This is a genomic window from Bacillus sp. N1(2025) (assembly GCF_053470005.1).
On the sequence record NZ_JBLTJB010000004.1, the window covers coordinates 222,080 to 278,584 of the forward strand.

Consider the following 56,505-nt stretch of genomic DNA (forward strand, 5'->3'; position numbering starts at 1 on the left):
CGCGGACAAAAGAAACTGTTTAAACGGATTATAGAAATGATGAAGGAAGAAGGCGGCGATTGGGCGGATCAAACCGTGGGGATCAGCTATGCAGATAACGAGGAGACGGCGCTTCGGATGAAGGAAATGATTGAAGAAGCGTTCCATCCGAAAGAGATCATTCTTCATTCAATCGGCTCTGCGATCGGCGCCCACTCCGGGCCGGGCACGCTCGCGATTTTTTTCCTGAAGCCATAATTTCAATGCGGGCGGGCATCCTAACGGACAGAAGGGAGGCTTTGCCGCATGAAAGATGATGACAAAAAACCGTTGGACAATAACGCCGTAAATCAGAAAAAGAACCGGCTTGCCGAAAAAAACCGGCAGGCGGGAAAAAACCAGAATTCCAAAAAACCGGACCATCTGTAAAAGCAAAACAGCCCTCTTGTCTTAGAAGAAAGAGGGCTGTTTTTTGTTCTATATGCGTCTAACATCACTTATCACGAATCCGCTTTCAGGCAATGCCGGCATTCTGGACAGGCTGAAGCTTAAATCTTGGGACGGAACATCGTACTCTATTTCATTGGCAAGAAACGCAAGGGAAGTTTTCATGACTTCCACGGTCATTCCCTCACCCGGACAGCGGTGGCCGTTAGCCGGATCACCTCCGCCCTGGGGAATGAAATCAAATTTATTTTCCTCCCGCCCCTGAAAACGTTCCGGGCGAAATTCATTCGGATCCTCCCAAAGCCGGGAATCATGGTTTGTTCCATATAGGTCAAGCATGACGGATGCACCCTTTTTAAACTCACAGTTCTTCCATACGAAATCTTTTTTCACAACGGCTCCTAAAAACGGGGCAAACGGGTAATACCGCCGAACTTCATGTGCAAATCTTTCGGTCTCCTGATCATCTCTCGATCTCAGTTTGCCCCGATATTCAGGGTAATCATGCAATGCGAGAGCTGAAAACGTAATGAAGTAAGAAATGGCGGCAATCGGGCGCAGAACATTAATAAGCTCAACAGCAGCCATGTGAGAATCAAGTCTGTTTCCGTCAAGTTCTGTATGAAAAGCCATTTCATACAAGGCTGAGCCCTCCGGCGTTTGCAGCTTGCCGGACCGCACATCCTCAATGACCTCCTCTATCCATTTCTCCGTTTTCAGCCTCGCCCTTCTGCCTTTCCAATGACGCGGTCCGACAGCGCCGAATGCGTCTACCATATCGGTGAAATCCTCCGCCCGTTCTTTCACTTCTGAGTCTTTCAGCGGGACGCCGGCCCACTCACAGGCAGCCCGGCACAGCACTTTCTTCGCTTCATCAAAAAGAACAATTCGGTTTGAACCCTTCCACATTTCCGCAGATGCTTTCCACTGTTTTGCCACCGCTTCCGCAAGCCGTTTTTGCCGGGGCGGCGTCATCAGCGACATAAATAGAAGCTTCCTGTGCTTATGCCGTTCACCGTCCATTGCCTGGATTGCCCCTGTTCCGAATAACGTTTTCTGCACCCGTTTGGGGAGGGCCTGCTGCCGCTGAAATCGTTCTGTGTCATAAAAAAGCTTTGCGGCTTCCGCTCCGCTCATACAAATGAATGTCTTCCCTAATAAACGGGCGCGAAACACATCTGAGCGATAAGTCTCCGCTCGTTTTTTCACAAATACATACCCATCGCGTAATAAAGCCAGACTATTATCAAGACCCTTTTCATGCGGAATTTGTTCATCCATCCCGATTCCTCCCTTCTTTTTTCACCTTTCACGAAAAAGAATAAATATAAACACATGTATATTCAGTATTTGTGTTTCATTCAGAAGTTACTCATGCTAGGCTGCAAAAATCAGGGGCGGGGCAAAAGCCCGTTACAAAGTAAACCGGCGGACCTGATCGTTTAACCGCTCTGTCAGGCTCACCAGATTATTGACGCTTTCCGCCATTTTATGAAAAGAAGACAGCTGCTCAAGCGCGGAGGCAGAAATCTCTTCGCTTCCTGCAGCCGTTTCCTGAACGACGGCGCTGATGCTTTCGGCATGATGCAGCACTTGCTCACCAAGCTGTTTCGATTCGATGATCCGTCCATCCAATTGAGTAAGCTCCGCTTTAATATGGGCGGCTTTTTGTTCAATATGGGCGAATGATTCTGACGTTTTCTCCATCAGCTCCTGCTGTCTGTCCGCTAAAGCGACGCCGGTCGTGACAGCTCCGGTAATAGACGTGATGCCGTCTTCAATTTGCTTTACCATATCGAAAATCTGCGCGGTCGCTTTGGCTGATCCGTCTGCGAGCTTCCGTATCTCCTCGGCAACGACGGCAAATCCTTTTCCGGCCTCGCCTGCTCTGGCCGCCTCGATTGCGGCGTTTAATGACAGCAGATTGGTCTGGCCCGCAATGTCAGAAACGGTCTGCGCCATCATACTGATGCCTGCCGCATGCTTTATGAAGAGATCGGCGGCTTCGGAAATCTCTTTTGATGTCTCATTGCTTTTATCAATGGCTTGCTTGGTCTCGGCTAAAGCACCGCGCCCCGCAGCCACCGCCGCAATCGTCTCTTCGCTGCTTCTCGTCGTTTGTTTTGAACGTTCGGCGTTCGCCTTTGAATGTTCATCCATTTGTTCAATGAATTGCACCGCATGCTGCAGATCTTCTGAAATGGTTTGGGAGCCTTGCGCCATTTCTTCCGTCGACACGGACACCTGCTCGGTCATGTCCTTCAGCGTCTGGTTTTCCTTCGTCAAACCTTCCGCAAACGTCTCGACTTCACGGCCGACCTCTCCGATCGCCTGAATTAAGGTGCGGAGCTGTTCAGCCATCATTCCGAATGAGTCATTCAGCTCTTTCAGTTCGTCCTTCCCTTTATAATCAAGCATTTCAACAGCAAGATTCCCTCCCGCAATACGACGGGCATTTTCAGCCATGCGGCGGATCGGCCCTGCTATTCTCTTCGTCAGCCTGATGGAAGATATGACGGTGACGGCAAGTATCACGATGGTCAGCACGGCTGCGCTGTAAACGATAAACTGAATCTGGTCAGCCGTCTGCTTCTGCATGTCTTCATAGTGATCCCGGCTTTTCAGATTCAGCATATAAATATCATTCAGAAGACCGTTGATGCGGGCCGCCGTCCTTGTCGCTTCAGCCGGGCTTTTCGAATCAAGAGCAGCGTCCGCCTCCGCCTGCCACGATTCGTATTTTTTGGCGAGTTTGTCATAAGCGGCTTTGTCCGCATCGTCCGTCATCGTTTTTTCGAGCGCCGCCAGTTTGTCTGAGCTGCTTTTCATATAGCTTCGCACATCTTCTTTCTGGGCGTCTGCGAGCGTATAGGAATAGCCGGTGATGCTTTCTTTTAACGTATTAAGGTCAGCTTTTGCTTCCTGGACGTTTAACAGCGCGTCCACTTCATCTTCATTTGAAGCCTGAATCTTCATCATGTTTACGATGGTAAAGCCGATGACGGCGGCGAAGCAAATCATCGTAACGGCTGCGTTAACGAGCAGCCTTGTCCGTAATGTCACTTCAGATCGCCTCCTTTTTCAATCAGGCTGTTTTTCATATCCGTGATCTTTTTCGCCAGCCCGCCTGCGTTTTTGACAACTCTGATCTTGGCTAATTCCATGCCGTTTTCCTTCAGTCCGTAAACGATCTCACCGCTTTTGATCTCCTTGTTGTCTTTTAAATCTTTCGCCAATTCATAGATGACATGGTCGACATTTTTCACTAAAGAAGAGATAACGGCGTGCTCGGCGGTGTAATATTGATCGCTGTCAACACCGATGGCGTATACTTTTTGCGCCTCCGCTTCTTTCAGTGCGCCGACGCCCGTGAAGCCGGCCGCCGTAAACAGGACATCGGCTTTTTTTCGGATCATGTTTTGGGCGATGCGCTTCCCGAGCTTATCATCATCAAACGTACCGCTGATGTCCGACAGCACGCGGATTTTCGGTTTGACTGATTCCGCGCCTTTCAGATAGCCTTTTTTAAACCGTTTAATGACGTCGGCATCTGAACCGCCGATAAATCCGATCGTGCCGGTTTTGCTCGTCATAGCCGCCAGCGCTCCGGCTAAGAAGCTTCCTTCATCCTCTTTAAACGTGACGGAGGTGACATTATCCAGGTCTGATACGGAATCAATCAGCACAAACCGCTGCTTCGGATATTTTTTGGCGACCTTTTCTAAATCCGCCTGCATGCTGTAACCGAGCCCCACAACAAGATCATTGCCTTCCCGGACAAGCTGGGTCAGTCCTTTTTCGTATGTACCGGTATCTTTTATTTCCCGATAGTCAAATGTGATGCCGAGCTCGTCTCTCGCTTTCATCAAACCTTGAAAGCCTGAATCATTAAATGATTGGTCGCCGAGGCCGTTGTCTGTCAGCATGATGCCGATTGTTTTCGTTTTTTCGGCCGCCGTTTCCTCAGATTTGCCGGCACATCCCGCCGTGCTGAGCGCAATCAGCAGTACAGCCGCAAATATCGCCATTTTTTTCATTGAAACTCTCCTTTTGTTTTTTCTATAGTTATATATCGGTTCGGATGTCAGAATATTTTATTTCAATAAAACAGGATGTTAAACAAATGAGGAATATAGCAGCTTTTGAGAAAATAAAAAACATCGGTTTTGGTTCACCGATGTTTTTGCAGAACATTTATTGTTTTTCGTATGTCCAGCCGTCTTTCTGATACACTTTGCCGTTTTTCATCAGGTGCCCGAGCGCCCGCTTAAAGGCGGCTTTGCTTAAATGAAACCGTTCGCGGATATCGTCAGGATGGCTTTTGTCTCCGTAAGGCATCGCGCCGTTTCTTGATCTCAGGTAGGTCAGAATCTCTTCCGCGTCAACCGAAAGCGCATCCTGCTTTCTCGGCAGCAGGGACATGTTGACGGAGCCGTCTTCCTTTACCTCGATGACACGCCCTGTCACGCGGCTGCCGAGTCTCGGCTCTTCTTTTCTTTCTGAAGGGTGAATAAACGCGCGGATGCCTTCATCGGTAATCAGAAAAGATCCTGATGCAATCAGTCTGTACACCGTGCCTGTCAGGTCTTTATTCATGACGTCTTCCTCTGCATCCGTAAATAATTCACTGATGATATCCTCAGGCGCCGGTTTGGCAAACATGCGCCCGCGGCTTGTCACCTTCAGCATGCAATACAGTCTGTCTCCTTTTTGCGGCCAGACGGATTTGTACGGAGGCAGGTGCTCCGTTGCGACGAGCGCGTCTTTTGACAGACCGACGTCGACGAATACGCCCATATCTTCCACAGCGTCCGTCACTTCCACCCATCCGTAGTCATAAAAGCTGATGAGCGGCTTTTTCATCGTCGCCGCGAGTCTTTCCTGATGATCGACGTAAATAAATACGTCCACTTCATCTCTGTCTTCGATATCCTCTGTGATTTCACTGTTATGTAAAAGAACCGTATCCTCGCCGTCGGTTAAAAAATAACCGAAATCGGTTTGGTGATCTATACTAAGCGTGAGCTGCTGCCCTGGTCTCATGTTATCGTCCTTCCTGATTCGCCCGTATGAGGCTGATGTTTTTCTCATTTTTTCCAATATGCATAAATTCATGCTTTATGCTGTTGGACATTTCTCTTTATTCTACTATAATCAACTCATAAGTGAAATGTTATAGGAGGTTTTCTCATGGCAAAAGAAAGTTCTTTTGATATTGTATCCAAAGTTGAATTTCCCGAAGTGCAGAATGCGATTCAGATGACGCTGAAAGAAATCGGCACGCGCTATGACTTTAAAGGATCGAAAAGCGATGTGAAGTTAGAAAAGGAAGAACTTGTCCTGATTTCTGATGACGAGTTTAAACTGAATCAGCTCAAAGATGTGCTGAGCGGCAAGCTGATCAAACGGGACGTGCCGACGAAAAACATTGAATACGGCAAAATCGAAAATGCAACTGGAGGCACGGTGCGCCAGCGCGCGAAGCTTGTACAGGGCATTGATAAAGACAATGCCAAAAAAATCAACGCGGTGATTAAAAACTCCGGCTTGAAGGTCAAGTCGCAGATTCAGGACGACCAAGTGCGCGTCACCGGAAAAAATAAAGATGATCTGCAGCAGATTATTGCAGCCGTCCGCGGAGCAGACCTGCCGATTGACGTTCAATTTATTAATTTTAGATAAATTATGTGATTCCTATTGATTATTGTCTCTATTTTCGGTAAATTTGGAGAAAGGGATTTTCACAGTTAAGTTTTGGAAACCCATGACAATTACATGAACGTTCTTATCAAGAGAAGCCGAGGGACTGGCCCGACGACGCTTCAGCAACCGGTGTAGTGGTTTACCCAAACCATGACCAAGGTGCTAAATCCAGCAAGCTAAAAACAGCTTGGAAGATAAGAAGAGAGACAAATGATTACAAAGTCTTCTTCTTAAGAAGACTTTTTTTATTTCTCTTTTTTCCTTGCTGAATGTGATGAAGGAGGCAAACAATGGGACTATTACAAGACTTAGAAGAACGGATTTTAATCGGGGACGGCGCGATGGGCACTCTCCTCTATTCCTACGGCATTGACAGATGTTTTGAGGAACTGAACGTATCAAAGCCCGAAGAAATCAAGCGGATACATAAGGCTTACGTGGAAGCCGGGGCAGACATCATCCAGACAAATACGTACGGCGCGAATTTTATTAAGCTCTCAAGATACGGACTTGAGGATGAAACGAAAAAAATCAATCAGGAGGCGGTCAGAATCGCGCGCGCTTCCTCAGACGGCGCTTATGTATTGGGAACGATGGGCGGCATCCGCACCTTTAACAAAAACGCCTACAGCCTGGAGGAGATTAAACGCAGCTTTCGGGAGCAGCTTTATTTATTGCTGCACGAAGAGCCGGACGGTCTGCTTCTGGAAACATACTATGATTTAGAAGAGGCCCGCGAAGTGCTGAAGATCGCGAGAAAAGAAACGGAACTTCCGATTATGCTGAACGTATCCATGCACGAACAGGGCGTGCTGCAGGACGGAACGCCGCTTCGGGAAGCCCTCAGGTCCATTGCCGATCTCGGCGCTGACATAACGGGAATCAATTGCCGGCTCGGCCCGTACCACATGATTGAAGCGCTCACCGAAGTGCCGATTTTCCGTGACGCTTATTTATCGGTCTATCCGAACAGCAGCCTTCCGTCTTTAGAAGAAGGCCGGCTTGTTTATGATACGGACGATGCCTATTTCCGGGAGAGCGCCGTACAGTTCCGCACTCAGGGCGCGCGCATTATCGGCGGCTGCTGCGGTACGACGCCAAACCATATCAGAGCCATGGCTGAAGCGGTCCGCGGACTTTCTCCCGTCACTGATAAAGAAGTGAAAATCAGACGGGAAGAAGAAGTCATCTCCGTCCGGAATGAACGGACCGAGCCGGGTTTAAACGAAATCGCCGCTCAAAAACGGTCAATTATCGTAGAGCTTGATCCGCCGAAAAAATTGAATTTTGACAAATTTCTGCAAGCAGCGGCTGAATTAAAAGAAACCGGCATAGAAGCGCTGACGCTCGCTGACAATTCATTGGCGACACCGCGGATCAGCAATGCCGCCTGCGGTTCATTGCTGAAAGAGCGCCTTGATATCCGTTCTCTCGTTCACATTACATGCAGAGACCGCAACATCATCGGCCTTCAGTCACATTTAATGGGGCTGGATACGCTCGGGCTCACCGACATTTTAGCCATCACGGGCGATCCTTCAAAAATCGGCGACTTTCCGGGGGCTACCTCCGTCTATGATTTAACGTCCTTTGACTTGATCAGGCTGATTAAACAATTCAACGAGGGCATTTCTTTATCAGGGAAACCGCTCGGCAAGAAAACGAACTTTTCCGTAGCCGGAGCATTTAATCCGAATGTCCGCCACCTTGATAAAGCAGTCAAACGGCTGGAGAAAAAAATCGAGTGCGGAGCTGACTACTTCGTGTCCCAGCCTGTCTACTCGGAGCAGCAGCTCATTGACATTCATCATGAAACGAAGCATCTCAAAACACCGGTGTATATCGGAATCATGCCGTTAACGAGCAGCCGCAACGCAGAGTTCATTCATCATGAAATCCCGGGCATTAAGCTGTCAGACAGCATCCGCGAAAAAATGGCGCTCGCCGGCGAAGACAAGCGAAAGCAGAAAGCCGAAGGCCTCGCCATCGCCAAGTCGCTTCTCGACACGGCGTGCGAACTGTTTAACGGAATTTATTTAATCACCCCGTTTCTCCGTTCTGATTTGACGTCAGAGCTTGCAGCTTATATTAAGCAAAAGGATGAAAAGCGGGCTGATGTATATTTGCATTGACGCGAAAGAAGCCGCCTGATATGACAGGCGGCTTTTTCATGGTACGATACAGAAAAAGAATCAAGCAAAGGAGGATTTTTTCATGGTTGAAGTAAAACCCATCACCGCAGAAGACACATACGCGATCAGACACAGCGTGCTGCGCCCCCATCAGACGATTGAGGATTGTAAATATGATCAGGACAGCGTCAAAGGAGCCTTTCATCTCGGAGGTTTTTACGACGGAACATTGATCAGCATCGCTTCTTTCTACCCGCAGAACCAGCAGGCTTTACAGGCAGCGCCCGCCTACCAGCTGCGCGGCATGGCGACGCTTGAGGAATACCGGACGCAAAAAGCGGGAAGCACGTTAATCGCCTATGCGGAACGGAAACTGGCAGATATGGGGGCGGCGCTTGTCTGGTGCAACGCCAGATGTCACGTAAAGGGATATTACGAAAAGCTCGGCTGGAAAAGCACGGGCAGCCCCTTTGACATACCCGGCATCGGCCCGCATGTGATCATGTATAAAGAACTCGCCTGAAACAGACAAAAGCCCTCTTATCAGGGCTTTGTTTTTATCTTTCAGCGGGCGGATGACGTTCAAACGGAATGAAGCTTTTATAAGCGCCGCTATTGACGCGATCCCGCTTTGATATTACCCTTTGTTCAGTAAGCAACACGCCATTCGGCAAGGGTGGCAGGGTCGAAAGCGATATCTGCCAATTGCCGGTTTCAGCTATTATGTTTAGAAAAGGGAGTACGAGATGAATACGATCCAAAAACCGAAAATCCCGAAAGAATTGCCGGTGCTTTCTTTCACTGAAGCGCTTCAGGACGACCTCATAAAAGAAGTCGTCATAGAAAACGCCGTGATAAACGGCAAACTGGACGGCCTGCGCGCCGATAAAGTCATTTTCAGAAACACCGTTTTTACGGATGTCTCTTTCAGACATATGGAATGTACGGATGTCCTGTTTGACAAATGTGATGTCTCAAACGCTGATTTCAGCGGAAGCATCATCCATAGAACGGCGTTTCAGCATTCAAAACTTCTCGGCTTGAATCTGGCGGATTCCGCCATGCGTCATGTACGGTTTGAAGACTGCCTCGCACATTACAGCTCCTTCAGCTATTCCAATATGAAGCATGTCCGGTTTGACACGTGCGGCCTATCAGAAAGTGAGTGGAATGATACCGTTCTTGAATACACAGATCTTGACGTCTGTGATTTGAACGGCGCAAACTTCATCGGCACGTCTCTTTTTAATATGGATATCAGCACGTGCACATTTGATCATCTGCACGTCTCGCTTGATAAGCTGAAAGGATGCCGCATCTCTCCGTCTCATGCCGTGACATTCGCAGAAGCGCTCGGAGCCATTGTGACGTGATCTTTTATTAAACGAAACGGCGGGCGGCATCCTGAATAAATGCTCGGCATTGGTGATGTGGGGTGCTGCTTTTTATTTTGCGGCGCTTTTGTTTCGATAAAAGGAATTCGGCCAGGTCATGTTGAATGTACGGAAGGAAGAGGGGGAATTGGAATGTCAGACATTTTAAAGCTGTATCACTACCACAGATGGGCAAATGAGCAGGTTATTCAGCATCTGAAGACCCTGCCCGCGGCAAGCTTACAGCAGAAACTGGATAGTGTTTTTCCGACTGTGAACGCCGTGCTTGTGCATATATACCGGGCTGATTACATTTGGCTTCACGTGCTTTACGGAGAAACTTACGAACAAATCGTCTCGCAGTTTGATCAATTTGAAAAGCTTGACGGAGATTTTGAGGCGATTGAACATAGAATGACTGAACTGGACAAAGAATACAGCGAATTTTTAAGAGAATTGGAGAACACGGAAGGCCCGATCTCCATTTCTCATCCACGCATGGGAACGCTCCGGACGACATATGCCGATGTGATCCGGCATGTTGTGAATCACGGCACATACCATCGCGGCAATATAAGCGCGATGCTTCACCAAATGGGCTATAAAAGCGTGCCGACTGACTACATTTTTTTCTCATACGAATCATAAAAAAGCAAAGGCCTCCCGGGCCTTTGCTTTTTCACTTCGAATCTATCATAGTCCGGCATAGCCGAAGGCGCCCGGGGTAAGCTTTACAGGCCTTCCGGTTTTAAACGATTCCGTCGCGGCGATCCCGATTTCTAAGTTAATCGTGGCATCGACGTCTGTCACAATCGGCGTTTCCCCTTTTTTCACACATTCGGCAAAGTGCTCAAGCTCCAGACGGTAAGCGTCTTTAAAGCGGGCTTGAAAATCCGGAATAATTTCGTAGCTGCTGCCTGACTCCGTTAAAATGGTGACATGGCTTTTCCGCAGCGTTCCGACCAAGATGCTTCCCGCCGTCCCGATAATTTCGGCGCGGATATCATGCCCGTACGGAGAATTTCGGCTTGCCTCCACATCGCCGGCCGCGCCCGAATCAAATTCAAGATACGTTAATGCCTGATCAACGTCGCCGCACTCCTCCATGAACGGGTGCTTTAAAATTCTCCCGTGCCCGCAGACGGACGTAACTTCGGCATTCATGAGATATCTCGCGATGTCGTAATCATGAATCGAACAGTCAATGAAAAGCCCTCCGCTATGTTTGATAAATTCCGCGGGCGGTGCGCCTTGATCTCTTGTAAATCCTTTATAATAAATGGGCCTGCCGATTTCCCCGGCGTCGATTCTTCTTTTCGCGTCGGCGTATGCCGGATCAAACCGCCTCATAAAACCGACCTGGCAGATGACGCCCGTTTCTTCGATTTTTTTCATGACTTCTTTAGATTCCTCAAGACTCAGGGTGAGCGGCTTTTCAACAAAGATGTGCTTGCCGTTTTCAGCAGCCTTCATGATCATTTCCGCATGTGTGCTTGTCGGTGTGACAATGATGACGGCGTCAATCGTGTGATCTTCCAACAGGTCATACGGATTCTCCGTCCATTTGGCGATTCCTAATTCTTTCGCACACGCTTCCGCCTTTCCCTTCATCGGGTCACAGACGGCCGCAAGCTCGGCTCCCCGCACTTCGCTGACTAAATGCTTCGCATGAAAATACCCTAATCGTCCTAATCCCAGCACCGCACATCTGACTTGATCTGTCATCTATCACCGCTCCTTTTTTCTTGAGGCCGCATGCCGCAATGGCGCAAGCGGTTTCCCTTATTAAACAGAAATCATCATTTTGAAAGCGCTTTATTTATAACCCAAGCTGTTTGCTTTCTTTTCTTGTAATCCGCAGTATATGCGCAAGCGCTTTCTCAAATCTGTTTTAATTTTACAATGCTTTTCTCTCGTTTGACAATGTTTTTCACAGAAAAAAACGCGCCTTATCGCTGAGGGCGCGTTTTTGCCGGTGCCGTAGAATGCCTGATGACGAGTTCCGGAGATAAAATGATTTTGCTTTTTGTTTTTTTCTTCCCTTGAATCTCATCAATGAGAAGTTCAACGACACGCCGTCCCATTTCGCGGATGGGCTGAGAAATCGTCGTGAGCGGCGGTGCCGTCATTTCAGCGAGAATGGTATTGTCAAAGCCGATGACCGACAAGTCTTCCGGCACCCGAATGCCCCGGGAGCGCGCCGCCTGTATCGCCGCGCATGACAAGACGTCATTAAAGGCGAAAACGGCGGTCGGAAGGTCTCTGTCAAACAGCTCGCCCGCTGCCTGTTTTCCGCTTTCCAGCGAATATTCCGTCGGTATGATCAGCGATTCATCTAGTGTCATCCCCGCTTCCCGCATCGCTTTTCGAAAGCCTTTGATTCTGCCTCTTTCACCCGTCGTCGAACCGTTGCCGACGATACAGGCAATTCTTTTATGGCCTAAAGATATGAGATGCTCAGCCGCCGTATAGCCGCCGAGAAAGTCATCGATAATGACGACGTCCATCGGCGCGAGCGGTTTATCCTGCGTAATCATCGCAAGCGGGATGCCCGATTTCACCATATCATCAAGCGCTGTGACGCTGTCATCATGATCAAGTCCCGTCGCGAAAATAATGCCGTCCGCCTGCTTCTGCCGCAGCATCGAAAAATACTTCGTTTCTTTTTCAGGCTGATAATCGGTGCTGCAGATAATGATATGAAATCCCAGTGCACCGGCGCTGTCTTCAATGCTTTTCGCCAGTTCCCCGAAAAACGGGTTTGAAATATCCGGGGTGATCAGGCCGATCATATTCGTCTTTTTGCCCGTCAAAGCGGATGCGTGAACATTCGGATGATAGTCCATCTCCTCCATGACACGGAGCACCATCCGGCGGGTTTTGTCACTGATCCTCCCCGTATTGTTGATGACCCGCGAGACCGTCGAGATGGAGACGCCCGCTTTTTCGGCCACGTCGTAAATTGTCATTTTCATGCTTACCGATCCCTCTTTTTGTTCTCTGGTATTAGGTCAGTCCGTTTTCCGGCTTACGAATTTGCGGTATTCAAGCGGCGAAATGCCTTCAATCTGTTTAAACAGTTTGGAAAAATAGGTTGGGTCCTCCATGCCGATGGCGTCCGCGATCGCCCCCATTTTGTCATTGGTTGCGGACAAAAGACGTTTCGCCTCCGTCATTCTGACTTTGTTCGTATACTGGCCCGGCGTGACGCCGAGCACCTGCTGCATGCAGCGGGTCACGTAGTCTTGGTTGTAATGAAGAGCCGAAGAGAGCGCTTTGATGGTTGTTTTCTCCTGATAGTGCTCCTGCAGGTACCGGGCGGCCTCCCATGCGACTCTTTCCTTTGCGGACGGGATTTGGAACGCTTCTTTCTGAAGATGGAGCAGCAGCTCTTCAAACAGAATCTGCTTTCTGAGCGGCAGATCGGAGTTCTCTGCGCTGTCATCGGTCAGCACACTGAATTGCCCGGCCATAAACTGCGGGCGTCTCACCTTCCCTTTTTGCGGCAGGGACAGGCGGTAGCGGGACGGCTCTTCAAAGCTCCCTTTTTTTCGCCTCAGCTCCGACCAGTTGTTCCCGGTTGTTTCCGTCACCTCATAATCCGCTCCTTCAAAATGAAGCCACGAATAGGATGTCGTTTCTTCACTGCCTTTTGTCCCGTAATGTTCAAGCCCGGGAGAAAGCAGAATATATTCTCCCGCTTCAACGGAAAAGGCGTTTTCGTCTTCTGTAATGTAGAGGACGCCTTCTTTCACATACAGCAGATCAAACACCGGGAAGACCCGTCTCACATGGGTTTCGCCTTTTTTGAACACTCCTTCTCCCGCAGCGATAAAGACCGGGAACGGAGGAACTGTGAACTCGAGAAAGGACATATTTTCGGCCCTCCTTTTTAAGTCGGATTTTTGCAAGAAGTTTCGTTTCTCTCCCTTTTTATTATAAGAAAATGGAGGTACACTTTTAAACGTTGATTTTGTCAGGAAAGGGGTTAAAAGAAATGAAACAAGCGATTTTAAAACGGGCTGCGTTCAAACAATCCTCTGATCACAAACTCTCATTATACGCGCTGACTTGGCCGATATTTATTGAGGTTTCATTATATATGTTTATGGGAAACGCCGACACTCTTATGCTTAGCCAATACTCTGACAACAGTGTGGCGGCCGTGGGTGTCAGCAATCAGATTTTAAATTTAATTATCGTGATGTTCAGCTTTATCGCAACGGGTACGACAATTGTGATTTCACAGTTTTTAGGATCTAAACAGAAAAAAGAGGCGCAGGAAGTGGCTTATGTATCAATAGGAGCGAACTTTGTCATCAGTCTCGCCATCAGCGCCGCCATATTTTTTGCGGCCGTTCCGCTGCTTCATGTGATGGGTCTTTCCAATGAATTGATGCCGGATGCCAAAGTCTTTTTGCAGGTGGTCGGCGGGCTGTCCTTCATTCAGGCTTTGATTATGACATTCAGCGCCATTTTAAAAAGCTACGGTCATACGAAGGATACCATGTTCGTTACGATCGGGATGAATATTTTAAATATTGCCGGAAACTTTCTTGTCATTTTCGGGCCGCTCGGCCTTCCTGTGTTAGGCGTCGCCGGTGTTGCGATGTCAACGTCCTTTGCGCGGATCATCGGACTGATCGCGATGATTGTGATCGTCAAAAAACGCATCGGACTCGGTCTGACATGGCAAAAGATTTTTCACGTTCATAAAGAGCACTTGCGGAAACTCCTGAAAATCGGGATTCCGTCTGCCGGCGAACAGCTGTCTTACAACATTTCACAAATGGTTGTCACTTATTTTATCGCCATTATGGGCGCTCAGGCGCTTACAACAAAGGTTTATACACAAAACATCACCATGTTTATCCTGCTGTTCGGAACGGCGATCAGCCAGGGCACACAGATTTTGATCGGCAGATATATCGGCGCCAAACGGTTTGACGACGCTTATGACCGCTGCATGAAAAGTCTGTACTGGGCGCTTGGCATTGCCGCTTTGACATCCGTGATCATGACCTTGTTTTCAAAGCAGCTGATCGGAATTTTCACAAGCAGCCCTGACATTATTGCGACGGCGAGCATGCTGATCGCCATGACGATCATTCTTGAGCCCGGCCGTTCATTTAATGTCATTATTATCAACTCGCTGCGGGCTGCCGGAGATGCAAAATTCCCCGTTTACATGGCGATGATTTCCATGTGGGGTATCGGACTGCCTCTCGCTTATCTGTTCGGCATCCATTTCGGATTGGGGCTTATGGGCATCTGGATTTCATTTATCGCGGATGAATGGGTCAGGGGCATTCTTATGTACAGAAGATGGCGGTCGCGGATTTGGATTCAAAAAGGGATTGCATAAATGCCCGAAGCTTCGTTAAGAAGCCGGGCGTTTTTTTATGCTTGCGAAAGCTGTTTTCTCATGTCACCGAGCTCTGACCGGTAATGTGCCAGCAAACCGGTAACGGCGGGCCTTGAGTATAACGGAAACAGCTCCAGCTCTTCAGACGCCTCCTCGAAATACGCCTCGGCCTCGAATGCGATGTACTCCCATACATTCATAAAAGCTTTGTTGACGGTATGGCTCTCCAGCTCTTCTTCCGTATAGCCGAATTGCTTCATCACCTGGCGCGGGAGACGCTTTTTCGCCCGCTCATCCGTATGGACCCCCAGAAGCACCCGGGTCAGCTGAATGGCTGCTCCTAATGAAACGGCTGCATGGCGGAGTTTCTCTTGGTTCCGGCGCGCGCAAACCGGCAGCAGAAGCAGGCCGAGGGCTCCGCCTGTTTGGCCCGCGTACATCAGCAGGTCATCAAACTCTTGATAAGTTACTTTTTCTCTGTCAGAGATTTGGCCGGCGATAAACTCACGTAACGGCTCTTCTTCAAGCGCAAATTGCTGCCGCACATCGGCGAGCGCCTCCCACAAAAAGCCGTCGGCGCGTGCCCCGTTCAGAAAGTCTTGTGCCGCCTGTTCAAATCTCCCAAGTTCCTGCACATCAAGCCGGTCAGCTTCGTGAAACAAAGCAAGCACCGCCCATGCGGCCCGCCTGTTTTTTGGCGGCAGGGATGAGAAAGTCCGTTTATATAAAGGAAAGTGCGCCTCGGCAAGCTGGGCGCATGTTTCGTATTCGGTCATGGTATCACTCCTCTGTTTTTTAGTGTACCATATGTTTCACAATAAAAAGACCGATATCCTTCAGCGGAAACCGGTCGCGGCACTGTTATTCTTCTATATCGATACGGTACGCCTCAAACCATGTATGGATCTGGGCAAGATGGGCGATCAGCTGCGGGCCTTTCATCAGCTGGCCGAACCACGGAACCTGAAAAGATGAACCTTCTGTCTCCAGCAGCATTTCCAGCTTCTTTCTGTCAAGCAGGGTGTGAAGCACGGAATCTTTCTGTTGTAAAATCGTTTTCAGCCATTCTGTGACCCCCTGCGTGTATTTCGGGTGATGCGTTTTCGGATAAGGGCTTTTTTTGCGGTACAAAATATCTTCAGGAAGCAGTCCTTCAAGCGCTTTCCGCAAGATGCCTTTTTCCCGGCTGCCATGCATTTTCATTTCCCAAGGAATATTCCAAACGTATTCCACAAGTCTGTGGTCGGCGAACGGCACCCGTACTTCAAGACTTGCGCCCATGCTCATGCGGTCTTTGCGGTCGAGCAGATTTGTCATAAACCAAAGCATATTTAAGTAGAACAGCTGCCGTCTCGCTTTATCTGTTCCCGTCTCACCGTCTAACAGCGGCGTTTCCGCAATGGTTTCTTCATATCTCGCATTCACGTATTCTCTAAGATTCAGCCGTTTTTGCCACTTTTCATCCAAGAGCGTGATCCTCTCCTCAGTCGACCTCATCCAAGGAAATCCGTCTTCTTCTGCCGCGGTGTGAAACCACGGATATCCGCCGAAAATTTCGTCCGCGCATTCTCCGGAAAGGCTCACGACAAAATCTTTTTTAATTTCCCGGCAGAACCATAATAGCGAGGAATCAACATCAGCCATGCCCGGCAGGTCTCTGACGAGAACGGATTCCTCCAGATGTTCAACCAGCTGATCCTGCGTAATCACGCACTTATGATGCTGTGTGCCGTATGCATTTGTCATTTTATCGATCCACGGGCCGTCATCATTCGGCTGAAAGGCGCTCGCTTTAAAAAATTTGCTGTTCTCCTCATAATCAATTGAATAAGTATGAAGGGGATCTCTGCCTTGTTTCTCAAAATGAGCGGCGGCTATCGCGGTTATCGCGCTCGAATCAAGCCCCCCTGATAAAAACGTGCAAACCGGCACGTCAGATACGAGCTGGCGTGTCACTGCATCCTGAAATAAGTACCGAATGTGAGCCGCGGTTTCATCGAAGCTGTCTGTATGCTTTTCGCTCTTTACATTCCAATAACGCCATATGGACAAACCGTCCTTTGAGAAAGTGAACGCATGAGCGGGACGCACCTCGTGAATTCCTTTAAACACCCCGCAGCCCGGAGTTCTGGACGGCCCGAGTCCGAATACTTCCGCAAGTCCGCCGCTGTCTGTGCGGGCTTTCACATCAGGATGAGCAAGGATGGCTTTCAATTCCGACCCAAACAGAAAGGAAGAGCCGTGTTCTTTATAAAAAAACGGTTTGACGCCGAGCCGGTCTCTTGCCCCGAACAGCCGCTTGCGCTTTTCATCCCAGATGGCAAAAGCGAAAATACCGTTCAAGCGGTCCACGCACTCCTCCCGCCACTCAATATAGCTGTGCAGCAGCACTTCTGTATCAGAGGTCCTCTCAAAACGGTGGCCCCTCGCCTGAAGCTCCTTCCGCAATTCCTCCGTGTTATACAGCTCGCCATTATAAATGATGGTGTACGTTTCCTCTTGATGCGTGCAGGCCATCGGCTGGCGGCCGCCTTCAATGTCAACGACCGAAAGTCTTTTATGTCCGAATAAAACATGGGGCTCTCCCCAGACGTTTGAATCATCAGGCCCTCGTTTTGAAAGAGTGTCTATCATATTGTTCATAATATGTTTCTCTTGGACGAGCTGCTTTTGAAAATCGACCCAACCCGCAATTCCACACATGTGATATCAGCTCCAATCCCGTTTCTGTCGGTATCAAATTCGTTTCTATCAGCACTTTACCCAGTTTATGCAAAGAAACGCAGATAGTTGATTTGTCCCACTAAGAGTTGTATGAGACAAGCTCGATTTGGAAAGAACGGAAGAGAAGAAACAAACAAAGGAGACCGGCACGGTTATGAAACGAAAACAGCTTTTCTCAGAAAAAAACAAATGGGGGCGCGGCACCCTGATAATAGAGGACGGCATCTGCCTCGTCGAAAACGATGAAGGCGATATCCTGCTTGCAGACAGTCTAGGAAACGCAGACGTATTGATGAAACGCGGCGGCAGATGGCAGCCGGCACGGATTTGCGGCGGTGCGGCCGAAATCGGCGCAGACACCATCCCCCTGCTCGGCGGGGAAGAAATCCGTTATGAAAAGGCGGTCAAACGGCCGCTGTTAACCTTGCTCGATTCGCTGGACGATGAAACGTTTCTGCTGTTTCTCAGCCATCTTCACGGGTTCGGCCTGTCTGTATATGATTGCGTATTTTCCTACAATCAGGCGCTGTTTTCCGGTGAAGGCGTTTCGTTTTATCACTTCTCGGCGGATGACGCACAATGCGCCCTGCAGCATCACCGCGGCAGCTCGGGTAAACACGACAGATTTGAATGGACGGCATCTGACGGGCGGCGCTCCATTATGTATTCAGCGGCAAAACAAGACGGCACCGCGTAACAAACAGGCGGCACTTTTAAATAGGTGCCGCCTGATGTATTTAGCTTTGTTTTTCACGCTGATTGACGCCCGGCGTTTGCTTTTACCCTTTACAGCCGTAGCTTTTGCGGTAACGAGAGTGATTGACGCTGGCACAGTTGCGCAAAATGTATGCGCAACTAAAAAAACCCGGATGCATCCGGGTTTTTCAAGCGACTGATTAAAATACGTGAAAGCCGATCGGCAAGTGAAGGCCGAGCAGCACCGTCAGGACGAGCACGATAATAAAACCGATCCACAGTCCGCCGGTTGATTTGCCTTTTTTCTTACGGATGACGAGCATTTCCATCAGTCCGATGGTAATGATGCCGAGCAGCATTTTTCCGGCGTATTCTCCGTTCCAATTCGCAAAACGGACGAAAAGCTCAGCTCCGGTCAGAATAATAATAATGTAGAATAAGCGCAGAATCATATGCGTAATTTTTGCGCCCTTCGCTTTTCCGGCACCGTACAGCCCGTAGCTGACAAACACCAGGATAAGCGCAACGACCCATGAAGTAATATGCCAATGTGTCATTATGTTCAATTCCCCCTATCAGATCAATCTGCCTCACTTATGGTACCACAACAAGCCGCTCGGAGCATTATCAATCGTGCGAAAGACACACAATTATCCGATTTGGTTCGACAGCGTGCCGATCGGTTCAATTGTAATGTCAATGCGGTCCCCCGGCTTTAAAAATTTCGGCGGCTTAAACCCTTTTCCGACACCGGACGGCGTCCCCGTCGCTATAATGTCACCGGCTTCAAGCGTCATCCCTTTTGACAGCGTCTCGATTAATTCAGCTATCGGAAAAATCATGTCCCCCGTTGATCCTGATTGGCGCAGTTCTCCGTTCACCCGCGTTTCAACTTTCAGGCTTTGCGGATCACTGACGGCCGACTTATGTACAATGACCGGGCCCATCGGGCATGTCGTATCCAGGCTTTTGCCGATAAAAAACTGTTTATGTTTTTTCTGCAGATCGCGCGCTGTTATATCATTTACAATGGTATAGCCGAATATATGATCAAGCGCATGTTCTTTGGAGATGTGCGATCCGCTTTTTGATATGATTACCGCAAGCTCCCCTTCATAATCAAGCTGCTCCGTTACGTCCAAGTGGCTGTCCACTGTTTCTCCGTGTCCTGTAACGGCAGCCGGGGCTTTCGTAAAAACCATGGGATGCTCCGGTATATCAGCCTCACTCCCCATTTCAACGGCATGATCACGATAATTTTTCCCGATGCAGATCACGTTCTTTGAAGGTCTCGGAATAGGCGCGCAAAGCTTTACGTCAGACAGCGCATACATAAATGAACCCGACTCGTCATTCGGTTTTTTCGCCCATTCCGCAAGCTGTCCGGCATGCGCGACAAACTTATCTCCTTTTTGAATGCACTCGATCAGCGAACCCGGAATCGTCTCAAGTTCAAACAATTTTTTTTCAGCCTTTTGCAGATCTAAGATTTTGTCATCATCAATGATCAGACCGACAAATGTTCGGCTGTTCAGTTCCCCTGTCGCAAATTTCATGTTAATCCCCCATCATTTTTAAATCTGGCATTCCTTTATGTATTCTTCCTCCGGGCGGGAAATTCCTCTTTTAAACAGGCTGAAAATAAGTGTAAAAGAGTATCAAAAATTGTCACTTTTTTAGTCATATTGACGAAATAAAACCTTCTTGGACAAAATGGGTTATACTATTATCATCCTATGTTTTCCAAAATAATCGAGAATTGGAGATCACACGATGAACAAAATTGAAGAAAAAAGATTAACTTTATTCGAGACAGCGCAAAAATTCGGAATCAATGCGACGGAGACCATCAGGTGCAGCCAGGAGCTGGACAGCCTTTTAAACGGGTGCCGGGGCGGGCTCATCCAACAAACGAAAGACAGCGGGCTGAACCCGTCCGTACAGATTGAGCACGGCCGCACCGCAGGAAAAAAAGAGGCTTTCTCATAAACGTGATGTGTATATAAATCTGTATCATTTATGTATAAGGCCCGGCATGCGTATAGCGCCGGTGTTTTTACGTCTAAAGTTTTTTCCGCTCACAAAAATGTGCATTTGTCATAAGCTATTTTAGGCAGGCAGCCCAGATAAGCTCCTGGAGTGCAGTCATGAAAATCTTCACGAAAAGGATGTGCTCGTATGCCCGCAATTGTCGGAGCGTTTAAAATTAATGCCGTCGGTACGAGCGGAGTCGTTCATATAGGCGACTGCATCACCATTTCTCCAAAAGCAGAGGTTAAGACATTTGCCGGAGCGGGCAGCTTCAATACCGGAGACAATCTCACACTGACGAATTACAGGAATTCAACGAATGTGTACGATAATGATGTAATCGATCAGCCGATGGCAGGAAACGCATAAAGGAGGCGCCGTATGAACTTTTACGTCAATCAGTCGATCCATATCAATTACATGCGTGTAGAATCTGTCAGCAATTCCTCCATACTGCAAATCGGAAGCGCCGGTTCAATTAAATCTCTTTCCAATCTGTACAATACAGGGAGTTATGTTGAGCCGGCGCCGCCTGTCACCGCGGGGCAGCAGACTGTAACAACAGGGGGAGGTCCCGGCACCTCATCATTTGTACCGCTCCAGCCGCCAAGCCGGTAGTTTTAATGAAGGAAACGAGACGCGAGGTGAATGTCATGTATGATCAATCCGTTTCATCCTACCTGCAGAATTTAAATTCTTTCGTCCAGCAGCAGGCGCAGCAGATTCAGGAGCTCGAACGGCAGCTGAAAGAATTCCAAAATGAAATTTCAACGCTGAAGCAGCAGCCTTCTACAAGAATCGATCGGCTCGAGTATAAATTTGATCAGCTGAAAATTGAACGGCTGGAAGGAACGCTGAATATCGGATTGAATCCGACTGATCCGAATGCCGTGCAAAACTTCGAAGTCGGCCAGACATCTCCGCAGGTCGGAATGATGCAGCAGGAACAGGCGGGCCAGCAAATGCAGCAAATCCGCCAAAACGTCGATATGTATCTGAATGAAGAAATCCCCGCGCTTTTAGAGAAGCTCGAAACTCAGTATGAGAGCAGGCTGGACGAAGCGAACAAATATCATATTATTGAAGATATCAGAAAGCAGATGGACAGCCGGATTCAGTATTATCTGTCCCATGTCCCGAAAGAAGAAAATACGGCGCCCGCGCAATATGCCGAGCAGATTGCCGAACATGTGAAGCGTGATATTGTCAGGGCCGTCGAGCACTTTATTAAGCACATACCTGGTGAAATGAAAGGTGATGATCCGTCATGATTTTTACAGTGATTAACCGGAATATTGAAGTCGGCGACATCCGGTCTACCGGTGTGTCCAGTTCTTCCTTATTATTAATCGGCGACACCGATTCCGTCTATCTGTCTTCCATCTTTGACACGCCTCCGGAATCTCTTATTATCGGGCCTTATGTGCCGCTGGCGCCGGAATAATGTTAAAGCGCATTTCACGCCTCCGGAACGCCAAAATCAATTCAGTCGGGATTGCGAGTGTCTTTCAAGCAGGCGATACGAATGAAATCAATATGCGGGTCAAAGTATTGGCCGATCAGCGTACTATTGCCTTATACAGAGACGATGAAGGCTCATTTAACAAAAAAGAATACCAGATCTTTCGGCAGCCGGCCGTCATGCCGTTACCGGAAACGGGAGTCCAAAGCGCATTCTGCCATGAAAACCCTTCAATTCGGGTAAGGAATGTGAAAGTTCAAGGGGTATCGTCAGCGTCCGTGGTTCAAATCGGATCGACGTCGATCGTTCTGGGAGATTCGCGGCTGAAACATATTAGGCAGATCTTCACATCAAGCTCACAATCACAGCAGCCCTGACATATAATGACGGTGAGACTTCTATAAAGGGTGTCGTTTATGCCAGCAATTACCGGACCTATAGCTATCAATTCCATATCGGGCGGAGTCGTAAACTTTGGTGATTCCTTTTACCTTTCTCCAAAAAGCTCTTCTAAATCTGCGCTCGGTTCGGGAGCAGGCAATACCGGAGATTTCCTGTTATTAAACAACGTTGTCAATGCGACAAACTATATAGACCCCGATGTCAGCGATCAAAATGTGGTCGGAAACGCCTAAAAAGCAGCCGCTCTTTCAGAAGAGGGCTGCTTTTGGTTCAGCGTTATGTTCGTTCATTTGCTTTTTTTGTTTTTACAAGCTTTTTTGGCGGCTGTTTTCTGATCCATTTCACAAACCGCGCGAGTTTCGGGTCACGCCGCAGCTCTTCTATTCCCGCGAGCCTTGCCGCAAGCTCCTGATTCGTATAGAGCGCGTGAACCTGTTTATGACAAGGGATGCAGAGCATTGCGGTCGGAAGGAATGTCCCGCCTTCTTCCTTAGGCGTTAAGTGGTGCTCCGTCAGCCGCACATGATGACGGCCGCATAATTCACATGTGCCCTCGGCAGAATCGGCCATAATTCCTTCTCCTTTCTACATGATCTCCAATGTGACCCGGGTGCCTTTCCCGCCCGGTTCGGACGGATGAACGATTAATTTTTTCGGCAGACGCGCTCTCAGCTCCTGCACATGGCTGATCACTCCGACGGATAAGTTGTCCGATTGCAGCTTTTCGAGCGCTGTGACAACGGTGTCTAGGAGCCCTTGGTCAAGAGTCCCGAATCCTTCATCTAAGAAAAAGAATTGCAGCGGGTATTGCCCCCGCAGCTGAATCTGGGCGGACAAGGCAAGCGCAAGCGACAGCGATGTTAGAAACGTCTCCCCGCCGGAAAGGCTTGATACGGGCCGTTTGACGCCTCCGTTCGCGTCATCACGCATGACGAAACCGCCTTCTGAATCGACTAATATGGCGTACCGCTGCCTTGTCAGCGCTCCGAGACGGGCAGAGGCGTCCCGAGCCACGCTTTCCAGCTGTTCTTCCGCTAAAAATTCGACGAATGTATTGCCTTTACATACAGACTGGAGCTTATCAAGCCTGTCAATCTGTGTCTGCCAGCTTTTCAGTTCGGCTTCAATCTCTTTAAAGCGCTTATGCTGTTTTTGCATAACCGCGAAGGCTTTTGCCTGTGCTCCTTTTTCCTCCATGGCGGCGCCTGACTCAGCCTCTGCCTGCTTCAGCAGAGAAACGGATGCTGTCCATTCTTCCTCTGATATCCGGCGCTCGGCTAATTTATCAGTAACACGGCTGATATTTGCCGATAGCTGTTTTGAGGTGTCCAGGAACTCATCAATTTCTTTTTTCATTTCCTCTGCACGCCCTTGCGGAAGCAGACTTTTTTTGACTTGGTCCGGCTCGGTAAATCCGGTGTCTTTTGACCTCAAGCGCCAGTCGTTTTGCGCTTTCTCAAGGGAGGTCTCAGCATCCCTGAGTGACATGAGACTCCCGGATTCCCGGCCTTTTGCGTCATTCAGTGATTGCTGCGCCTGCTTCAGCGCGTCGAATAGGGACTGCTCTTTCGATTTTAACAGCTGTAATTCCTGCCGCACCGCTTCAAGCTTTGCGGAAATTGATGTTTCTTCAGCTGCTGTTCCGAGCTCTTGTTCATATCCGTCAATCACCTGCTGCAGGCGCTCAGACGCATAGTGAAGCTCGAGCCGTTCCCGTTCAAGCCGATGCTTCATCTCCTGCAGGCGTTCTTTCTCCTCTTCATGTTCCTTGAGGAATGCGATGCTTGTTTCAATGCGCTTCTCACATTCTTCTGCCTGCCTGTCCTTCTCATCTATCGAAGCCTGCCAGGCGTCAATCCGGTTTGGCGGAATATCACCGCAGACTTCGTTGTACTGATTCAATCGGCTTTCTGACAGCGATTCAAGCTCTTCTAATGAATGTCTGAGACGGTCGGCTTCTTTTTCCTCGTAGCGGATTCGTTCGGCCAGCTGCTCAGCTTGTTTCACCGTCTGCTGATGCGCGCTGATCAGTCTTGTGACCTTCTCTTTTACCGACAGCATATCCTGTTTCATTTGTTTCCATTCCAAGCGGACGGCGCTGAACGCTTCATCAAGCGGGCGTCCGCTGATGGAAGAAGCGGCTTCCAGCTCCGGAACCCGGGCGCTTTGCAGAAACGGACATTCTTCGGTAAAACGCCCCGACTGCTCTTCTAATGCAACCTTGGCTGTCAGCACTTCCTGAGAAAGAGCCGCCGCCTCAGAAAGCAGCGCTTCAACCTGCTGCAACTGTTCCTGTACAGCCGTATCAGGCGAGAATGTTTCATGAGCGGAACGCGGGCGGTCATGCTGCGTCGAGCCGCATACAGGACAAGGCTTTCCTTCGATTAGTTTTTCCGATAATTCTTTTGTTAATGCAGCCGTTCTCGCTTCCTCTGAGCGCCTGCGGAGATCGGCTTGCGTTTTGTCAGCCCGTTCGGCTGCGGCTTTCAGTGAACGTTCCGTTTCACAGACCATATGGTAAACGGTTTGAAGCGTTTGATAAGCGTGCGTAATGTCTTCCTCTTCCGTTTTCGCTTTCGCTGTGAGCGACTCGCTTTCTCCGTTCAGCTTCTCCACGTTTTTCAGCTGCGTTGTCAGATTGGCCCGTTCTTTCGTGATTTGTTCCTGTGTCTGCTGAAAGCCCGCCGCCAGCTGTGCTGCGGTCTGGCATTTTTTCCGTTCATCAGCGGTCACTTGAACTGCTTTCAGCTCTTCTTTCAGCTCATTCTGCCTGTTTTTACCGCGGGTCAGGCGGTCTTTCACTCCGGCCAGCTGTTTCGAGGCGGCTTCGTATTCTTCCTCTTTTTTGCTGTGTTCCGCATTTGTTTTTTCCGCTTCTTTTTTCGCTTCAAGCAGTTTTTGTTCAATGGCTGAAAGTCTTTGATACAGCTCTTCTTCCTTGACAAGCTTCGGCTCCTGTTCGGCCTTATGGGCCCGCCATGCTTCATAGGCTTCATTTTGCCGGGTAAATGAAACGGTTTCCGCCTCTGATTTCCGTTTGGCCAGTTCGTGTTCCTGTTCGGCGCGCTGCTTCCGGCGGACGGCTTCTGTGTAACGGTCTGCGTACGGCTCAAGGGCGAGAGCTGTTTCCGCCTCTTTAAGACGCTCAGTCAAATCCGTGATGTACGGGCGTCTTTCCTCAAGCTTTTTCTCCCGGCGCTCATATTCATCTCTTTCTGTCTGCAAGTTCCAAATTTCCTGGTGATTCTCAAAACGCTCTTTTGCCCGGACCCGTTTCTTCTCAGCTTCTTCAAGCCGTTCGTTCGCTTCGTGAAACTGCTGTTCAGCCTGCTTCAGCGCATCTTCTCCTGCGTCTCCGAGGCCGGATTGTTCGGCCAGCATTTCATTTTTTTTCGCTGCCGCTTCCTGCGCCCGCCTCCGCAATTTTTTGACAAGCCTGTCCCCGTACTGTTCCAGATTAAACAGGCGCTGGAGCATATGTCTTCTTTCCGCGCCTTTAAGCGACAGAAACTCGGCAAACTTTCCTTGCGGCAGCACGACGGCTCTTGTAAAGTCGTCAATGGTCAGGCCAAGAAGCTCCTCTACCTTTTTGTTCACTTCATTCGCTTTATCGGCCAGCACCGTTTGTTCGTCTTTGATTTCAATCAGGCGGCAGAGGGCGGTTTTTACTTTCGTTTCATCCGTTCTCTTAAAAACGCGCTCGACCTTGTAGGAAACCCGGTGGCCGGATTGAAGCGCGAATGTAAATGAGACGGCGAGCTGATCTTCGGCATGATTCAGGATGCCGTGCGTATTATTTGCGGCGCGCTCCACTTTTCCGTATAAAGCGAGTGTCATGGCATCAAGGATCGACGATTTTCCGCTTCCCGTCGGCCCGAAAATCCCGAACACCCCGGCTCCTGACAGTCCGGCAAAATCAATGGTCTGTTCCTCCCTGAAGCTGTGGAGCCCTTTTATCGTTAACAGAATCGGCTTCATGTCGCATCCTCCTCATCATCTGCTGACGCAAGCTCTAAAAACAGCTTGACCATCTCCTCATCCGGCACGCCGCCGCCCGTTTGTTTTTCATAAAACTTCTTAAATCGATCCTCAATTGATGTGTGTTTCACTTCAATCCGGTCATTGCCGGTCTCTTTTTCTTCAAAAACCGGCCTGATATGGATAAAGCCGGGATGCGCCTTTCTCAGCCGATGAATTTCCTCGAGAGAAAGCTGATCCGTCAAATGGATATCAAGGTCGATCCAGGCATTCCGGTCACGCCCTTCATCGAGCCAGCCGTGAACCTCGCTCAGCCCCTGCGCTTTCCATTTGACGAGCGGTTTACCGGAAGACAGGAAAATCTCTTCCCACTTCGCTTCTCCGCCGGGCTTCGCTTCTACCACCGTGACCGATTTGGCATAACCGGCTTCTGAAAAGCTGTATGCGAGCGGAGAGCCTGAATAACGGGCAGCCGTCTTGGCGCGCTTGATCGTTTGCGGACGGTGGAGATGGCCGAGAGCCACGTAAGCCGCACCAGCCGGCAGGCTGTCAGCGGCAACTGTGTAAGCGCCCCCGACTTCAATCGGACGCTCTGAATCGGTCTGATTTCCCCCCGCGACATAAATGTGGCTCGCCGCGATTTTCACGGCATCGTCCCGGCACAGTCCGCACATGTGAGCAAACGCCTCTCTGATTTTGACATCGTAATGATCGCGAAGAAGCTTTTCCTCAAACGTATCAGAAAGCACTTCGTTTAATCTCGCCTCTGACGGATATGCCAGCGCGGCTACGGCTAACAGCTCGTCCGCCGACGGCACCTCAATATGCACGGGTTCTGTCCGCGGATAGCCGATTAAATGAATGCCGCGCTCATTTGTTAACGGAGAAGCCGCCGCCAGCCTGTCGGGATTGTCATGGTTTCCGGCAATGACGACGACCGGTCGTTTTCCGCCGTCAGAAAGCGCGGAAAGACTTTCGTAATACAATTGTTCAGCGAGCGCAGGCGGGTTGACCGTATCAAATACATCCCCCGCCATAATGACCGCATCAATGTTTTCTTCCTTGACAATGGTATTCAGCTCTTCCAATACCTCGGCCTGCTCGCTCAGCCGGCTTCTGCCTTCCAGCGTTTTGCCGAGGTGCCAGTCAGCTGTATGTAAAATGCGCATACCGCATTCACCTCACTTTTTGATAGAAAAAAAGATCCGCTCCAAAAAGGAGCTTCGGATCTTGTTACAGTGTAAGAACGTGACCTCCATCGAAGAAATAGAGCGCACGCCCTTTCACTTTCGTTTTTGTAATTTGTTCAACCGCTTTTGTATACAATTCGATTTGTGTTTCATACCTTTTTTGCAGAATCGGAGCAGCGCCTTCAAATCCGTTCCGGAATTTCCCCTCTATCCGATCTGTTTTATAGTCCAGCAAATAGAGGCCGTCCGCCGTTTCGTAGAGGCAGTCAATAATCCCCTGCACGAGCAGCGGTTCACCGGCCGTTTCGGCATCCTTGTACACCTCGCCGGCCGGAAGCGCCATACTGAACGGCACTTCCCGGTCAATCCGCAGCGCCCCGAGAAGATCTTTACCGATTTCAGTTCCGAAAAACTGAACAATTTCTTCTATATCAATAACTTCCTGCTGCTCTTCTGTCAGCAGCTCTTTTTCGTAAAGCATCCGGACCGTCCGCTCCGCTTCTTCGGCAGTCGGCACGTGCGTCAGCGGTATGTGCTGCATCACCGTATGCATCGCCGTTCCTTTTTCGGCGGCTGTCAGCCCTTTTTTCATCATAAAACCGGGACGCCTGTATAAAAGCGTGTCTCCTGACGGTTTGATGAGAGAGCGGCCGCTGTATTCATCCTCGTATTCTTGCTTTCTCTTCAGCTCAGAAACTGACTGCTTCGTTCTGATAGCCGTCAGCTCTCGGTACGGATATTCCCATTCAAGCAGACGGCGCGCCTGATCATCAAATGAAAACGAACCAGGAATCGGCTCGCCCTGCTGTATTGCTTTGAGACGTTTGCTCTTTTCTTCAGCACGTTCTTTTGGATTCTCTTCCAGCAATTCACTTTGCTGCAGCATCCGGATGTGAAAACGCGATGGGTCGCGCGCGATATCCTCAGACGATGAAAGTCCCGGCGTCCTGTGCGCCTCCATGTCACGGTGGCGGATGAGCGCCGGCCCGATAAAGTCCAAATAAGATGACGCCTGATAGCGGTCGAATTCAGAAAGAAGCCAATCGGCCCGGTCTGCTTGCGCCTGCCATTTGGCCAGCTGTTTTTCCCGGTTTTTGCAGGAACCGACGAGAAACAGCTTTTCCTTCGCTCTGGTCAGCGCCACATACAATACGCGCAATTCTTCGGATAAGAGCTCTCTGCGCATCTTTTTCTTCATCGCCACAAGCGGCAGAGTCGGATAGCTGATTCTGAGTTCCGGATGAATGTACTTCGTGCCGAAACCGAGCTCTTTATCAAGCAGGTATGATTTGTTGAGATCCATCATATTAAAACTTCTGCCGAGTCCGGCGGTGAAAACGACGGGGAATTCAAGTCCTTTGCTGCTGTGGATCGTCATCAGCCGAACGACATCCTCCTGCTCGCTGAGCGCCCGGGCCGTCCCCAGATCATCGCCGCGCTCCTGCATCCGTTCAATGAACCGCAAAAAGCGGAATAACCCGCGGAACGCCGTCGCTTCGTACGAGCGCGCCCGGTCATACAAGACGCGCAGATTGGCCTGACGCTGCTTTCCGCCGGGCATGCCGCCTGCATAGTCAAAATATCCGGTATCGCGGTATACTTCCCAAATCAGCTCAGACACCGAATGATTCGTCGAAAATGACCGCCACTTTTGCAGACTGTCATAAAAGGTTCTCAGTTTTTGATACAGGTCATCATGCCTGTCACCGTTCGCTATATATGCTTTCAGCGCTTCATAAAACGGCGCTTTTTTCTTTTCAAGGCGTATCAGCGCAAGTTCATTTTCGTCACATCCGACGATGGGCGAGCGCAGCACGGAAGCAAGCGGAATATCCTGATACGGATTATCAATCACCTTCAAGACTGAAAGCGCCGCAGCCACCTCCACGGCTTCAAAGTAACCCGACGTCAAATTGGCGTACACCGGAATGCCCTGGTTTTTCAGCTCTTCCATTAATTGCGGCGCCCACGGCATGGAGCGCAGCAAAATCACGATATCCCGGTACTGGATATTCCGGTGTGTTTTTGTTTTGCCGTCATATACCTTAAACGGAGATGAGACAAGCTTTCGGATCTCCCCGGCTATCGCTTTCGCTTCCCAGTGCACGGTTTCAAAGTCTTCGGCATCCTCGGCGCTGTCTGCGTCATCAGCGCTGTCAATCAGCAGCAGTTCCGTTTTTGCCGCGTCATTCGGCGGATACGATGCGCCGAGCTTCAATGCCGCCTGTTCATCGTAGTCCACTTCGCCGATTTTTCCGCCCATCAGCTGCTTAAACAAGAAATTCGTACTGTCCAAAATATCGGAGCGGCTGCGGAAATTTTGGTTCAGATCAATTTTCTGCCCCGCGCCTTCCCCGCTTTCTGTAAACCTTTTATATTTCCCGAGAAACAGCAGCGGCTCAGCAAGTCTGAAACGGTAGATCGATTGTTTGACGTCGCCTACCATAAACAGATTTCCCGCCTCTTCATTCCCGCTTTTAACAAGCTGCAGGATAGACTCCTGCACAAGATTGGTATCTTGATATTCATCAACCAGAACTTCATGAAACTGGTCTTGATAATAAACGGCCGCTTCGCTCGGCACCCGCCGGCCTTCTTCATCAACCGCAGTTAAAATCGCCAGGCAGTAATGTTCCAAATCTGAGAAATCAATAATTGATTTTTCTTGTTTCGCCGCTTCAAATCGTTTTCCGTACGATATCACGAGCTGAACGAGCGTTTCGATGACAGGCTTCATATCTGTTAAACTCTTTAAGTGATCTTGCGGACTTCTTGTAAAGTAATCTGTCTTTACCTTTTCGATCAGTTTCTTCGCGCCGTTTCGCAAATCGGTCGCTTCGTCCAAAAGCGCTTTGTCAAATTCATCACCCTTTACCGCCTTCGCCCGCTTAAATGAGACTGCGGGAACCCGTTCATACAGCGCATCGAAGTCATGCCGGCAGCTGATCAGCTCTTCTATCTGCTGAAGGTCATCCAGAAAATTATCAGCGCGCGGCGCCGGCCCGCCGGGCGCTTTTGTCAGTTCAAGCGCCTTCTCAAGCTTTTGTTTTGCCCCGAAGAGCGCCATTTCAACATCTTCTCTCACATACTGGTAAAACGGAAGCTCTTCCATTTTGCTTTCTTCCGTCACGTCATACAGGCGGACAAAGCTTTGCAGCCACGCTTCCGGGTCAGGATGCGACCGGGAATACTCGTACACCCGTTTGACAAGGTCTTGAAGATCCAGATCATGCCTGTCTGTCGTATATCTGTCCGCAAGCTCAAAAAACGCCTGATTCCCTTTTGCGTATTCATCTTCAAACAGCTCATCAAGCACTTCGTCTCCGAGCAATTCGCCTTCCGTCTGGTCAGCCATCCGAAAACCGGGGTCAAGATCAATCATATAATAATATTTTTTAAGCACTTGCAGACAGAAAGAGTGAAGCGTCGAAATGCTCGCCCGATTTAATAGAGAGAGCTGCCGTCTGATATGCAGAGATCCCGGATTTTTGGCGAGCTCTTTTTCTAATGCTTCCGCGATCCGATGCTTCATCTCCGCTGCTGAGGCGTTTGTAAAGGTCACCACAAGGAGCCTGTCAACATCAACCGGATCTTCCTCCGCGGTTATCTTTCTGATCATCCGTTCCACGAGCACGGCCGTTTTACCTGATCCGGCTGCGGCAGCGATCAGAATATCGCGGCCGGAAGAAACGATGGCGCTCCATTGGTCATCCGTCCATATGCTGTCTTTCGGTTTAGGAATTTGCATCATCATCCGCCTCCTTTTTCAGCCAATCCAGTATAGTGCCGTCTTTTTCCGCTTTCAGGCTGCGGTATTCATTTTCCTTAAGCGACTCATCAAACTGGCACACCGATTGAAACGCACAATACGTACAAGGCGTCTTATCTTTCAGCTTATACGGGGTAATGGACACAAGCCCGTCCGTTATCGCTTCGCCCGCTTGTTCAAATGTCCGCCGCACATGGTCTGTCAGCAGATGAAAATCCTGTTCGCTGACCGCGGCTGAGTCGGATCTTAAAGAACCGTCCTTTTTCAAACCGGCATTGACGATATTTGAACGCCCTTCCTCCAACGTCGTGTCCATCAGGCTGATCGCCTCCCGGTCACCGAGGAGAAGGCCTTTCATTTTAAATTTCTTAAAAATTTCCTGCTCGATTTCATCAAGCCCCATCGGGAGACTGGCCTGAATCATCGGATCATGAATATGGAAATACAAAACGCCTGCCGGTGTCGCTTTCATGCCGAGCCAATCCGCGGAATGTGTAATCGATAAGTCAAGATATGTGAGCATTTGCAGAGCGAGCCCGTAATACACCTCCGCCAGATCAAGCCCCCTGTCACTTGATTTATAATCAACGATTCTCAGCAGCAGGCCTTTTGAGCTTTCCGCTTTATCTACGCGGTCGATCCGTCCGACGAGTTCCATCGTACAGCCGTTTTCCAGCGTGAAAGTGAGCGGAGGCAGCGGCCCGCTTCCGCCGAAACCGAGTTCAAGACCGACCGGGACGAAACCGCTCGCCTTCGCATGCTCGCTTAATATGCCTGAAACACGCGTGACGATCTTCTGCAGTTTTTCCTTCACATAAAAGTGTCTGTTTGAGCTGAGCAGAATCTCTTTTTGCAGCTTTGGCGCAAGCCGTTCCACCGCTTCATAGGAGAAATTCCGGCACTGATCTTTCGTCAGATCGCGCCATTCCAGCTTCTGCTCACGAAGCCGGTCTGAAATCAGCTTCAGGCTGGAGTGAAACAGCTGGCCGATATCCGGCGCTTCCAGCTTGAAAAACTGCCGCTCTTTTAATTGAAGCCCGTGAGATGCAAAATGAGAAAACTGGCAGGCATTAAACGCCTCCATCCGGGAGACGCTTCCTTTAATATGCTCGCCGTAAAGCTGGCGCGAAACAGGCCGTTCAAGACGCTTCGCCTCATTGCGGAAAAACAGGCTTGAAAACAGCTTTTTCGCACGCCGGTGATCAGACTCTTTCATCAGCACATTGTATGCGCTCCACCATACGTCACTGATCTCGTACTCTCTTGTCCACAGCCTGAGCTGACTTGCCGTATATGTCTGAGCCACCTGTTTATTGACGAGATACTGAAGCTGCTCTTCTTCGCTTACCTGCTCGGGGTCAGCCGCTGACAGCTTTTCCTGATGATCGGGAAACAGCTCGCCAAGCCTGTTTACAACGATTGACGGCAGGAGCGTTTTTCCTTCCGCATCGGCAATCGGGTATGACACATAAAGACGGTCAGACGGACTCGACAGCGCCATATAGATGAGAAAATGCTCATCAAGCAGCCGCTCACGCCCCGCGGAAGACAGCTCCACTCCGACCGCTTTCAGCCACTCCCGGTCATCATCAGACAGCACGCCGTTTTCATCCGGGCGCGCCGGAAGAACGCCGTCATTGGCCCCGACGACGAATGTGCAGGACGTGCCGTACATTCTTGAGAGATCCATATTCCCTACAAATACTTGGTCAAGCGCAGGAGGAATTAAAGAAAAATGAAGCGATTCCGTTCCCGTTTCAAGCATTTGCTGGAACAGCGCCAAAGATATTTCATCTTCACCCATCATGCCGGCAAACTCCTCGAGAAGCTGGATAACAGCATCCCACGCCTGGCCGTGCTGCTGCGCTTCGATCATGTTTCCGGCCTCTTCGGCCCGCTGCCTTTTTCGGTCCAGCTTCAGGGGAACATCGGTATCTTCCAAAAAGAGATAAAGAGCCTCCGCCATGCTTTGAACCGTTTTCGCCTTTTTCATCCGGTTTTGAAGCCGGACAAGGGGCGCGGCCATCCACTCTTTCGTCTCATTCAGCATTTGCTCCATCTCTATTTCCTGATCCGTCTGCGCGAAATCCTCATCGAGCGATACGAAGCGCCTGTATACAAACCGCTCGCCGCTCGTCCAGCGCTCCCCTTTAATGCCGTAGGCGATACAGTAGTTTTCAAGCTGATCGACCTGCTCTCTTATTTTCTGCTCCGGCTGATCAAGCGGGAATAACAGTTCGGTTTTCGCACAGCGGAACACCGCTTCATATCTCCAGTTCCCCTTCACGACATCCAGGCTTGAACGGATGAATTCAATAAGCGGGTGATGCTGCATAGAAGCTTTTCCGTCAATAAAATAAGGAAGCCCGTAATCGGCAAACACTTCCTTCAGCAAATCTTTATAATCTTCCGGCTGACGGATGAGAATCGCCATATCTTTGTACCGGTATCCTCCGTCCCGGACAAGTGATTGAATTTCCCGGGCAATACCTTCAAGCTCAGCTCTTCTGTTTTGCGCCTGCATGACGGTAAAAGCTTCCTGTCCGCCGGTATACGCCGCGGCGGGACGCACATCGTACTGCGACTCTATACAGGCAAGCTCCGGCACATGCCGATGCCGCTTCGTGCCATGCAGTTCCTTGCAGGAAATATCGGCATTCAATTCCTTTGCCGTCTGATAAAGCTTATAGTATGTGCTTCCCGTCATTCTGAACAGATCGAGCTCATCCGGTGCCTGTTCCGCCGAAGGGCTGTCCGCCGTCAGCGAGAATGTGACATGTTCAGCATGCATGATCAGCTGCTCCAGCACCCTTAATTCCTGCGGCGTAAATTGATAGAATCCGTCGACGTAAACACGGGCGCCTTTTACAACGTCCGCCAAAGGAATCTGCTGAGCGAGCAGCGTCAAATAATCCTCTGAATGCAAATAGTGTCCGGCGAGGCTTCTTTCCATCTGCTGATATAAAATGCCTAAATCATGAAGTTTTTCAGACAGCATCCGCTCTCCGCGATATTCTGACGCCGTTCCGCTTTCCGCCATGCGGCGGACGTCTTCAGGCTCAATACAGTACCGCTTAAACTCTGTCAGCATCCGTTCCACCTGCTCAGTGAACCCGGTTTTGTCACTCGCTTTTTGATACACTTTAAACTCGTGCTTATATTCTTCAATCAGTTTCCTTAAAAGCATCTGCACACCCGTCGTCGTCACAAACGGGCGGTTCATGCCCCCGGTATGCTGAAGCACGCGCCACGCCAAACGCGAAAAACTGAACACTTGAGCGCGTATCATGCCGCCGATATCCGGCGTTTTAGCAAGCTCATATTCCATTAAAAACGTCATTTGATCCGGGACTAGAAAAATGATCGGTTTCCCGAACGGCTCCCGGCGCAGTTCATCTTGAATGCTGTCGATAATCAGCCTCGTTTTCCCACTCCCCGATCTGCCTACTAAAAACTCAACACCCAAATTAGAAGACCCCTCTCTTTTTATCTTTCTACATTTTATCGAAAGTTGACGAAAATGACCAATCTCATCTGCTGGTAAAAACGGGATAACTGTTTTAAAAAGTATCGCTTCTGACCAAAATAAAGAAAAAAGGACTAATGATGATGTCAGAATATCCCGAAGTGATTGTACGGACGGCTCTGTCGTTCAGCATTCTGTTTATCGGCGCCCGGATACTCGGTAAACAAACCATTTCACAGATGACGCTTTTTGATTTCATTGCGGCCATCTCGCTCGGCGCCATCACGGCAAATCTGTCGTTTAATACAAAGCTGCCGATTCATTATAATGTCATTGCCTACATTATTTTCGTGGCAATCATTTACCTTGTCGCATATCTTTCTATGAAAAACAGGGCCCTTAGGGGTTTCTTTGCAGGCAAACCGACCATTATCATTCAAAACGGTAAAATACTTGAGCATAATATGAAAACGATGCGTTATACCATCGACTACTTGAACCAGCAGCTGCGTGTAAATGACGTATTTGACATTTCTCAGGTTCAGACTGCCATCATTGAAACAAACGGCAGCATGTCAGTGGAGGTCAAACCGGAATTTGCGCCCGTTACAAGACAGGATCTCGGCATTTTTGCCGGACATGAAAAGAACTTTGCCGTTGAGCTGATTATGGACGGCCGGCTGGTGATGAAGAATCTGGAAGAAAACCACGTATCGGAAAAATGGCTGAGAGAAGAATTGGACAAGAGAAACCTCAAACCGGAAGACGTCGTATACGCTGTGCGCGGAAGCAACGGCCGGCTTTTTGTCGACACATACGACGACCATATTACATCGCCGCTAGATCAAGAATAAAAATGACATCCGCACATGTCACGGGCTGCCGCCGTATAATACCCTATAAACATCCGGGGGTGAGTCCAATGCACGAGAATTTTTTTCATTATACAGCCATCTGCAGTGACGATTCTGTGCTTATCAAGGATCTGGTAAAATCCATAAACGGTGAATACAGCGCTGTGATTTGCTACTCAATATTAGCCGAAAAAGCGCCGACCGCAGAAATCAGAAGACGAATCGAACATATCAGAGAAGAAGAAGTGCGCCACCTGCACGCTTTCTCTTCACTGTATACGTCAATTACCGGAAAACAGTTGACGCCGAAACAGACGGAGCATTGTCCGCACACATACAGAGAAGGACTGAGGGCGGCGTTTTATGATGAGCAGAAAACGAATGATTTTTATTTGCAGGCATCCGATAGAGCGGTGCATCCGGAAGCGAAGCGGTTATTTGCCCGCACGGCATTTGACGAGCAGCGTCATGCCGTCTGGTTTTTATACGATATGGCCCACTCTCCTTTCCACCATACAGGGGGTGCGGTATCAAACGCGCCGAACACAAGCTACACCGAGGTAAATACCGGAAAATAACGGTTCAGGCAGATCACGCTCCCCCGCCGGGAGTCTTCAGACCGCAGACAAACCCCGTTCTTTCAACATGAGAGAATGGGGTTTACTTTTCGAGCCGTTTTTATACTCCCTCTAAACAATGGATAACTTCTTCATTGTATAATCAGCGAAAACCCTTTATAATGAAATAAACCAACTGGTCGGTTTTAAACGAACCGAGCCCCGCTTTGCCGGGACAACGATATGAATGAGGCGGAAAGGATCTGTGTGAAGTGACAAATACAAAAGGCGGTGCCGGAAAGAGCGAAAAGACGAAGAACAGGCTCGTATCCGCTTCGCGTGACTTATTTGCAAAAAAAGGATATTCAGAAACATCGATTCGGGATATTTTAGAGGCGGCCGAAATCAGTAAAGGCAATCTATATCACCATTTTAAAGGAAAAGAGTTTCTGTTTCTTCATATCATGGAACAGGATCACCGCGTGATGATCGAGACGTGGAGGGAAATGGAAGCTGAACTGAAAGATGCTGCCGAAAAACTGGCGGGCTTTGCGGAGCTGCTCAGCCGGATGAGCATTAATTACCCGCTTATGAGAGCAAGTGAAGAGTTTTATGCGAGTGCGTTTACGTCAGAGGAGGTCGTAAAGCGGCTCAACAAAATTGATATTGAATATGACGATGTGATGAGGGAGATCTTAGAAGAGGGAAATCAAGACGGCAGCTGGTCCATTCATCATGTCGAATCAAAAGTGAAAATCCTGCTATCCGTCTTCTACGGTTTAGATGTGTTATATAAAAACGATACCATTCAGCAAAGAATCGAATTGCAAAAAGAAGCCATCTCCGCGTTTATTCACGGGTCGATCAGCGCTGATAAACAGAATGACAGCTGACAAAGGAGAAACAACATGCAAAAACCGATCAGAGAACAAAAGGCTGTACTCATCATCTTATTAAGCAACATATTTATTGCGTTTTTAGGCATCGGATTGATCATTCCCGTTATGCCGCTGTTTATGAATGTGATGCACTTGACGGGCAGCACAATGGGATACCTTGTCGCTGCCTTCGCCGTCGCGCAATTAATTGCATCCCCCATTGCGGGGAGATGGGTTGACCGCTTCGGCAGAAAAATCATGATTCTCGCCGGACTGTTTTTGTTCGCACTATCCGAACTGACCTTCGGATTGGGCACACATGTCTCCATTTTATATTTCGCAAGGGTGCTGGGGGGCATCAGTGCCGCTTTTATCATGCCCGCTGTTACAGCGTATGTCGCAGATATTACGACGGTGCAGGAAAGATCGAAGGCGATGGGCTATGTATCTGCCGCCATCAGCACAGGGTTTATCATCGGGCCCGGCATAGGAGGATTTATTGCCGATCACGGCGTTCGAATGCCGTTTTTCTTTGCGGCGGGAATTGCATTTATCGCAGTGATTTCCTCTGTCTTTATGCTGAAAGAGCCGTTAACTAAAGAAGAACGCGCAAAGCAGATGGAAAGCGTCAAAGAATCAACCTTCTTAAAAGATTTGAAAAAGTCGATTCATCCAAGCTACTTGATCGCCTTTATCATCGTCTTTGTTTTGGCATTCGGACTGTCGGCGTACGAAACGGTATTCAGCTTATTTACAAACCATAAATTCGGCTTCACGCCAAAGGATATCGCCATTATTATTACGTTCAGCTCCATTGTGGCGGTCCTCATTCAAGTGCTCGCGTTCGGCAGACTTGTCAACTTCCTCGGGGAGAAAAAAGTCATTCAGCTTTGTCTGATCATCGGCGCTGTGCTGGCTTTCGTTTCTACGGTGATGTCAGGATTTTTGCCCGTGCTCGCTGTCACCTGCATCATTTTCCTTGCGTTTGATTTACTGCGCCCGGCACTGACTACTTATTTATCGAAAATCGCAGGAAATCAGCAGGGGTTTGTTGCCGGTATGAACTCAACATACACGAGTTTGGGCACCATTTTCGGCCCGGCTCTGGGCGGTATTTTATTTGATATGAATATTCACTTCCCGTTTCTGTTCGCAGGTGTGGTTTTATTTCTCGGTCTGGGATTGACCTTTGTGTGGAAAGGAAAAGCGGGCGAGGTTTCGGAGTAGGGTGCACTCACCCATCTCCGGAGCCTTTTTTTGTTTGTGATAAGAAAAATGAATGGATTATGAGAAATAATTCATTATTTATTTATCTCAAAATCTATACTATAGTAATAGTAAGGTTAACGAGCTTAACAATTTAATATGAATGTTTCAGGAAGAAGGGTTTTCATTGAAGAAAGACAAACATCTCCTTACGGATATCTGGTTTCTTCTCATCAGTGCGGCAGGGGGGTTTCTTCTTTCGCTTACAGGGATGTCGATCGCCTGGATGCTCGGAACGCTGGCCGCCGGCTGCATCCTCTCCATGACGAGGCCCCGCTGGCTGTTCATGGCGCCTGACAGAAGAGGGATTCACCGCAGATGGCTTGCGGCGGGACAAATGATCCTCGGCATCGAACTCGGCCAGAAACTGAACCTGTCCGTTCTGTCGGTTTTACGGGAGCATTGGCTTCCGGTAGGCTTCATGCTGATTTTCTCTATCGTGATGGCGCTTGTTTCCGGATATGTGCTCTTTCGGTTCAGCCGGACGGACATGATGACAAGCTTTGTAGGCACGGCGCCGGGCGGTTTATCCGCCATGCCGGGTATCGCCCAGGAAGTCGGCGCAAACACCGCGATTGTAAGCCTTATTCAGCTGACGCGCGTCCTTTTGGTCGTCATGACAATACCGTTTCTCGTCATTTTCTTATTTACCAAACAAAACGGTGCGGCTCAGACATCAGCCGGAGCCGTTTCGGCAGGAGCTTCACATCCGGGCCTTATTCCCGTCTTGTTAACAGCCGGATTTATTTTGGCTGCCTGGCTTGCAAGCAAAGGCGCAAAACGGCTGAAATTCCCCGCCCCTTGGCTGCTCGGCAGCATGATCGGCGTTGCTGCTGCGGAAATTGGCGTGTCCGCCTTGGCGGGCAAAGACATGCTGGCCTGGTGGCCGCCGGAAGCGAACCAGCTGTCACAAATTTTTCTCGGCGCCACAATCGGATCAAAAATGTACAAAAGCATGTTCACCGGCGTGACGAGAGTGCTGACCGTCGGATTTATTTCTTCCGTCGGATTAATCGCCGCCATGATTCTGAGCGCGGTTGCGGTTTCTAAATTAACGGGCATCTCCATGATTACATCTGTTCTCGCCTTTTCTCCCGGCGGGATCGCCGAGATGGCGGCGACTTCGATCACCCTGCACGAAGACTCGACTTTCGTCGTCGCGGTTCAGGTCATCCGGATCGTTCTCGTCATCGCCATGCTTCCGCCCTTCTATCGGCTGCTGCACCACCTTTCTCAGCTGAAACGGGCACACGGCGAAAGAGGCCGGGCAGAAAGAGGAACATGATCCGAATAAAAAAACACGCATCCATATGCGTGTTTTTTATTTGAACAGCTCTCCGCCGCCATTTACAGACCGCCAGTTTGCTGAAAGATCACGGAACAGCCGTTCAGCAAATAACAGTTCTTCATCTGTATAGCGGTCTAAAAACGCCAAGAGCCGCTTTTTTATCAATTCATGATATTCATGATGAAGGGAATGCAGCTCTTTCCCGGCAGGAGTCAGCCGGAAATAGACTTCTTTTTTATTGTCGCTCAGCCGGGTTCTGCGCAGAAAGCCGGCTTCCAAAAACTTCGCGCAGCTTCTCGACACGGTCGGCTTTGTCGTCTTCATTTTTTCCGCTATTGACGTGACATTGATCGGTTCATGATCTCCGATACACGACAAAATGTGAATTTCCGTCAAGGTCAGCTGTAATTTTTTTCCGTTTTCTTCACGGAGTTCGTCCATCCGTCCGGCCAACGACGCCCTGATGTCCTCCTGACACCTCTCCTGCTCGTGAAAAATATCTGTCAGCCCTTCAAGAATCATGTGTTTTGCATGGTCTGGCTGTCTTCTGTCCAACTGCTGAGTCACCCTTCCGTATTGATTGTTTCTTTTACTATAACGTTTTGTTACACAAGAAACAATCACATAGGCGCATAAAAGGGTATCAGATGAACCCCCATCTCTCCAAACCGGCCAGAACGGCTTCTTCCGCTTCACGTCCCGAGCCGCCGGCTGCCCATGCCGCATGGCCGTCCGGCCGGATTAAAACGGTGTGAACATCATCCCAATCGGTACGTGTTTCAGCAAGATCCGCCCTGACAGCTGCCACGCTGTCCGTATCAATACCGGCGGGAATGCTCCCTCTTAATGACAGAAGCACAAAGGCGCCCTTATGAAGAAAATCATACAGCCGGGCCGGCCGCCCGTCATGAAGGGTCAATTCGATATCCGGCAGGCGTTTTCCGTTCAGGGTATGCGGCGGCAGCTCCGCATCCGGTTCATAATGCAGATCAAGCGCGGATACTTTTCCCGCCAATAAACGGTTGGACTCCTGAAAATCCAGCAAAGCGGTCATCGTTTCTCTTAATGCCATACCCGACTCGGTAAAATCCATGAGCTTTATCTGGGTTTTTATATTGTGCAACACTTCTTTTCCTGTGCTGTGCCTTTCCTGATGATAGCTGTCCAGAAGATGAGGCGCCGCTTTTCCCTTCATTTGCGCCGCCAGCTTCCAGCCGAGGTTGAAGGCATCCTGAAGCCCCGTATTCAGGCCTTGGCCGCCTGCGGGAAAATGAATGTGCGCCGCATCCCCGGCCACAAAAATCCGGCCGGATCGGTACTGCTCAGCCTGACGCTCGGCATTGCCGAACCGCGACATCCATACCGGATCACTCAATCCGAAATCAGTGCCGCATATCCGCCGCAGGTCTTCTTTCAACTCATTTTCAGTGACCGGCTCTTCCTTCCGCTTTTGCGGAGCGTGCGGAGAAACGATGAGGACGCGGAAAAGTCCGTCCGTAAGAGGGACAATCACAACCGATCCCTCCAGGCGGCACGTTGACAAAAAGGAAGATTCGGGCGGATGTTTCAAAGCGGCATCACAGAGGGTTCCTGTTAAGTCGGCATCAGTGCCCGAAAAAGCGATGCCCGCCTGTTTCCTGACAATGCTCCCCGCTCCGTCTGTACCCGCGGCATATAAGCTGTGAAGAGTGCGGATACCGCTTTCGTCCCGGAACACCGTCTCCACTCCGTCATCCGTCTGGGTGACAGCCACCGCTTCCGCCCCGCGGATGATGTCTGTGCCGAGACTTGATGCATACTCCTCCAAAATCCGCTCCGTTTCTGCCTGAGGCAGCATTAACGAATAATTCTGCTTCGTATCCAGCCGAGAAAAATCCAGCCGTGTATCCAGCATGGAAAAATGGCCGGAAGACACCTTCGTCCCTTTTTCCAAAAAGCGTTCCAATATGCCTCTCATGGCAAAAAGCTCAAGTGTGCGCGGATGCATGATAAGCGCTTTGGAATATGGCACCGTCTTCTTCAATCGTTCAATGACAGTCGTTTTCACTCCGGCCAGCGCCAGTTCTGATGCAAGCATAAGCCCGACCGGACCTCCCCCGATAATGGCAGTCTGTGTTTTCATCTCATCAGTCCTCTTTCATATTTTTTGTTACAAACGTAACAATATCACCAAAAATAAAACGCCTCTTTTTTTGTTTCGCGCGTAACAATTTTCATTATAGTCTTTCCTCTGCTTTTTGACAATCATTTCCGAAAAAAAGACGCCGTTCACTTGGCGTCTGATTCACTGATGACTCCGACAATGTCTTTATCCTTAATCGGACCGAAATGACGGCTGTCGAGGCTGTATATGCGGTTGTCGCCAATAACAAAGTATTGTCCCTTCGGTATGCTTTTGCGCCCGGTCGTTTCCTTCAGCGTATAATCACCGGTCACATGGCTCCCGGCGGACAATGATGACTTTAACGGTTTTAAAAACGGTTCCGCCACCCGTTTTCCATTCACATACAGCTGATCCTCCCTGTATGCGATTGACTCGCCGGGGAGCCCGATGACTCGTTTGATCAGCACTTTGCGGTGCGGGCCTTTAAACAGGACAATATCGAAACGGCGGATCGTTTTGTAACGATGGGAAAACTTGTTGACCATCAGCTCATTTCCTTGTTTAAAGGTCGGATTCATGCTGATTCCTTCGACTTTATAATCAATAAAAATGGCATTCTTTAATTGTATGGCCAAAACAACGATAAGCACGCCGGCTATAAACCAAAATCGTTTTTTCAAGATTCCTGTCTCCCTCCGTCTTTCTCATGCTGACTGATTCTCGTCTGTAAACGCCGTTCGATATGCTTTCCGGCATACCACAGCACCCCGATCACCGTTATAGCGCCCGCCATCCTGAAAGGCTGTGTCATGAGTGCGTGAAGATCATACCCGATAAAGCTGATCATAAAGATCATGACCATTTTCCCCATAGCGGCTGCTGATATAAACTGCAGCGCCCCTACCCGTGACAGACCGGCAACGATATGAACCGCAGCGGACGGCGTAAAGGGGAAGCAAAGTAAAATAAACAGCGGACCGAAACCGTGCCGCTCAACCCAGAGCATCATCCGCCTTATGGTCTGATGCCTGCGGATGAAACCGAAAGCTCTTTTCTGTCCGAAACGGCGGACGGCATAAAACATCAGTATCGATCCTGCCGCAGACCCGAGCCACGACAGAAAAAAACCTTCCCACAAACCAAATGCATTCGTATTCGCCACCACAAACACAACGAGCGGCAAAAACGGAAGAAACGCTTCAATAAAAGGCAGTGCAGCCGCAGCCGCCGGGCCGAAAGCTCTATAGCTTTGGAACCATTCCGTCAGCTGTTCCTCAGTCAAATATGATAAAAAATGCTCCAACGTTTATACTCCTTAACGAGTTTGTCTATCCTTATTCTACACATTATCTCCAAAAAACGAAAATGTTTACGAGATTTTCCGACTTGAAATATCGTGTAAGCGAGTATAAAATGAGAACAAACGTTCTCTTTTTTTAAGAAAGAAGGAGTATTTATGCCTGACATCCGGAGCGGCACCCGCGATCTCATCGAAAAAGGGCTGTTTCTGCCCATGGCGGCTGCCATCCTGAACCGGGACCTCGAAGCGCTTGATTCGTGCCCGTTCAAATTAAAACAACCCTATAAACAGCTTATCGGCTGCTCTTTAAAATTAGCACAAAAGGATTTGAGTGATGTTCGAAAAGAGTTAAGAAAGCGTAAAATTAAAATATACGAAGCGGAAAGAGACGAAGCATTTACGCTTTATATATGCACCATTAACGGCTATGAAGAAAAACACCGTTATTTCAACCCGAGAATACGGGAACAGGTAACCGCCTTATTGGAATATTACCTGTCTCTTGCGACCATTTAAAAAGCAGCCGGGACTGCTTTTCCTTTTCAGTTGATAAATTTCAGACTATTCACACTATACATTTGACATGATTTTCTTTATAATCGGGACACGCTGTTTTCAATGAAAAGGAGGAATGTTATGAAACTGATTCATGTTCTCGCCGCCCTGCCCTTTTTCGGAATTCTCGCCGGCATTCCATTTGCCAACCGGGTGACGCCTTATGTTTTCGGAATGCCTTTCATTCTTGCGTATGTCGTCATCTGGGCGGTGCTGACTTCCGTCCTGATGGCCGCCGTTTACAAATTGGACAAAGAAAACAAGGCGGGTGAGGCGGAATGAACGCAGCATTTCCCGTAATGGCCGCCGTGCTCCTGTTTTGTGTATATCTCGGAATCCGGGCCCGAAAAGGAAAAAATATGGACCTTGAACAATGGACAGTGGGCGGACGCGGCTTCGGCACGATGTTTGTCTTTTTATTAATGGCGGGAGAAATATACACGACCTTTACATTCCTCGGCGGAAGCGGATGGGCTTACGGAAAAGGAGGCCCCGCCTTTTATATTATCGCGTACGGCTGCCTTGCCTACATTTTGTCATATTGGCTTCTGCCAGCCGTGTGGACTTACGCCAAACAACACAAACTGATGTCGCAATCAGATTTTTTTATTTCAAAATACAACAGCCCGCTCCTCGGCATTCTCGTATCGCTCGTCGGCATCGCATCCCTCATCCCCTATCTCGTCCTGCAGCTGAAAGGGCTCGGATTAATTGTTTCAGCAACGTCATACGGACAGATTCCGCCCTCAGCCGCTGTCTGGATCGGCGCTGTCTCCATCACGATTTATGTGATGATATCAGGAATCCACGGTTCAGCGTGGATATCAGTCGTTAAAGATATCATGATTTTAGGCATCGTCCTGTATTTAGGCATTTATTTGCCCATTCATTACTATGGCGGGTTTACGGAGATGTTCAAACAAATTGACGCCGCAAAACCCGGTTTTCTCACGCTGCCGGAAACCGGACAGAGCGTTTCCTGGTTCAGCTCAACAGTTTTGCTGACCGCTCTCGGCTTTTATATGTGGCCCCATACATTTGCCGCTTCCTATTCGGCGGAGCATCCGCGGGTGTTTCGGAAAAACGCAATCATCATGCCTCTTTATCAGCTCGTCCTGCTGTTTGTCATCTTTACCGGATTTGCGGCGATTCTGCAGGTGCCCGGTTTAAAAGGGGCGGACACGGATCTCGCCTTATTAAAGCTGTCTGTGAAAACCTTTGATCCCTGGTTTGTCGGACTGATCGGATCGGCGGGCATTCTGACGGCGCTTGTACCCGGTTCAATGATATTAATGGCCTCAAGCACGCTGTTCGCCAAAAATGTGTACAAAGCCATTCTGCCCGGCACGACTGACGAAAAAGTCTCACGGCTCGCAAAATACGCCGTACCCGTCATCGCGCTGATATCCGTATATTTTACGCTGAAAGGCGGAAATACCATCGTCACCTTGCTTTTAATGGGCTACAGCCTTGTCACCCAGCTTTTCCCCGCCCTCTTATTCAGCCTGCCGAAGCGGCGTTTCATCACAAGCCACGGCGCTCTTGCCGGCATAACGGCCGGGGTCGGAACGGTGGCCTTCATTACGCTGACCGAATCAACCATCGGAACCCTCTTTCCGTTTCTTCCGCAGATCGTTAAGGATATGAATACAGGCATCATCGCGCTGGTTCTGAACATTGCCGTCATGTTTGCAGTCAGCGCCGCAGTCAGAAAAAAACAAATCAGCGCAGCCGAAAAGGCGGCTTAAATGGTAAGATAGCGGTAAGATACACGAAAGGGGAAAAACGCATGATCATGACAACGACCGAAACTGTCGCCGGAAAACAGATTACGGAAGTGAAAGGCCTGGTGACAAGCAGTATCGTCCAGTCCAGACACATCGGCAAAGACTTGCTTGCAGGCTTAAAATCTGTCGTCGGCGGCGAATTGAAAAGCTATACTGAAATGCTGGAAGACTCCAAAAAAGCGGTGAAAGAGCGGCTGATCAGAGAGGCGGAGCAGCTCGGAGCGAACGCCATCGTCGGCCTGCGGTTCGAACTGACCGCAGGACAGAACACATCCGAATTAATCGGATACGGAACCGCCGTCACCGCCGAATCCATTTAAAAAAACAAGCCTCTTTAAAGAGGCTTGTTTTTTTATTTCTCACATGCGATATAGTCTTTATCTCGGTCAAGTCTTTTATTCGCATTGTAAAGCGCTTTTGATACATACGGCTTGTACTTTGTTCTGCCGCCCTTGTTTTTCACTTTCGACGATTTGGCCACGCCGCCCTTATACACCTTATTCAGCGCCTTGCAGTTTTGATACGTTTTTACCTTTGTTTTCGCTTCTGCCGTCTGCCCCGCTCCGTATGAACAACCGAACACCAGACCGAAAGACAAAAGCACAGCTGCCGTCTTTTTCATTTCTATCCTATCCCCTTTCCTGAATCATGCTGTATTGCTGAACATATCATAGTTCAAATAATCTCCATTTACAAGATAAATAGGAAAATAGTTTTAATTTACGTCCGCCCGTATATCTTTTATGGAATTTTTCCCAAAACTTTTTATAATATGAATTGATAGCGCTATCTGACTATGATGATAGGAGGAGAAATGATGATGAAAAAAGGGCTTCTTGCGGGTGTGCTCACTACAGCCGTTCTATTCGGCGTATGTACGGCGGATATCCCGGGGGTGATCAGTCCCAATACGGCGGAAGCAGCGTCCCAGCTCAGCAAAGGAATCGGCGGAAGGGCCTACCTGAACAGCACGGGCTCAGTTCTCGTCACGAAAATTCAGCTTCCAAGCTCGATTCAGGTGTCAAATGGGACAGCCTATATTTACTCAGGATTTACCGGAGGCACAGAGGCTGATATCGGGCTTCAGTACAGTGACACCTATCATGTATGGAAACCGATCATGAAAGTCGGTTCAAAGGGGCAAGGCCAGGTCCGGTATCTGGAAGGAGAAAGCCAATTCACCTATACGAAAGGCTTCCGGCCCGGCAGCACCGTACAGCTGACCATTTACAAAAATCTGAACGGCAATACCCGCGCCACATATTGGGGCACGAATAATGACGGATACACCGGCCGCATCATCTCAGAACTCGCCCAAACAAATGTAGGCTCTGTCTCAAAATGGAAAGCGCTCGCCACCGTCGCGGTCACATCAGAGGATCAGCGCCCTTACATCAAATCAAACTTCTCAACAGCCTTTACGAACATCACGATCGACAATAAAGCAGTCACCCCTGTGATTGATACACAGGATTTTGCCAAATTGACAGTGTCAGGCAGCAGCGTCAGCATGTCTGTCGTCAAATAAAGAATGTTGAACGCACGATTTCTGCCATCGTGCGTTTCGTGAGGGTCTGCCGGATACGCAAATCCTTTATTTTTCGGATTACGTTTAATAAACAAACTCTGTTACATTCAAAATGTCGATTTCTATATAACAATTAGAGGAACCTCATTTGTTGAGGTTCCCCGTTATTCTCCAACTCACGCACCGGTTAACTTCACATACTGTCAGCCGGCTCAGGGCTGTCCAATTTTAGTTAGAATATAGCTTTAACAGGTCTTGTGCTGGAAAACGATCTGCATCGTTCGCCTCTACAAAATATGCCAACTGCCATTTTTGTGTTTTGATAGCTTGTTTGCTAGTGGGATTTTCCCATTTAGGGTAAACTCTAATTGCCATTTTTCCTTTTGCAGCGGCTGTTTTAAGGATATTTTGCTTTACAAGAACTTCTTTTGGAAAAACAAATTGTCCAAAATGATTATTACCGGCAAAAGTATTGATAACCAATAAATCAGCAGCTTTTTCATATGAAAAGGCGTGGTTTTTACCATCTCCATCTTTTTCCCAAAAAGCAACAAACTGTCCTATCTTGTTAGGCGTTATTTTTGCGACTCTGAATCGAACTGATTTTGAATGCAGTTGAAACATACCGGCCCCATACTCTGAATTTTGAGCTTCTTCTTGAATATCATGTATCGTTAAGTGATTTGGTTCATAAAAAATTTTATTTACATGTGTTAACGCCTTATAAAATTCATTCACTGCTTCGTACTCCTTATTTTTTATAGTACGTCATCCATTGCTTCTTGATTAAAATGGGCTGATCATGTGTTTCCAATAAAAAAACAGCCCTCCTCAGGGTTGTTTTTTTAACATTTCTTTCATTATTTCCGCCAAAATGCTGAGCAGTCCGCCTTATCCTGAATATTGAATTGAATCATGCGTTCAAGCAGCTCATAATGCACCGGTTCAGTCCATTGAATTCTGAACAAACGGGAAGTAGCGCTGTAGCCGGCACGGGCAATGTCGTCGGCAAAATGCGCAATTCCAGCTTCTTCGGGGGAAACACTTACATGATGCTTTGCTGCCGCAAAGCCGATAATAAAGGTGCCGTGATCGGTAAACATCGGCGTGTTCCACTTGATCTGCGCTTCTAAGTTCGGAAATTGGCCAGCCGTCCACGACAGGATTTCCTCCATTCGCAGACGATGATCAGGGCTGTCGTTACTTGATAAATAGTCTTTGAAAACGTCCATGTCTTCCTCCTTCAACATCACGTCCGCTAGCGCCAAAAACCCGGATTTTCAGCTTTTTCCTTGATGTTAAATTCGATGATCTTCTTAAGCAGATCATAGTGCACCGGATCAGTCCATCGAATTCTGAACAGGCGCGAAGAAGCGCTGTACCCGGCCTGGGCGATGTCATCGGCAAAATGCTCCATCGTCTCTTTTTCAGGTAAAATGCTCAAATGATTTTTTGCCGCGGCAAACATAATGATATAGGTGCCGTGATCGGTAAATGTCGGTTTGTTCCACTTGATCTGCGCTTCTAAGTTCGGAAATTGGCCAGCCGTCCACGACAAAATTTCCTCTGCTTTGAGACGGTGATCCGGGTTATCGATTCCTGATACATATTTTGCAAACACATCCATGCCCATCTCTCCTAAAATGAAATATCATTACTCTTTACATCATCATAGCCAACAGACGGACACGATACAACTCTATACCGGCATGTAAATCGAAAAAAGCCCTCCCCAAAAGGAGAGGACCCGTCCCTTCACATCACAGCTCTCTCTAATATCTCTCCCCCAGCTCCCGCAAAATAAAGTCGTAGATCATTCTTGTCCGCTCTTCTTTCGGATACAGCATGAATTCCTGCCGCTTCGGGATATGACTGCCCATCCTGTCCTGAAAAGTGGTTCTGAGATAGGCGGTTCTGTAAACCTGATTTTCAAAAGAATGATAGGATACTTCCAGTTCCATCGTTTTGCCGTTTGAGAACGTGACCGCTGTGTCATCAAATGCCGTCGGTTGAAAATCTTTAACGTGCACATGCGATATCCAGCCGCATTGAGGCCTTGCAGAAGAAAGTGTAGGGAATAAAAAGATGTGATTTGAAGGGTCCACCATAATCGGCGGCTTGTGAGAAATTTTAATCGCTTCATATGTTCCCGCTTTTCTCCCGGCATAGCTGGAGCCAAAGTAGCGGCAGCTTCTGTCGATGATGTGAATCGGCTTCATGCTGACATACAGAATGCAGTCTTTTTCAATGACCTTCGACCCCATTTTACCGTCTATTTCCTCAGGCAAAACAGCGATGGTTGAACGATTTACTTCGTAGCTTTCTAAGGGTGCGTGTGTTTTCTGGCACATGATGTGCAGCCTCCAATCCTTTTCTTGAAAATTTATACTAATAATCTATCATCTGTCATTGGAAAACGACAGGTTTTTTTCGAATATAGCTAAAAATCACCTTTTAAAGATGTAATTTAGTCTTAAATTACTATTTAAATATTATTTTTCTTTTTCATTTCACCTCATTATACAATGATCATTTTTGTTTTTTCGTCAATTTGCAGGATATGTCGATATATTTCCAAGTATTAGTTGTCTAAAGATTATAAAAATTAATTGATTTTTCCGGCCGTTATCCATATACTATAAAAAAGGCATTGGGGGGATTCTTTATGAAAGAGAAAAAGTCGTACACTGAGCTCATGAAGTCCCGCAACACGCAAAAAGCAAACGAATTCGATGTGACAATGGCCGATATTTACATTCAAATGGTGCTTGATGAATCCTTGTATAAACGCCGGATCGCCATGCTGACAATGCAGATTAATAAGGCGCTTGATGATAAAAATAAAGAAGCGTTCCTCACGCTTTCAAAAGAATATGCCGCACTCAAACAGAGTGAATAAGCCAATCCATATGGATTGGCTTTTTTTACATTATCCGTTTACGATGGTGCCGCCGTTCACATGAATCGTCTGGCCCGTGACATATGAAGAATCATCGCTTGCTAGGTACAAATAGCTCGGCGCCACTTCAACAGGCTCTCCCGGGCGCTGCATCGGCACATCTGAGCCGAAGACTTCCACTTCCTTCGCCGAGAAGCTCGCCGGGATCAGCGGCGTCCAGATCGGCCCCGGCGCCACTGCGTTTACCCTGATGCCCTGAGTGACAAGAGATTGGGAAAGAGATCTTGTAAACGTGACGATCGCCCCTTTTGTCGCTGAATAGTCAATCAATGTTTTGTGGCCTTTATAGGCGGTAATGGAGGCCGTATTAATGATTGAACTTCCTTTTTTCAGGTGAGGGAGCGCGGCTTTCGTTAAGTAAAACATTGAAAAAATATTCGTCTGAAACGTTCTGATGAGCTGGTGGCTCGTGATTTTCTCAATCCCCGGCTGCACGTGCTGCTCACCCGCGTTGTTGACCAGGATGTCAATGGAAGGAAAGGCTTGGCCCGCCTGGCGGATGACATCGTTGCAGAAGGCTTCGTCGCCGACATCCCCTGCGATCAGCAGACACTTCGCCCCCTCTTTTTCTACATATTGCTTCGTCTCTTCGGCATCCTGATGCTCATCAAAGTAAACGATGACCACATTAGCGCCTTCCTTCGCGAATAAAACGGATACGGCGCGGCCGATCCCGCTGTCTCCGCCCGTGATGATCGCCGTTTTCCCTTCAAGTTTTTTCGCCGCTTTCGGTTTGTCAAAAACGGGGCGCGGGTCCATTACATATTCAAAGCCCGGCTGCCGGTTTTGATGCTGCGGCGGCAAGGTTTTCTTCTTCTGATTAGCCATTTTGATCACTCCTTTACATTAATTACTATATTATGAGTAATTTGAGCAACTTATACGAATTTCATGTATGAACAGAGTCTTATTGGAAAAATTAAGAATATACAACAGAGGAGGTAAATCTGAATTGACTACTTTTTCAAACGAGGAACCGGCTTCCTATTGGAAAGCAACAGCTGACATTCCTTCCTTTCCCGCCCTCACTGAAGATACGGAATGTGACGTTGCGGTTATCGGCGGAGGAATTACGGGCCTGACAACGGCATACGAACTGACGAAAAGAGGTTTCCGTGTCGCTGTCATTGAAGCAGACCGGATTTTAAACGGGACGACCGCGGGCACGACCGCAAAAATCACCGCCCAGCATGATTTCATCTATGCCGATCTTATTCAGCAGATCGGACAGACCAGCGCAAGGCTGTATTTCGAAGCCCATCTCCGCGCCATGGAAGACATGAAGCAGATCATCAAGGACCTTTCGATTGACTGCAGACTGATTGAACAAGACGCATATCTTTACACCAATACAGAATCAGGCGCCAAAAAAATCCGCAGTGAGCAGGAAGCTTATACCAAGCTCGGCATTGAACACGAGCTTGTGAAAGAACTTCCCGTCCCTGTTGATTGCAGGCTCGGCCTCGCCATGAAGAATCAGGCGCAATTCCATCCGCTTTTATATGGCGCGGCGCTCGTCAAAGAGATCGTTAAAAACGGGGCGCGGATTTTTGAACAGACGGCTGCGATCGACATAAAAAAAGAACCGCAGCCGGAAGTGGTCACGAAAAACAGACACGGCATCAAGTGCAGCTACATTGTCTGCTCTTCCCACTTTCCTTTTTATGACGGAGGCGGGCTTTACGCCGCCAGAATGTATGCCAGCAGATCCTACGTACTCGCGGTAAAACCGAAACAAGCGTATCCGGACGGGATGTATCTCAGCATAGACAAGCCGTCCAGATCACTGCGATACACCGATTTGAACGGTGAAAAACTGGTTCTTGTCGGCGGCGAAAGCCACAAAACAGGCCAAGGAAAAGAAATGTCCGAGCATTACGAAGCACTGAAACAATTTGCGGAAGACACAATCGGAGTTGAAAGCATCCCATATCATTGGTCTGCACAAGACCTTGTCACCATTGACAAAATTCCGTTCATCGGTCCCATCTCGGGCGATGAAGAACATATTTTGGCGGCGACCGGTTTTAAAAAATGGGGTATGACAAGCTCAGCGCTCGCCGCGAAGCTTTTGGCTGATCATATTCAAAACAAAAAGAACCCGTTTTCCGGCCTGTTTATTCCGTCACGCTTCCACGCAGATCCGGGACTGAAAAAACTGATTTCTTATAATGCCGACGTGGCCAAACACCTTATCTCGGGCAAACTTGAGAGGCCGGACGCTTCACCTGAGACTCTTCGGCCCGGGGAGGGAAAAATCGTAACGGTAAACGGCAAACGGGCCGGCGCCTATAAAGATGAAAAAGGCTGTCTGCATCTTGTCGATACGACATGCACCCATTTGGGCTGTGAGGTCGAATGGAATGACGGCGAACGGACGTGGGACTGTCCTTGTCACGGGTCCCGGTTCACACCTGACGGCGGGGTTGCCGAAGGTCCCGCCATCAAGCCGCTGAAGCGCCTCAGCCAAGATTGACTAAACCATTCTGTACGAATGGTTTTATTTTTTTCCGCATTAAAATATTTTTATCAGATTCCTTCATTCAAGTTCCTTCCATACCGATAAAAAGAAAAAGAGAATATCTGGGGGAACTTATATTGTTATTTAAAAAAGACCGCAAAAAAGAAACAGCTTATTTTTCAGAAGCCGATGAAAAAAAACGCATCGCGCTTTCAAATCAATATGCAGATGTCCAAAAACAGCTGAAAATGGTTAGGCTCGGAAACGAAGAACTTCATGTGCTTGAAGAGCTGCAGCCATTAATTAAAGAACATATCTCAACAATCGTCGATTCCTTTTACCGAAACCTGGATCACGAAAAGTCATTAATGACGATCATTAACGACCACAGCACGGTGGAGCGCCTGAAAAAAACATTACGGCGTCATATCCATGAGATGTTCGCCGGCACGATTGATGATGAATTCATTGAAAAAAGACAGCGCATCGCTTCCATTCACTTGCGGATCGGCCTTGAACCGAAATGGTATATGGGAGCGTTTCAGGATCTGCTTCTGTCGATGATGAACATATATGAAGCAGCAATTCCGGATTTGCATGAGCTTTTAAAAGCGATCAAAGCGACGACGAAAATATTGAATCTTGAACAGCAGCTCGTCCTTGAAGCATTCCAGACTGAATATAACTGCCAGCGTGACGAACAAGAGGAAAAGAAAGCCCGTCTTCATCAAAAAATCCAGGAAACATCAGGATCACTCGCTGATTTGTTTTCAGAAACGAGCAGAGCCGTGCAGGAGCTGGTCGATAAATCCGAGGGCATTTCCGAGGCGTCAAAAGCCGGCACCGTCACTTCCGTACATGTCGAAGAAAAATCAATCGGCGGGAAAAAAGAGCTTGAAAGCCAGCAGAAGCAGATGAATAAAATCGACGCCAGCCTTCTGCAGATTGAAGAAGAAATGGACAAGCTGAATGACATCGCCCAGCAGATCGAAAAAATCTTCGGCATCGTGACGGGGATCGCCGAGCAAACGAATCTCCTGTCACTCAACGCTTCAATAGAATCCGCGAGAGCCGGGGAGCACGGCAAAGGGTTCGCCGTTGTGGCGACGGAGGTAAGAAAGCTTTCAGAGGATACGAAAAAAACCGTTTCCACCGTATCAGAGCTCGTGAACAATACCAATACACAAATCAACATCGTGTCCAAACATATTAAAGATGTCAACGGACTTGTAAGTGAAACGAAAGAAAAAATGACGCAGATCAACCGTCTGTTTGATGACATCGTCCAAAGCATGAAAACGAGCAAAGACCAGACAGGCAAAATCGACGTTGATTTGCAGGCCTTTCTCGGCGGCCTTCAAGAAGTCAGCCGCGCCGTTTCCCACGTTGCATCATCCGTTGATTCACTTGTTATCCTTACAGAAGAATAAAGATAAACCGACCGGCCTTTTTCATAAAGGGCCGGTCTTTTTAATGTTAACTTGAAATATAATAGAGTTGACATATATAAAGACTCGCTTTATTGTATAAACATATTTTGATAAGCTGGAGGAATACATAATGAAATTGACAGAAATGATGCATATTGCCGTGTTTACCGCCATTATGGGACTTTTGGGGCTGCTCCCGCCGCTTTTCTTATCCTTTACGCCGGTTCCGATTACGCTCCAGACGATCGGTGTGCTCTTATCGGGAAGCATCCTAAAACCGAAAGCGGCGTTTTTAAGCCAATTGCTTTTTTTGCTGATTGTGGCATGCGGAGCGCCTCTCCTTTCAGGCGGCAGAGGCGGGTTCGGGGTTTTTTTCGGGCCGAGCGCCGGATATCTCATCGCATATCCGCTGGCGGCATTACTTCTGAGCCTCAGCATCCAAGGCCTTCGCTCAGCTGCTGTCCCCCATTTGTTTATCAGACAGTTCTTGTTCGGCGTGCTGTTTTTGTATGTCATCGGCATTCCCGTTCAGGCTTTTATGATGCACATTGATATCTTGACTGCCGTAAAGCTCAGCCTCATCTATGTGCCCGGAGATCTGCTTAAAGCGGCCGCAGCCTCATTCGCAGCCGTAAGAATCAGAAAAACTCTTCAAGCAAGCCGGCTTTTGCCGACGAAAGGAAGCTGATTTTAGTCATCATGATTACATCATCATATTCAGATACAGCCGGACAAGCGCCGGAACAGATCGCAATTCAGACAGAAACAGAACAGATCAACTATCAAACTTGGAACAGGCTGGTAAACCAAACCGCAAACTGGCTTGGCAGCCTTATAGATAAGCCCGAAAACATTGCAATATTACTGCCGAACGGCATCCCATTTTTACAACTTTTCGCAGGCGCGGCGCATGCCGGCTGCACGGCGGTTCCGTTAGATCCCCGCTCGGCAGCGGCGGAACTCGCGGACCAGCTTAACATCAGCAAAACCGACCTCGTCATCTGTGACCGCCGGCTGAGCGGCAGACTGGACGGCGTCAAAACGCCTGTCATCCTGTGGGATGAATGCAGGCCTTTGATCGAGGCGGAAAAAACGGAAGGCGCTTTTATCGAAAACACCGGCCTGCCCTTTTATACCGGATTCACCTCGGGATCGACCGGTAAGCCGAAAGCCTTCACCCGCTCTCACCGTTCGTGGCTGGAGAGCTTTTCTTGTACGAAACGTGAATTCGGCATTTCCCCTGATGACAAAGTGCTGGTACCGGGCACGCTTCGCTCGTCACACTTTTTATACGGCGCCGTCAGCACTTTGTTTATCGGCGGAACCGTCATCCTTCAAAGAAAATTCAATCCGGCCGGAATGAAAGACCGGCTCAGACAAGCTGACGTTCTATATACCGTGCCGACAATGACGGATGCCCTGCTCTCACTAGAGGCGTTTCCGGATACACCGCTCAAGGTGATTTCTTCCGGTGCAGACTGGCCCGCTTCGTCAAAACAAGCGCTGTCAGAGCGCTATCCCCATTTGCGGTTGTACGATTTTTACGGAACGTCTGAGCTGAGTTTCGTGGCGTTCTTATCGCCTGAAGACAGCGCCCGAAAGCCTGACGCGGCGGGCCGCCCGTTTGAAAATGTTACAATCGAAATCCGCCGCCCCGGAGGAGAACGCTGCATGCCGGGCGAAACGGGGAAGATTTTTGTGAACAGCCCGATGAAATTTTCCGGATACATCAACGGCGCAAAACCTGATGATTCCGGCTGGATGACGGTTGATGACATGGGGTATATCGATCGTGAAGGCTATCTTTATATCGAAGGACGTGAAAACGGGATGATCGTATCAGGCGGCCTGAATGTATTCCCGGAAGAGATAGAACGTGTGCTCAACCGCTGTCCGGGCGTCAGAAAAGCGGCCGTCATCGGCATTCCTGATGATTATTGGGGCAGCATCGCCGTTGCGGTGATCGACGGACATGCAAATGTAAAGGAACTGAAGAAACAGTGCCGCGAGCAGCTGGCGGCATATAAAATCCCGAAAAAATGGCTGTTTTCAGAAATACCGGAAACAGCCGGCGGAAAGATCGCCCGTGCCGCCGTACAAAAGCAGGCAAAGGACATGATGGAATGGAAGCTGTAATTACGGATGCGAAACGGACGATTTTCGCCCGGGAAAACGGCCTGTTAAAAGACTGTCTCCCAGAAGATTTGGCAGCTCCGCTGATTCGCCATTTGAGCCGGAACATGCCCGAAGACATTGATGAAGTCCTGATCGGAAACGCGACGGGCCGCGGCGGGAATCTCGCCCGGCTGTCAGCCTTGGCCGCCGGACTTCCTTTGAGCGTGTCCGGTACGACCATCGACAGACAGTGCGGCTCCGGACTGGACGCCGTGAGGGTCGCGTGCCACTTTGTTAAAGCCGGCGCGGGGAGCATGTACATCGCGGGAGGAGCGGAGAGCAGCAGCCGTTCCCCTTTCTCATCCCGGGCGCGCTTTTCTCCTGAACACATCGGCGATCCTGATATGGGCATAGCAGCCGAGTATACGGCACAGGCTTACGGCGTAACGAGAAAGATGCAGGACGAATATGCCCTTCTCAGCTATGAACGGAGCGTCAAAGCGCACGAAGACGGCTTGTACCGCCGGGAAATTCTTCCCTGTCACGGATTCGCCGCTGACGAAAACATGCTGAAAAAGCGGAACATGGAGCCTCTCATCTCCCGTGCCAAACCCGTCTTTCAGTCCGGAGGCTCTGTCACCGCCGCCAACAGCTGCGGAATTTCTGACGGGGCGGCGGCAGTTTGTGTGATGGAAGAACAAAAAGC

The 56,505-nt window shown here is 48.9% G+C and carries 58 protein-coding genes, 1 pseudogene and 1 riboswitch (2 of these 60 only partly in view); of the genes and pseudogenes, 33 read left to right on the forward strand and 26 right to left on the reverse strand.

Annotation, left to right across the window (positions count from 1 at the left end):
• Positions 1 to 237, forward strand: the 3' portion of a protein-coding gene (locus ACNFN4_RS11515) for a DegV family protein (RefSeq protein ID WP_419690862.1). Its footprint begins 615 nt before the window's first position; the window shows 237 of its 852 coding nt (coding positions 616-852); its start codon lies off the left edge, out of view; it ends in the stop codon at positions 235 to 237.
• A 48-nt stretch (positions 238 to 285) separates the two neighbouring features.
• Positions 286 to 408 carry a hypothetical protein gene (locus ACNFN4_RS11520; protein ID WP_003155105.1) on the forward strand — a complete coding sequence of 41 codons (123 nt, stop codon included), beginning with the start codon at positions 286 to 288 and terminating at the stop codon, positions 406 to 408.
• A gap of 48 nt (positions 409 to 456) precedes the next feature.
• On the opposite strand, the gene ACNFN4_RS11525 is transcribed toward ACNFN4_RS11520, so the two are convergent.
• From ACNFN4_RS11525 to ACNFN4_RS11540, 4 genes are all read right to left on the reverse strand, one after another.
• A complete protein-coding gene (locus tag ACNFN4_RS11525; protein ID WP_448200186.1) occupies positions 457 to 1,707 on the reverse strand; it encodes a cytochrome P450 in 1,251 nt (416 codons plus the stop codon).
• A gap of 132 nt (positions 1,708 to 1,839) precedes the next feature.
• Positions 1,840 to 3,489: a methyl-accepting chemotaxis protein gene (locus ACNFN4_RS11530; protein ID WP_276351121.1), complete on the reverse strand. Its 1,650-nt coding sequence runs from the start codon at positions 3,487 to 3,489 to the stop codon at positions 1,840 to 1,842.
• Entirely contained in the window at positions 3,486 to 4,463 is a 978-nt protein-coding gene (locus ACNFN4_RS11535; protein WP_267542930.1) for a BMP family lipoprotein, read from the reverse strand. The genes ACNFN4_RS11530 and ACNFN4_RS11535 overlap by 4 nt, the downstream gene beginning before the upstream one ends.
• A 157-nt stretch (positions 4,464 to 4,620) precedes the next feature.
• A complete protein-coding gene (locus ACNFN4_RS11540) occupies positions 4,621 to 5,517 on the reverse strand; it encodes a CvfB family protein (RefSeq protein WP_186313215.1) in 897 nt (298 codons plus the stop codon).
• Between the two features lie 99 nt (positions 5,518 to 5,616).
• Here ACNFN4_RS11540 and ACNFN4_RS11545 point away from each other — a divergent pair, with 99 nt between their 5' ends.
• The 5 genes from ACNFN4_RS11545 to ACNFN4_RS11565 all read left to right on the forward strand — a co-directional run bounded on the left by ACNFN4_RS11545 (position 5,617) and on the right by ACNFN4_RS11565 (position 10,282).
• Positions 5,617 to 6,108 (forward strand): YajQ family cyclic di-GMP-binding protein, encoded by a 492-nt coding sequence (locus ACNFN4_RS11545; protein ID WP_014417389.1) that lies wholly within the window; start codon positions 5,617 to 5,619, stop codon positions 6,106 to 6,108.
• A gap of 100 nt (positions 6,109 to 6,208) precedes the next feature.
• A riboswitch (SAM riboswitch) is annotated at positions 6,209 to 6,330 on the forward strand.
• 89 nt (positions 6,331 to 6,419) lie between these two features.
• Positions 6,420 to 8,261 (forward strand): bifunctional homocysteine S-methyltransferase/methylenetetrahydrofolate reductase, encoded by a 1,842-nt coding sequence (locus ACNFN4_RS11550; protein ID WP_014417388.1) that lies wholly within the window; start codon positions 6,420 to 6,422, stop codon positions 8,259 to 8,261.
• Between the two features lie 82 nt (positions 8,262 to 8,343).
• Positions 8,344 to 8,784 carry a GNAT family N-acetyltransferase gene (locus ACNFN4_RS11555; RefSeq protein ID WP_007409151.1) on the forward strand — a complete coding sequence of 147 codons (441 nt, stop codon included), beginning with the start codon at positions 8,344 to 8,346 and terminating at the stop codon, positions 8,782 to 8,784.
• 223 nt (positions 8,785 to 9,007) lie between these two features.
• Positions 9,008 to 9,634, forward strand: coding sequence for a pentapeptide repeat-containing protein (locus tag ACNFN4_RS11560; RefSeq protein ID WP_100261688.1), 627 nt, complete (start codon positions 9,008 to 9,010; stop codon positions 9,632 to 9,634).
• Between the two features lie 153 nt (positions 9,635 to 9,787).
• Complete coding sequence (locus tag ACNFN4_RS11565) at positions 9,788 to 10,282, forward strand: DinB family protein (protein WP_022553575.1); 495 nt, start codon at positions 9,788 to 9,790, stop codon at positions 10,280 to 10,282.
• A gap of 45 nt (positions 10,283 to 10,327) precedes the next feature.
• Here ACNFN4_RS11565 and iolG read toward each other — a convergent pair whose 3' ends face one another.
• From iolG to ACNFN4_RS11580, 3 genes are all read right to left on the reverse strand, one after another.
• Positions 10,328 to 11,359, reverse strand: a complete 1,032-nt coding sequence (gene iolG, locus ACNFN4_RS11570) for an inositol 2-dehydrogenase (RefSeq protein ID WP_017417427.1) — start codon at positions 11,357 to 11,359, stop codon at positions 10,328 to 10,330.
• Between the two features lie 224 nt (positions 11,360 to 11,583).
• Positions 11,584 to 12,609: a LacI family DNA-binding transcriptional regulator gene (locus tag ACNFN4_RS11575; protein WP_448200187.1), complete on the reverse strand. Its 1,026-nt coding sequence runs from the start codon at positions 12,607 to 12,609 to the stop codon at positions 11,584 to 11,586.
• Positions 12,610 to 12,645: 36 nt separating this feature from the next.
• Positions 12,646 to 13,509, reverse strand: coding sequence for an AraC family transcriptional regulator (locus ACNFN4_RS11580; RefSeq protein WP_044053084.1), 864 nt, complete (start codon positions 13,507 to 13,509; stop codon positions 12,646 to 12,648).
• A gap of 122 nt (positions 13,510 to 13,631) precedes the next feature.
• On the opposite strand from ACNFN4_RS11580, the gene ACNFN4_RS11585 reads away from it, so the two are divergent.
• Positions 13,632 to 14,999 (forward strand): MATE family efflux transporter, encoded by a 1,368-nt coding sequence (locus tag ACNFN4_RS11585; RefSeq protein WP_003155121.1) that lies wholly within the window; start codon positions 13,632 to 13,634, stop codon positions 14,997 to 14,999.
• 35 nt (positions 15,000 to 15,034) lie between these two features.
• On the opposite strand, the gene ACNFN4_RS11590 is transcribed toward ACNFN4_RS11585, so the two are convergent.
• Both ACNFN4_RS11590 and asnB read right to left on the reverse strand, forming a co-directional pair.
• Positions 15,035 to 15,775 (reverse strand): squalene/phytoene synthase family protein, encoded by a 741-nt coding sequence (locus tag ACNFN4_RS11590; RefSeq protein WP_022553577.1) that lies wholly within the window; start codon positions 15,773 to 15,775, stop codon positions 15,035 to 15,037.
• Positions 15,776 to 15,860: 85 nt separating this feature from the next.
• Positions 15,861 to 17,702, reverse strand: coding sequence for an asparagine synthase (glutamine-hydrolyzing) (asnB, locus tag ACNFN4_RS11595; protein WP_022553578.1), 1,842 nt, complete (start codon positions 17,700 to 17,702; stop codon positions 15,861 to 15,863).
• Between the two features lie 175 nt (positions 17,703 to 17,877).
• On the opposite strand from asnB, the gene ACNFN4_RS11600 reads away from it, so the two are divergent.
• Complete coding sequence (locus ACNFN4_RS11600; protein WP_039063060.1) at positions 17,878 to 18,420, forward strand: DUF2777 family protein; 543 nt, start codon at positions 17,878 to 17,880, stop codon at positions 18,418 to 18,420.
• 199 nt (positions 18,421 to 18,619) lie between these two features.
• On the opposite strand, the gene ACNFN4_RS11605 is transcribed toward ACNFN4_RS11600, so the two are convergent.
• Entirely contained in the window at positions 18,620 to 18,976 is a 357-nt protein-coding gene (locus ACNFN4_RS11605) for a YisL family protein (protein ID WP_003155128.1), read from the reverse strand.
• Positions 18,977 to 19,069: 93 nt separating this feature from the next.
• Entirely contained in the window at positions 19,070 to 19,975 is a 906-nt protein-coding gene (locus tag ACNFN4_RS11610; RefSeq protein ID WP_031378473.1) for a fumarylacetoacetate hydrolase family protein, read from the reverse strand.
• A 217-nt stretch (positions 19,976 to 20,192) separates the two neighbouring features.
• Between ACNFN4_RS11610 and ACNFN4_RS11615 the strand changes: the two genes are divergently transcribed.
• From ACNFN4_RS11615 to ACNFN4_RS11645, 7 genes are all read left to right on the forward strand, one after another.
• Positions 20,193 to 20,408 carry an aspartyl-phosphate phosphatase Spo0E family protein gene (locus tag ACNFN4_RS11615; RefSeq protein WP_014417374.1) on the forward strand — a complete coding sequence of 72 codons (216 nt, stop codon included), beginning with the start codon at positions 20,193 to 20,195 and terminating at the stop codon, positions 20,406 to 20,408.
• Between the two features lie 189 nt (positions 20,409 to 20,597).
• A complete protein-coding gene (locus tag ACNFN4_RS11620) occupies positions 20,598 to 20,819 on the forward strand; it encodes a spore germination protein (protein ID WP_003155135.1) in 222 nt (73 codons plus the stop codon).
• 12 nt (positions 20,820 to 20,831) lie between these two features.
• Positions 20,832 to 21,068 carry a spore germination protein GerPB gene (locus ACNFN4_RS11625; protein ID WP_007409164.1) on the forward strand — a complete coding sequence of 79 codons (237 nt, stop codon included), beginning with the start codon at positions 20,832 to 20,834 and terminating at the stop codon, positions 21,066 to 21,068.
• A gap of 35 nt (positions 21,069 to 21,103) precedes the next feature.
• Positions 21,104 to 21,721: a spore germination protein GerPC gene (gene gerPC, locus ACNFN4_RS11630; protein WP_014417373.1), complete on the forward strand. Its 618-nt coding sequence runs from the start codon at positions 21,104 to 21,106 to the stop codon at positions 21,719 to 21,721.
• Positions 21,718 to 21,894, forward strand: a complete 177-nt coding sequence (locus ACNFN4_RS11635; RefSeq protein WP_003155141.1) for a hypothetical protein — start codon at positions 21,718 to 21,720, stop codon at positions 21,892 to 21,894. The genes gerPC and ACNFN4_RS11635 overlap by 4 nt, the downstream gene beginning before the upstream one ends.
• Positions 21,894 to 22,289, forward strand: a complete 396-nt coding sequence (locus ACNFN4_RS11640) for a spore germination protein GerPE (RefSeq protein WP_029973169.1) — start codon at positions 21,894 to 21,896, stop codon at positions 22,287 to 22,289. Before ACNFN4_RS11635 ends, ACNFN4_RS11640 begins: the two co-directional genes overlap by 1 nt.
• Before the next feature lie 39 nt (positions 22,290 to 22,328).
• A complete protein-coding gene (locus ACNFN4_RS11645) occupies positions 22,329 to 22,547 on the forward strand; it encodes a spore germination protein (protein WP_003155143.1) in 219 nt (72 codons plus the stop codon).
• 43 nt (positions 22,548 to 22,590) lie between these two features.
• Here the strand turns inward: ACNFN4_RS11645 and ACNFN4_RS11650 are convergent, their stop codons facing one another.
• The 5 genes from ACNFN4_RS11650 to addB all read right to left on the reverse strand — a co-directional run bounded on the left by ACNFN4_RS11650 (position 22,591) and on the right by addB (position 34,717).
• Positions 22,591 to 22,884, reverse strand: a complete 294-nt coding sequence (locus ACNFN4_RS11650) for a hypothetical protein (RefSeq protein WP_017417418.1) — start codon at positions 22,882 to 22,884, stop codon at positions 22,591 to 22,593.
• A gap of 15 nt (positions 22,885 to 22,899) precedes the next feature.
• Positions 22,900 to 26,292, reverse strand: a complete 3,393-nt coding sequence (sbcC, locus tag ACNFN4_RS11655) for an exonuclease subunit SbcC (RefSeq protein WP_448200188.1) — start codon at positions 26,290 to 26,292, stop codon at positions 22,900 to 22,902.
• Positions 26,289 to 27,461: an exonuclease subunit SbcD gene (gene sbcD / locus ACNFN4_RS11660; RefSeq protein ID WP_014417369.1), complete on the reverse strand. Its 1,173-nt coding sequence runs from the start codon at positions 27,459 to 27,461 to the stop codon at positions 26,289 to 26,291. Before sbcD ends, sbcC begins: the two co-directional genes overlap by 4 nt.
• 64 nt (positions 27,462 to 27,525) lie before the next feature.
• A complete protein-coding gene (gene addA / locus ACNFN4_RS11665) occupies positions 27,526 to 31,230 on the reverse strand; it encodes a helicase-exonuclease AddAB subunit AddA (RefSeq protein ID WP_448200218.1) in 3,705 nt (1,234 codons plus the stop codon).
• Positions 31,217 to 34,717, reverse strand: coding sequence for a helicase-exonuclease AddAB subunit AddB (gene addB, locus ACNFN4_RS11670; RefSeq protein WP_448200189.1), 3,501 nt, complete (start codon positions 34,715 to 34,717; stop codon positions 31,217 to 31,219). The genes addA and addB overlap by 14 nt, the downstream gene beginning before the upstream one ends.
• 140 nt (positions 34,718 to 34,857) lie before the next feature.
• Here addB and ACNFN4_RS11675 point away from each other — a divergent pair, with 140 nt between their 5' ends.
• The 5 genes from ACNFN4_RS11675 (at position 34,858) to ACNFN4_RS11695 (ending at position 39,557) form a co-directional block, all read left to right on the forward strand.
• On the forward strand, positions 34,858 to 35,571 hold the full coding sequence (locus ACNFN4_RS11675; protein ID WP_017417413.1) for a DUF421 domain-containing protein: 714 nt from the start codon (positions 34,858 to 34,860) through the stop codon (positions 35,569 to 35,571).
• A gap of 68 nt (positions 35,572 to 35,639) precedes the next feature.
• Entirely contained in the window at positions 35,640 to 36,149 is a 510-nt protein-coding gene (locus tag ACNFN4_RS11680; RefSeq protein WP_095273027.1) for a ferritin-like domain-containing protein, read from the forward strand.
• A gap of 251 nt (positions 36,150 to 36,400) precedes the next feature.
• Positions 36,401 to 37,021, forward strand: coding sequence for a TetR/AcrR family transcriptional regulator (locus tag ACNFN4_RS11685; RefSeq protein WP_448200190.1), 621 nt, complete (start codon positions 36,401 to 36,403; stop codon positions 37,019 to 37,021).
• Between the two features lie 15 nt (positions 37,022 to 37,036).
• Positions 37,037 to 38,233 (forward strand): MFS transporter, encoded by a 1,197-nt coding sequence (locus ACNFN4_RS11690; RefSeq protein WP_014417364.1) that lies wholly within the window; start codon positions 37,037 to 37,039, stop codon positions 38,231 to 38,233.
• A gap of 166 nt (positions 38,234 to 38,399) precedes the next feature.
• The gene (locus ACNFN4_RS11695) at positions 38,400 to 39,557 is read left to right on the forward strand and encodes an AbrB family transcriptional regulator (protein WP_448200191.1); all 1,158 of its coding nucleotides are present in this window, start codon (positions 38,400 to 38,402) and stop codon (positions 39,555 to 39,557) included.
• A 36-nt stretch (positions 39,558 to 39,593) separates the two neighbouring features.
• Here ACNFN4_RS11695 and ACNFN4_RS11700 read toward each other — a convergent pair whose 3' ends face one another.
• From ACNFN4_RS11700 to ACNFN4_RS11715, 4 genes are all read right to left on the reverse strand, one after another.
• Entirely contained in the window at positions 39,594 to 40,115 is a 522-nt protein-coding gene (locus ACNFN4_RS11700; protein ID WP_012117244.1) for a MarR family transcriptional regulator, read from the reverse strand.
• Positions 40,116 to 40,203: 88 nt separating this feature from the next.
• A complete protein-coding gene (locus ACNFN4_RS11705; RefSeq protein ID WP_448200192.1) occupies positions 40,204 to 41,682 on the reverse strand; it encodes a monooxygenase in 1,479 nt (492 codons plus the stop codon).
• Between the two features lie 146 nt (positions 41,683 to 41,828).
• Positions 41,829 to 42,344, reverse strand: a complete 516-nt coding sequence (lepB, locus tag ACNFN4_RS11710; RefSeq protein WP_003155158.1) for a signal peptidase I — start codon at positions 42,342 to 42,344, stop codon at positions 41,829 to 41,831.
• Entirely contained in the window at positions 42,341 to 42,967 is a 627-nt protein-coding gene (locus ACNFN4_RS11715) for a TVP38/TMEM64 family protein (protein WP_017417408.1), read from the reverse strand. Before ACNFN4_RS11715 ends, lepB begins: the two co-directional genes overlap by 4 nt.
• A 153-nt stretch (positions 42,968 to 43,120) precedes the next feature.
• Between ACNFN4_RS11715 and ACNFN4_RS11720 the strand changes: the two genes are divergently transcribed.
• The 4 genes from ACNFN4_RS11720 to ACNFN4_RS11735 all read left to right on the forward strand — a co-directional run bounded on the left by ACNFN4_RS11720 (position 43,121) and on the right by ACNFN4_RS11735 (position 45,626).
• Positions 43,121 to 43,480, forward strand: coding sequence for a hypothetical protein (locus tag ACNFN4_RS11720; protein ID WP_029325958.1), 360 nt, complete (start codon positions 43,121 to 43,123; stop codon positions 43,478 to 43,480).
• Positions 43,481 to 43,600: 120 nt separating this feature from the next.
• A complete protein-coding gene (locus ACNFN4_RS11725) occupies positions 43,601 to 43,801 on the forward strand; it encodes a DUF3311 domain-containing protein (RefSeq protein ID WP_007409181.1) in 201 nt (66 codons plus the stop codon).
• A complete protein-coding gene (locus tag ACNFN4_RS11730; protein ID WP_128496548.1) occupies positions 43,798 to 45,267 on the forward strand; it encodes a sodium:solute symporter family protein in 1,470 nt (489 codons plus the stop codon). The genes ACNFN4_RS11725 and ACNFN4_RS11730 overlap by 4 nt, the downstream gene beginning before the upstream one ends.
• Before the next feature lie 41 nt (positions 45,268 to 45,308).
• Positions 45,309 to 45,626, forward strand: coding sequence for a YbjQ family protein (locus ACNFN4_RS11735; protein ID WP_003155166.1), 318 nt, complete (start codon positions 45,309 to 45,311; stop codon positions 45,624 to 45,626).
• 32 nt (positions 45,627 to 45,658) lie between these two features.
• Here ACNFN4_RS11735 and ACNFN4_RS11740 read toward each other — a convergent pair whose 3' ends face one another.
• The gene (locus ACNFN4_RS11740) at positions 45,659 to 45,928 is read right to left on the reverse strand and encodes an excalibur calcium-binding domain-containing protein (RefSeq protein ID WP_003155168.1); all 270 of its coding nucleotides are present in this window, start codon (positions 45,926 to 45,928) and stop codon (positions 45,659 to 45,661) included.
• A gap of 195 nt (positions 45,929 to 46,123) precedes the next feature.
• Here ACNFN4_RS11740 and ACNFN4_RS11745 point away from each other — a divergent pair, with 195 nt between their 5' ends.
• On the forward strand, positions 46,124 to 46,834 hold the full coding sequence (locus tag ACNFN4_RS11745) for a YrpD family protein (RefSeq protein WP_448200193.1): 711 nt from the start codon (positions 46,124 to 46,126) through the stop codon (positions 46,832 to 46,834).
• A 228-nt stretch (positions 46,835 to 47,062) separates the two neighbouring features.
• Here ACNFN4_RS11745 and ACNFN4_RS11750 read toward each other — a convergent pair whose 3' ends face one another.
• The 4 genes from ACNFN4_RS11750 to ACNFN4_RS11765 all read right to left on the reverse strand — a co-directional run bounded on the left by ACNFN4_RS11750 (position 47,063) and on the right by ACNFN4_RS11765 (position 49,185).
• Positions 47,063 to 47,572 carry a MepB family protein gene (locus tag ACNFN4_RS11750; protein WP_029973182.1) on the reverse strand — a complete coding sequence of 170 codons (510 nt, stop codon included), beginning with the start codon at positions 47,570 to 47,572 and terminating at the stop codon, positions 47,063 to 47,065.
• Between the two features lie 122 nt (positions 47,573 to 47,694).
• Positions 47,695 to 48,066, reverse strand: a complete 372-nt coding sequence (locus tag ACNFN4_RS11755) for an iron chaperone (protein ID WP_448200194.1) — start codon at positions 48,064 to 48,066, stop codon at positions 47,695 to 47,697.
• A 26-nt stretch (positions 48,067 to 48,092) separates the two neighbouring features.
• Positions 48,093 to 48,461, reverse strand: coding sequence for an iron chaperone (locus tag ACNFN4_RS11760; RefSeq protein ID WP_012117235.1), 369 nt, complete (start codon positions 48,459 to 48,461; stop codon positions 48,093 to 48,095).
• 145 nt (positions 48,462 to 48,606) lie between these two features.
• The gene (locus tag ACNFN4_RS11765; RefSeq protein ID WP_003155179.1) at positions 48,607 to 49,185 is read right to left on the reverse strand and encodes a competence protein ComK; all 579 of its coding nucleotides are present in this window, start codon (positions 49,183 to 49,185) and stop codon (positions 48,607 to 48,609) included.
• A gap of 314 nt (positions 49,186 to 49,499) precedes the next feature.
• On the opposite strand from ACNFN4_RS11765, the gene ACNFN4_RS11770 reads away from it, so the two are divergent.
• Positions 49,500 to 49,733, forward strand: a complete 234-nt coding sequence (locus ACNFN4_RS11770) for an IDEAL domain-containing protein (RefSeq protein ID WP_007610478.1) — start codon at positions 49,500 to 49,502, stop codon at positions 49,731 to 49,733.
• 30 nt (positions 49,734 to 49,763) lie between these two features.
• On the opposite strand, the gene ACNFN4_RS11775 is transcribed toward ACNFN4_RS11770, so the two are convergent.
• Complete coding sequence (locus ACNFN4_RS11775) at positions 49,764 to 50,621, reverse strand: SDR family oxidoreductase (RefSeq protein WP_007610477.1); 858 nt, start codon at positions 50,619 to 50,621, stop codon at positions 49,764 to 49,766.
• Between the two features lie 124 nt (positions 50,622 to 50,745).
• Here ACNFN4_RS11775 and ACNFN4_RS11780 point away from each other — a divergent pair, with 124 nt between their 5' ends.
• From ACNFN4_RS11780 to ACNFN4_RS11805, 6 genes and pseudogenes are all read left to right on the forward strand, one after another.
• A complete protein-coding gene (locus ACNFN4_RS11780; RefSeq protein ID WP_014417355.1) occupies positions 50,746 to 52,269 on the forward strand; it encodes an FAD-dependent oxidoreductase in 1,524 nt (507 codons plus the stop codon).
• Between the two features lie 122 nt (positions 52,270 to 52,391).
• Positions 52,392 to 52,925: pseudogene (locus ACNFN4_RS11785) on the forward strand (protoglobin domain-containing protein); the annotation flags it as partial.
• Between the two features lie 243 nt (positions 52,926 to 53,168).
• On the forward strand, positions 53,169 to 53,684 hold the full coding sequence (locus ACNFN4_RS11790) for a methyl-accepting chemotaxis protein (protein WP_369719112.1): 516 nt from the start codon (positions 53,169 to 53,171) through the stop codon (positions 53,682 to 53,684).
• 130 nt (positions 53,685 to 53,814) lie between these two features.
• The gene (locus ACNFN4_RS11795) at positions 53,815 to 54,372 is read left to right on the forward strand and encodes a biotin transporter BioY (protein ID WP_003155185.1); all 558 of its coding nucleotides are present in this window, start codon (positions 53,815 to 53,817) and stop codon (positions 54,370 to 54,372) included.
• A gap of 11 nt (positions 54,373 to 54,383) precedes the next feature.
• The gene (locus ACNFN4_RS11800) at positions 54,384 to 55,820 is read left to right on the forward strand and encodes an acyl-CoA synthetase (RefSeq protein ID WP_448200195.1); all 1,437 of its coding nucleotides are present in this window, start codon (positions 54,384 to 54,386) and stop codon (positions 55,818 to 55,820) included.
• A protein-coding gene (locus ACNFN4_RS11805; RefSeq protein WP_095060904.1) for an acetyl-CoA C-acyltransferase crosses the window boundary here: on the forward strand, positions 55,808 to 56,505 show its 5' portion. Its footprint extends 394 nt past the window's final position; the window shows 698 of its 1,092 coding nt (coding positions 1-698); the start codon lies at positions 55,808 to 55,810; the stop codon falls past the right edge of the window. Before ACNFN4_RS11800 ends, ACNFN4_RS11805 begins: the two co-directional genes overlap by 13 nt.

Coding starts and splice junctions, on each gene's coding strand:
- ACNFN4_RS11745 (WP_448200193.1), top strand. CDS start 46,124: ATGATGAAAAAAGGGCTTCTTGCGGGTGTGCTCACTACAGCCGTTCTA.
- ACNFN4_RS11605 (WP_003155128.1), bottom strand. CDS start 18,976: ATGACACATTGGCATATTACTTCATGGGTCGTTGCGCTTATCCTGGTG.
- ACNFN4_RS11735 (WP_003155166.1), top strand. CDS start 45,309: ATGATCATGACAACGACCGAAACTGTCGCCGGAAAACAGATTACGGAA.
- ACNFN4_RS11795 (WP_003155185.1), top strand. CDS start 53,815: ATGAAATTGACAGAAATGATGCATATTGCCGTGTTTACCGCCATTATG.
- ACNFN4_RS11740 (WP_003155168.1), bottom strand. CDS start 45,928: ATGAAAAAGACGGCAGCTGTGCTTTTGTCTTTCGGTCTGGTGTTCGGT.
- gerPC (WP_014417373.1), top strand. CDS start 21,104: ATGTATGATCAATCCGTTTCATCCTACCTGCAGAATTTAAATTCTTTC.
- ACNFN4_RS11565 (WP_022553575.1), top strand. CDS start 9,788: ATGTCAGACATTTTAAAGCTGTATCACTACCACAGATGGGCAAATGAG.
- ACNFN4_RS11705 (WP_448200192.1), bottom strand. CDS start 41,682: ATGAAAACACAGACTGCCATTATCGGGGGAGGTCCGGTCGGGCTTATG.
- ACNFN4_RS11585 (WP_003155121.1), top strand. CDS start 13,632: ATGAAACAAGCGATTTTAAAACGGGCTGCGTTCAAACAATCCTCTGAT.
- ACNFN4_RS11680 (WP_095273027.1), top strand. CDS start 35,640: ATGCACGAGAATTTTTTTCATTATACAGCCATCTGCAGTGACGATTCT.
- ACNFN4_RS11775 (WP_007610477.1), bottom strand. CDS start 50,621: ATGGCTAATCAGAAGAAGAAAACCTTGCCGCCGCAGCATCAAAACCGG.
- ACNFN4_RS11790 (WP_369719112.1), top strand. CDS start 53,169: ATGAATAAAATCGACGCCAGCCTTCTGCAGATTGAAGAAGAAATGGAC.
- iolG (WP_017417427.1), bottom strand. CDS start 11,359: ATGACAGATCAAGTCAGATGTGCGGTGCTGGGATTAGGACGATTAGGG.
- ACNFN4_RS11755 (WP_448200194.1), bottom strand. CDS start 48,066: ATGGACGTTTTCAAAGACTATTTATCAAGTAACGACAGCCCTGATCAT.
- ACNFN4_RS11650 (WP_017417418.1), bottom strand. CDS start 22,884: ATGGCCGATTCTGCCGAGGGCACATGTGAATTATGCGGCCGTCATCAT.
- ACNFN4_RS11635 (WP_003155141.1), top strand. CDS start 21,718: ATGATTTTTACAGTGATTAACCGGAATATTGAAGTCGGCGACATCCGG.
- ACNFN4_RS11675 (WP_017417413.1), top strand. CDS start 34,858: ATGATGTCAGAATATCCCGAAGTGATTGTACGGACGGCTCTGTCGTTC.
- addA (WP_448200218.1), bottom strand. CDS start 31,230: ATGCAAATTCCTAAACCGAAAGACAGCATATGGACGGATGACCAATGG.
- ACNFN4_RS11800 (WP_448200195.1), top strand. CDS start 54,384: ATGATTACATCATCATATTCAGATACAGCCGGACAAGCGCCGGAACAG.
- ACNFN4_RS11535 (WP_267542930.1), bottom strand. CDS start 4,463: ATGAAAAAAATGGCGATATTTGCGGCTGTACTGCTGATTGCGCTCAGC.
- ACNFN4_RS11520 (WP_003155105.1), top strand. CDS start 286: ATGAAAGATGATGACAAAAAACCGTTGGACAATAACGCCGTAAATCAG.
- ACNFN4_RS11615 (WP_014417374.1), top strand. CDS start 20,193: ATGAACAAAATTGAAGAAAAAAGATTAACTTTATTCGAGACAGCGCAA.
- ACNFN4_RS11690 (WP_014417364.1), top strand. CDS start 37,037: ATGCAAAAACCGATCAGAGAACAAAAGGCTGTACTCATCATCTTATTA.
- ACNFN4_RS11540 (WP_186313215.1), bottom strand. CDS start 5,517: ATGAGAAAAACATCAGCCTCATACGGGCGAATCAGGAAGGACGATAAC.
- ACNFN4_RS11770 (WP_007610478.1), top strand. CDS start 49,500: ATGAAAGAGAAAAAGTCGTACACTGAGCTCATGAAGTCCCGCAACACG.
- ACNFN4_RS11600 (WP_039063060.1), top strand. CDS start 17,878: ATGAAACGAAAACAGCTTTTCTCAGAAAAAAACAAATGGGGGCGCGGC.
- ACNFN4_RS11765 (WP_003155179.1), bottom strand. CDS start 49,185: ATGTGCCAGAAAACACACGCACCCTTAGAAAGCTACGAAGTAAATCGT.
- ACNFN4_RS11575 (WP_448200187.1), bottom strand. CDS start 12,609: ATGAAAATGACAATTTACGACGTGGCCGAAAAAGCGGGCGTCTCCATC.
- ACNFN4_RS11590 (WP_022553577.1), bottom strand. CDS start 15,775: ATGACCGAATACGAAACATGCGCCCAGCTTGCCGAGGCGCACTTTCCT.
- ACNFN4_RS11610 (WP_031378473.1), bottom strand. CDS start 19,975: ATGAAATTTGCGACAGGGGAACTGAACAGCCGAACATTTGTCGGTCTG.
- ACNFN4_RS11725 (WP_007409181.1), top strand. CDS start 43,601: ATGAAACTGATTCATGTTCTCGCCGCCCTGCCCTTTTTCGGAATTCTC.
- ACNFN4_RS11640 (WP_029973169.1), top strand. CDS start 21,894: ATGTTAAAGCGCATTTCACGCCTCCGGAACGCCAAAATCAATTCAGTC.
- ACNFN4_RS11580 (WP_044053084.1), bottom strand. CDS start 13,509: ATGTCCTTTCTCGAGTTCACAGTTCCTCCGTTCCCGGTCTTTATCGCT.
- ACNFN4_RS11560 (WP_100261688.1), top strand. CDS start 9,008: ATGAATACGATCCAAAAACCGAAAATCCCGAAAGAATTGCCGGTGCTT.
- ACNFN4_RS11645 (WP_003155143.1), top strand. CDS start 22,329: ATGCCAGCAATTACCGGACCTATAGCTATCAATTCCATATCGGGCGGA.
- ACNFN4_RS11620 (WP_003155135.1), top strand. CDS start 20,598: ATGCCCGCAATTGTCGGAGCGTTTAAAATTAATGCCGTCGGTACGAGC.
- ACNFN4_RS11720 (WP_029325958.1), top strand. CDS start 43,121: ATGCCTGACATCCGGAGCGGCACCCGCGATCTCATCGAAAAAGGGCTG.
- sbcD (WP_014417369.1), bottom strand. CDS start 27,461: ATGCGCATTTTACATACAGCTGACTGGCACCTCGGCAAAACGCTGGAA.
- asnB (WP_022553578.1), bottom strand. CDS start 17,702: ATGTGTGGAATTGCGGGTTGGGTCGATTTTCAAAAGCAGCTCGTCCAA.
- ACNFN4_RS11550 (WP_014417388.1), top strand. CDS start 6,420: ATGGGACTATTACAAGACTTAGAAGAACGGATTTTAATCGGGGACGGC.
- ACNFN4_RS11760 (WP_012117235.1), bottom strand. CDS start 48,461: ATGGATGTGTTTGCAAAATATGTATCAGGAATCGATAACCCGGATCAC.
- ACNFN4_RS11555 (WP_007409151.1), top strand. CDS start 8,344: ATGGTTGAAGTAAAACCCATCACCGCAGAAGACACATACGCGATCAGA.
- sbcC (WP_448200188.1), bottom strand. CDS start 26,292: ATGAAGCCGATTCTGTTAACGATAAAAGGGCTCCACAGCTTCAGGGAG.
- ACNFN4_RS11545 (WP_014417389.1), top strand. CDS start 5,617: ATGGCAAAAGAAAGTTCTTTTGATATTGTATCCAAAGTTGAATTTCCC.
- ACNFN4_RS11525 (WP_448200186.1), bottom strand. CDS start 1,707: ATGGATGAACAAATTCCGCATGAAAAGGGTCTTGATAATAGTCTGGCT.
- ACNFN4_RS11730 (WP_128496548.1), top strand. CDS start 43,798: ATGAACGCAGCATTTCCCGTAATGGCCGCCGTGCTCCTGTTTTGTGTA.
- ACNFN4_RS11625 (WP_007409164.1), top strand. CDS start 20,832: ATGAACTTTTACGTCAATCAGTCGATCCATATCAATTACATGCGTGTA.